Below are 57671 nucleotides of genomic sequence, written 5' to 3'. Positions count from 1 at the left end.
CGCTAAACTGGGGATCCCTGTGTCTAAATTAAGGATCTTCTTTATCTATTCTACTTTTGCTACAGCAGGTTTTTTCTTTTTAATTTATCTGGGGCTTGCATTTACACTTTGGATCAAAGATATTTTCATCACCAGACGACCAAACGTTTTCGATTTATAACTATGGAATTTTTACCAATCACTTCTGCCGAAGACTATAGAGTCCAGGAGATCTATAAGTCTTACTCCAGCACGTTTCCTGCAGACGAACAAAGGGACTGGAAACAATTTACCGACTTATTTTCAAATCCTCATGTAAAGGTAATATCTGTACTGCATGAATCTCAGACTATTGGCTATCTGATTATCTGGGAGCTGAGTTCTTATGTTTTTGTAGAGCATTTTGAAGTTTTTGAGGCATTCAGAAGTCAGAAACTGGGATCCCATATTACAGGCTATCTGTTTGAAAATTATCCGAGAATTGTTTTGGAAATAGAGCCTGATCATTTGGGTGAGGATGCTAAAAGACGTTATTCTTTTTATCAGAAAAACGGATTCACCTTAATTGACGAAATGTATATACAGCCAAGTTATGGTGAAGGTAAAAAGCCTTTAGATTTATGGCTGCTGGCTAATTACACTCCTGAAAATCTAAAGAGTGTTAAGGAGGAAATTTACGATACTGTATACCATTAAAATATAAAAACCGCTGGAAATTTTCCAGCGGTTTTACTTTACGATCTCATCAGATCGGTCGTATTGCAACTATTTTGATCTGCCTAATTTGCTAAATCTGCGCGAGAAACAATCTTTATTCTATTACCATTGATTTTCACGGGTAATTAATTGACTTCGTATTCCAGTTTTATAGTAATATTCGCTTCTTTTTCTTTGGAGGAAGTATTGAATGTCCCTCCGTAGGAATAGTCTTCGTTGGAATTGGGTTCCGTAATCTGAATGACACCCATTGTAGCCTTCTTAAGGTTTCCAAGGCTGCTTCCTGAGTTTTCTGCAATTTTCTCAGCTCTTTCTTTAGCATCCTTCGTTGCACCGGCTATCATTTCCTGTTTTACACTTGCCAGTTTGGTATAAAAATATGATGGTGCCGAAGAAGTAAATTCAATACCCCGATTGATGATCTCTGTAATATTCCTTGAAAGGTTTTCAATCTTTACTACTTCTTTGCTTTCAATAGATACTTTTTGAGTGAGACTGTAGCCTGAAAATTCACCCTGTACATAATTTCCGTTTGAATCATTATAACTTCTGAATTGTTTCTGGATATCCACCGAAGAAAATACAATCTCATTCTGCTTAATTCCTTTTGACAGAAGATAATCATTGATTACCTTTCGATCTATAGCCAGCTCGTCATAAGCTGCTTTTAAATCTAAATTATTTTTGGAGAAGCTTCCGGACCACGTAATCAGATCGGAAGTAAAATGTTTGGTTCCCAATCCTGTTACGGAAATGGTATTTTCAGATCTGTTCCTGTTTTTAATTGCATTTCCCAAAAAGCCAAGCCCAAGGACAAACCCCAGTGCTCCTACTGCTACCGCAATAATATTTTTATTCATAAAATGGTGCTATATTGATTCTGTGTACAGGTACATCAATTTTCATTCCGATTTTAAGAATTTTTTAACATTATTTCTGCTCTTTCTTCTGCTTTAATCTTTCTAAATAAACAGGCATGGTTTCTTCCATTCCAAGCAGTACCCCGGATAAGTTTTTCGCCTTCACAAACATCCTGACCTGAGGTTTTACTTCAAAAGAATATTGTATAAATTCTGAGATCCTTTCCTCAGGAATTCCTGCCTTTGTAAAGTATTCATTATCTACTCTGTTCCTTACCCACATAATATGTTCCTGAAGGTCATCATACCTGTACTGACGTTTCTGCCGTCTGGCCTTTCCGCTGATCAGATCATAGGCTCCCTGCACATCCAAGCTTCCTAAAAGTATCGGAAGAAGAACCTGCTTTACTTCAGCGGGTTTCTCACGCATCTTTCCAACAGGTTGCGGCAAACCTACTGCCTGTTCTACAATCTCTCCTTTATCAACTCTTGCAGCCAGCCTGGAATCTGTTTCAAGGTCACCAGTTGGTTTTTTAACGATTTTTACCTCTCCAACATCTCTGGGTATTGGAATCAAAGTCACCAGCAGCTGTGGATTGTACCCGCCTGTAAGAACCCTTGCGGACACTCTTCCGAAATCTGCCTTTACAAATCTAAGCTCATCATTGGGAGAAGCTTCGATAGCGAACATTCCCATAGAATTGGAGTATGTTTTCAGATCGGTAGACATATTGATAACGACCACCGAATTTAAGTTTTCGCCACTATCATCAATAATACGCCCTGTCACCGTCTGCTGTGAGAAGAAATGATTGAACAGAAAAATGAGAAGAAATGAAATTTTTTTCCAGTCAGCAATACCAATATTTTTAAATTCAAAATTCATCCCTATCCACTAAAATTAAAGATTATCCAACTTATGGGTTTTCTTGTACTCTGCAAAAGCTACTTTTAATTCAAACTCCACAACATCCATCTTAAAATTTTTTCTGTATTTTTTTGCCATTGTTCTGTTATCATTGGCATAGATGAGAAATTTATCAATCTGTTCTTCATCCATCCCGAATTTCTTCAAAAACTGTAAATCAACTTCTTCTTTTATTCTTTTAATAAAATCCTGTGTTTCTAAATAATTCGCTTTGGTAATTTTAAGTTCCGTAGCTTTTTTGAAAAGACCTACAGCAGCATCTAAAACGCCTAAAAGGCTTACCTGCCCTACATGATAATCATGCCCTGTAAAAGTTTTTGAAACCGTATTATCCGGTAAGGCTTCAATAAGTGGACTTTTCATGTATTCATCCAATTCAGATCTTAAAGAAACTATTTTCCTGGATTCGTTAAGATGTCTGTTGTCTCTCTCAAGGTTGCCAGTGGGTCTATATGCAATCCTGACTTCAGGAATTTCTATTTCTGCTTTTTCAAGACTGATCATTAAAGAAGAACCGAAATCTTCTTTCTCGATTTTTTTATCAATACGGTAATATCCTTCTTTTACAAATCTCAGTTCATCATTTTCTGATGCTTCTATGATAAACTGTCCTGAAGCATCACTCAGCGTGCTTTTATGGGTGGAAATATTGATTACTAAAACCGGATTTATCATTGTTTTTTCAGTACCCGTTACGATTCCCTTTGCCTGCTGCTGGGAAAAAGCTTCTGCAGACACAAAAAACGGAACTGTATAAAGACTTTGCTTAAGGTAAGTTCTCATCGGTGTTTATTTTTGAGTTTGTGGGGCACGGTAAGAGGAAATTCTTGTCAGTACAAACCTTTGGAATCTGTACAGGTCTGCATCACTACAGAACCCATATTTGAGAATAGTCTTTCTTTCAAAACCACCTGCCAGAACATACGTTATAAAGTGATCTATCTGAGGTTTCTCTATTTTAAGATTGATGAAATACTCATCACTCAATGCTGTATGCAGATAGCTGATCAGATCAATATCATCCCACTTATTCTTTATCTTTCCAATATAGAATCCTTGTCCCTTCGGTTGTACGAATTCTCCCGGTTTTGCTGCAAGGATCCGTGGATCTGATTTTTGGGAAATATATTGATCTAAGTCTTTGATCAGTTTTTCTACTTTTTTAGGTCTGTTAAGGTTTCTTGCATCGATCTTGATATTCCCTGTAATTCCCTGCTTGACTTCTACTTCAGGAATCAGTATGGTAGCTCTTGCCAAAGTAATATTAATGGGAGATTCTATATTTTCCTGAGAAACTTTTTTGCCTATACGCTCGTAACCGGCCTTTACAAAACGTAACTCATCACCAGCCCTTCCTGAAATCATAAAATGTCCGTCCCGGTTAGTGACTACCATTTCATCCGTTCTGATATTAAGTACAGCTACATCCTGAATTTCAGCATTATCTTCAGAAATCACTTTTCCGAAGATATAGTTTTGGGCATTGGCCTGAATGAAAAAAAAGGTAGTTAAGAAAAAGAGTAGTTTAAGTTTCACGGACAGTTTTTTATAGAGCAAATCTAAAATTATTTTTAAACAAATACACAAGTTTAACCACAGTTAACGTGTTTTGGGATTTCTTTTTAATTTTTGAGGATCAAACTGTTAAATCACCGCTCCAAATTGTTAAAATTTCACTTAAAATTTAGCTAACTTGCAGTCTCAATTCTAAATTCAGCAATGCAAAATTCTTATACAGTGATCAATGCTTCAGCGGGCTCGGGTAAAACATATGCCCTTGTCCAGAGGCTTCTGATGATCTGTCTCCGCTACCCTAATCAGCAGCAATCCATCAGGAATATTCTTGCGCTTACTTTTACCAATAAAGCAGCCAATGAGATGAAGGAAAGAATTCTGTCCTGGCTTGGAAATTTTTCCGCGGATAACTATGCTGAGAATGGTGATCTAAAGAATATCCAAAAGGCATTTGAGGCTGATGGCTTAAAAATTACGATTGATGAGCTTCATTATCGTTCCAAGAAACTGCTTGATTATGTTCTTCATAATTATTCAACGCTGAATATCGGAACTATCGACCGCTTCAATTCAAGGTTGGTAAGAAGCTTTTCTTATGAACTGGGTTTAGCGAAAAATTTTAATCTTGAAATCGATGCAGAGCCTTTTCTGATTGAAGCTGTGGATAAAATGCTTGATCAGATCGGGGAAAATGATAATATTTCTAATTCTTTCATGGATTATGTAGATTACAGTCTGGAAAACAATGAAAGAATCAATCTTAATAAAAATCTTTATGATTCAGCAAAGGAGTTTGTGAAAGATATTCATTATGAACACCTGAAAAGCAATAAAAGCTTTGACGATACGAATTATGAGAATATAAAAAATACACTCAGAAAAGAGATTGTTCAGAATAAAAAACAGTCTGCAGAGATTGCCAAAAGGTCTGTTGAACTGTTTCAGTCCAGAAATATTGAAATTGAAGATTTTGCTCAGGGTAAAAACGGGATTGGAGGTTTTTTCACTAAAGTCCTTGATTTTTACAATCAGAAAAGACCGGGGTTTCCTTTTCCTACAACACTGGAAGAGTCTGTAGTAAATAATTACAGAAAGGGAGCTTCTTCAAAATCGAAAAGTAAGGAACCTGAAATTCTGGAAATTCTGGATCAGCTTCTTGACAACAGGATGCAGCTGATTATTTTATATATTGAAACGCAAAAGAAAGAAAAAATCCTATCTGCGCTTCTTCCATTGAAGGTAAATAAAGATATTCAGGATGAATTAAAGAAAATTGAGGAAGAGAATGATCTGGTCCTACTTTCAAAATTTAATATCCTAATCAATGAAAATCTTAAAGATGAACCTTCAGCTTTTATTTATGAGAAGGTAGGCTCACAATTCCAGCATTATTTTTTTGATGAATTTCAAGATACTTCAGAGCTGCAGTGGCAGAATTTTGTTCCGCTGCGGGATCATAGTGTCTCTACAGAATATACTTCTTTTACGCTGGTAGGTGACCCGAAACAGAGTATATACAGGTTCCGCGGTGGGGAAAGTAAACTGATGCTGGACATTATCAATAAGAAGGAATTTTCGCCTAAGGAAGCGGATCTTCTTGTTTTGAAGGATAACTGGCGGAGTGCAAAGAATATTGTACAGTTCAATAATGAGCTATACCGTTACCATGCAACAGATTTGGAGGAAGAACACCGAAATATTTTTGGTGAAGATGCCGAGCAAAGCCCAAGATCACAAATCGATGGTCGTGTAAAAGTGAGCCTGATCGAGAATCTGACCAATGAAGATTTTTATAATGATACTTCCGAAAAAATGCGGAAGGATATTCAGGAAAGCCTTGATAATGGTTTTAAATTTTCTGACATTACGATCTTATGCCGTGGTAATTTTGATATTTTCAGCTATTCTCAAAAACTGGGAAATCTGAAAGTGAATTATCGTGGTGAAGAAACAAATATTAAAACAATTTCTGACAAAGGGCTAACGCTGGAACTTTCCAATACTTTAAAAGCCGTCGTAGAATTCCTGCAATGGGAAATCAATCCTAAAAATAAAGCAAATCTGATCATGATGATGTATTATCTGAATACACTGGGAAGAATTCAGATGACTGATTTTACGCTTGAAATGAAAGAAATTCTGGAAATAGAAACACATGAGGAGATTCTTCAGTTTGTTCAGAACAAATATGCCCTGAAGCTGAAGCAGGAAAACTTTCCGAGGTTTAACCTTTACAATTTTGTAGAATATTACATCAACGAATTTGCTGTAGAGAATAAGGAAACGGATTTTCTTCTGAATTTCCTTGAAATGCTTTTCAACTTTACACAGAATGCCGGAGCCAGCACAAAAGAGTTTTTAAAATACTGGGATGAAGAGGCCTCTGCTTATACAATCCAGGCATCGGAAAATATTGACGCAGTACAGATCATGACGATCCATAAATCTAAAGGGCTGGAATTCCCTATCGTCTTTATCCCCATGATGAATAAAAACCGGGACAATGAATTTACCAACTGGTTTGACACGAATAATAACGATGCATTAAAATCGGTCAATATTAATCAGTTCAGCAAAAATCTGGAAGTCTATGACGAGGAGATTGAGATATTTAATAAAAAGAATTCTTATAAAAATCTCATCGACAGGTTATGTCTTCAATATGTAGCTACGACACGCCCTGTGGAACAGCTGTTTTTCTATCTTCAGAAAGCGAATAAAACATCCAATAATCTTGAGCTTCTGGAATTCTTTAACGGAAAAAACACAGAAGGAGCAGATGAGTTCGACCTGTATGAAGTACATCCCGAGATGCTTAAAAAGCATTCTAAGGATAAAACATCATTATTTAAAACCAAGGATATTCAGAACCTTAAAAACATCAATGAAAACAGATCTTCGATAAAGGTAGCCACTCCGTCCAAAAACTATCAGGTACGAAATGAAAAAGTAAGAATCGGGCTTTTCGTCCATGAATTGCTGTCAAAGATCAATACCGAGAAAGATACAGCCAAAGTTTTGGAAAGCTATGTCCTGAACGGGCAGATCACTTTGGAGGAGAAAAATGAGATTCAGGAAACCCTGGTTCAGATCATTCGAAAATATGCAGAGTTCTTTGATGAAAAATGGGAAGTGATCAATGAAAAAGACATTATGATCTCTGAGAGAGGCCAAAGCCGTATTTTCAGACCGGACCGTATACTTAAAGGAAAAGAAGGCTATGTTATTGTTGATTTTAAAACGGGAGAACAGACTGAAAAGAACGAACAACAGATCGAAAGGTATAAAAATATCCTGGAAAGTTTGGGAAGAAAGGTTTTAAAGACGCAGCTCATCTATCTTTAATCTAGTTTTCCACATAGTTTTCCACAATCTCATGTTGATAACTTAAAAAAGAAAATCAAAACTCTGATTATCAAATAACTAAATCCAATATAAAAGTATAGGTATTCTGCATAAGTCTACGGAATCCCTGTTAATTACTGTGGATAACTTTAGATGTTATTAACAATCTCTACCATTCGTTTCAGTGAAAACAAAACAGCCCGGGCGTTCTCCGAACGCCCGGGCTGTTTCTTATTATATAATATTAAGCTTTTGTAGCTGGTACAAATACCCTTTGAGATAACTCCTGATCAAAAAGATATAATGCAGATGGATTGTCACAAACCATTTTGATTTTTGTAACGTATTGTGAAGCACTTGCCTCTTCTTCTACCTGTTCGTTGATGAACCATTGAAGAAATGAAGTTGTTGCAAAATCTCCCTCATCATTAGCGTTTTTCACAATATTGAAGATGCTTCTTGTTACTTTTTTCTCATGCTCCAGTGCTTTTTCGAAAATATCAGTTGCATTTTCAAACTCATGTGGAGGTTTTGCAATCTCTCCGATGATAATCTCCCCGCCTACATCATTTAAAAAATCAAACATTTTATCTGCATGCATCAATTCCTCTTTGCTCTGTACTCTGAAGTAGTTTGCAATTCCATCAAGGTCTTTTCCTGAAAACCAGGCGGACATTGAAAGATAATATTGGGCGGCATATTGTTCGTGAGCTATCTGTTCGTTAATTAACGTTGCAATTTTTTCGCTGATCATAAGTATAAATTTATAGTCAAAAATAAGCAATAAAAGCCCTAAATCAAAAGTTTAATGAAAATTAATACAAAAAGGACGGGTAGAATCCCGTCCTTCTTACATTAAAAAATCAAAATTATGAACTATTATTTCATTTCAGGAGCTGCAGTGTTCATCGGCTTTTTCATCATTTTTCTATCTTTCATTGCCGTCCTTCTCTGCTCCATTTTAGCTTTTCTGTCGGCTTGCCATTTATCATACTGATCCGGAGTCAGGATTTTCTTCATATCAGCATCCATTTGTGCTCTTTTTGCCTTCATATCCTCCATTTTAGCCTGTCTCATATCTTTGTTTTTTTCAAAGTCAGCTTTCATTTCAGACTTTCTCTTTTCATGGAGTGCTTTTATCTGGGCTACCTGGGATGGGTTCAGGTTAAGATCTTTTTGCATCTGATCCATATGTTCCTGTTGTCTTTGCTGCATCTCTGCTCTTCTTGCCTGTTTGTCCTGTGGAGTTGTTACTGTTTGTTGCGCCATCGCAAAACCTCCAATTCCAATAAATGCTATTGCTAATACTAATTTTTTCATCTTAAAAAATATTTAATTAATTGTTATACATATCTTTGATTATTAGTTAAAAGATAAGTTAAACCATAATATTCATAAAAAATGTTAAATTTTAGTATTAAAATAATAAAATTAAAAACAAAAAAAGGACAGATCCTAAAATCTGCCCTTCACACCACTTAAATATAATATATGAAATTATTATCTACTGCTTGCCAATCTGCTTCTGAAACCTCCGCCATTGTTATTACGTGGGGCAGAATTCGAATTCTCAGATCTGGAACCTCCATTGTTACCTCTGAATCCACCTCCATTATTTTCTCTTCGCGGAGCACTTTCTCTTCTCACTTCACTATTTCCTCTGAAACCTCCATTATTTCCAACACTGCCTCTTGTTCCATTATTTTCAGAACTCCCTCTGAAACCTCCGTTGTTTCTTACTCCACTGTTTTCGCTGCGGAAACCTCCGGAATTCTCGTTAGACCTCCTGTCATTGGTTCCAGCCTGACCTCTAAAACCTCCGGAATTGCTTCCGTCTCTTACAGGTCCTCTGAATCCACTATCAGATCTGTTACTGGATCTAATCACATTAAAAGTTGGATTATCCATTCTGCGGAATCTGGATCTGTCTACTCTATACACATTGATATTCACATTTCTATATCTCGGCATTACTGCATATCTAGGTGCATAATAGCTTCTTCTGTAATTCTGGAAATAAACGATCGGACTTGCACCACGGTAATAATTGTTCTGGAAAACAACAAACACTCTTGGTCCTAAAATTCTTTCCAATGCATAGAATCTGTCATAATACCATCTGTCCGGATTATATCTGTAGAAATTATCCCATGTAGAAAAATTCACATACAGGTTATTAAGACTTAAAACCTGATCTATCTGCCAGCGGTTCAGCCTGTTTTCTCTGAAGAATACATTCCAGTTGATATTTGTAATACTGTTTCTGTAGTCATTATAATATCCCTGATAGTAATCGCTTGGGTAGTAGTCCTGAGGATAATTGTAATAATAATCATCAGGAAAATAATTTCTGTCATCCTCATCACTGTAACCTCCATTATTCTGATAATATCCGTCATCTCCCCATCCGTTATTTGGATACTGCTGAGCGGAAGAAAAAACTGCCAGTCCCAGAGCCAATCCCAAAAATATTTTTTTCATCTCTATAGTCGTTAATTGGTTAGTGTATAGTAGAATATCTCTATTCTATCTTTTGGATATAAATAAAAAAAAGAAGTTAAATCCCAAGATTAAACTTCTTTTAAATTATAGTTAACTGTTTGATAATCAAGTGTTAAATTTACAACCTTCCACTATCTTTTATCCAATAGGCAATTTTTTCATTGAAGTTCTGCTTTTCTTTAAGATCTTCAAGCTTCAGATGCATTCTGTAACGCCAGTAATGAGGAAATACCGCAGGATTATTGATCCTTTCATTATCCATATCAGGATTGGTAAGTTCAGGATCAGTTGCCAGAAATTCCTGGATTGGGAAAATTGCCAGCATTGCATCATTATAAAGATGCTGTTTCATTATAATCTCTGCCTGATGAGAATCCATTTCTTCAGGCGCTTTTCCATATTGGATCAGCTGTTGGTTAAAATATTTCTGTGTCAAAGCAGAATCCTCTTTCCACCATTGTCTCAGCGTTGAACTGTCATGGGAAGAAGCGGTAACTACATTCATATAATCTGCATTTTTAGGATTATAAAACGGAATATTATCTGACGGCATACGCTGTACTTTCAGAGCAATAATAGCCAACTCATCCATTACAACAGGTACACAGGCAGGAACCATTCCCAGATCCTCACCGCAGATCAGCATTTTTGTAGCATTCAGAATAACAGGCAGCTTTTCCATCGCTTTTTCGTACCAGAGATAATCCTGTCTTCTGAAGAAATAATCGTGATACAGATCATAGATCGCTTTTTGCTCCCATTCAGGAAGATATTTATAAGAATCAGTATTGTAAACACTAAATCTAGGGTGATATACCGTTTCCCCGTTTCTTTCCTCAGTCAGAAACAAAACATTAGCACAGAGAGAAACAAGCTTTTCTTCAATAGTACCTTTTGGGTTCTTCTTGAAAAAATCGGTCAGTTTTCTCTGGGTATCAAATTCTTCTTTAAATGAATAAGTACCATCATTATTATTGTTAATAAATTCAAGTGCTTTATTACTTTCTTCCCCGAAATATTCCCAGAGAACCCTGTCATTAATGAAAGGGGTACAATAACGTTTAAAATCAAATGGGATATGTCTTGCTTTAAATTCATCTATAACGACAGGCACCGCAGGATAAAAATACCCTAAAATCCCCTGAGTAGCAGAGATAGGCATTCTCCAGATTCTGAAAAACCCTAAAATATGATCAATCCTCATCGCATCAAAATACTGCTCCAATGCTTTGAATCTGTTCTTCCACCATTGGTAATCATCTGCCTTCATTGCTTCCCAATTGTAAGTTGGAAATTCCCAGTTCTGACCCAGTTCCGTAAACTGATCCGGCGGTGCACCCGCCTGGAAATCCATTCCGAAAAGCTCAGGTTCTGTCCAGGCTTCTACAGAATACCGGAAGATCCCGATCGGAAGATCACCTTTTAACGAAACGCCTAAACTATGCGTATAATCCACAGCATCTTTCAGCTGCAAATGAAGTTGATATTGCACCCAAGCATGCAGCATGGAAGCATCATAGTCTTTACTTTTGACAGTAAAAAACTGTGAAATTTTTCCGGCGATATATTTTTTGTGGGTTTTCCAGTCGTTGAAATTCGGGGTTTTATATTTATCCCTCAGCACACAGAAAACGGCATAAGGAATCAGCCAGTGATCATTGTCTTTTATAAATTTTTTGAAATTTCTGTCTTTATAAATCTTTTCTTTTTCAATATTGAAAACTGCCTTTAAATATTTCCATTTACTAGCAATTACTTTTTCATAATCAATCAGATCAAGGGCATTCAGTGCTTCCTTTTCAGAATGATATTCAGAAACTAATTCTTCCGGTAAAGCAAAATCAAGATTATCCAGTGAAATATACTGCGGATGGAGAGCATAAACAGAAACTGCGGCATAAGGATAAGAATCTGTCCAGGAATAATTAGCAGTCGTATCATTGATCGGAAGGATCTGGATAATTCCCAGATTTGTTTCGCTTGTCCAATCAGCCAGCTTTTTAATATCTGAAAACTCTCCTACCCCAAAGCCGTTCTCACTCCTCAAAGAAAAAACCGGCACTGCCACTCCGGCATCATGGTACATCTGGTACGATTTGAACCTAAAATAGTGATTGGAAACAATCTGCAGAACATCATTAAGTGGATTGGCAAAGGTAAATCTATTCTCACCGGTCTCAACATCAATGACACGTCCCTCTTTTTTATCGTAAATACAATATTTATATTGAATAAGCTCCTTTTCAGGAATTTCAACGGAAGCCTCCCAGATTCCAAAATCAGTCTGCGACAGATGAATTGCGTTTGCATAATTCCAGTTTCCTAAAGAAGACGTATTGCCGAACAATACAATTTTCCAGTCCGGATTATAGACCGGGGCTTCAATCCTGAATAAATGCGTATGCTTTTTTAAAACAACTGCTTTTTCAGGAACAAACTGATTGAGCTTATTATAAAGTATCTTATTATTTAAATAATTTTCAGGGAAATTTTTATTACTCCATTCATCAAAAATAATAAACTCCTTGTAATTGTGGGGGAAATTAAGATGATGCAGGACAAATTCTTCTCTCAGGACATTCCCTTTTTCGTCTGTGAGCTGATATTTATAGGAAATTGATTTTGAGAAATAATCTACCTCACATTTCCAGAGGCCGTTATCTGCATAAAACAGGATATGAGTTTGGGCGGCAGCACCTTCATCACCTACAATCAGCAGCTGCAGATTCTGTCCGGCCTTTGCATTATATCCTACATTAAAGTATAGCTTCATCTATATTTTTTTATAAAAATACATTTTAATCTCGAAAAATAAAACTTATTGAAATCAAATAATCATTAAAAACCCTTTCCAAAAGAAGTTGAAAAGGTTTTAGGTTTTATTAGAGTTAAAATAAAAATCTATGTCAAGATCCAGGCTGTTTATTCTGTAACCAGAATTTTTTTGCTTAGGAGTATTTTTCCGGCTTCACTTGTAATACTTACCAAATATGCTCCATTGATCAGGTTTTTCAAATAGATCTGCTGGTTGAGTGAGCCATCTTTTACAGAAAGATCCTGATTCATTACACTTTTTCCCGAAAGGTCGAAAATGCTGAGTTTAAGATTTCCTTTTACATTTTTATCATTGACATTCACGTTGATCAAACGCTCATCAACTCTTGTTGGATAAATATCAATTTTAACTAATGTACTTACTGCAGATTTTTTATCGTTGGCAAAATATTTACTCGCAAGGTCATAAATATGCGGTTTTTCTCCACTTGGAAGAGCTTTGGCCTGTAGTGTCACAAGGTCTACTTCATATAAAGCATCTCCTTTAGCACTTGCAATTACCACTTTTCCTTTAGCATTCACTGCGGAACCATTCACGGAATAGTTTTCAGGAAGACCTGATATTTTACCTGTAAATTTGGCTTTTAATTCTTTAGTCATCACCTTGAAAACATTTCCTGAAGCAGAAAAAACATAGAAATTGTTTTCAGCATCAGCAATCATATCACCGCCAAAACCGGTTTCCATTGCCGTAAAGGAATTCTTTCCGTTTGAAGGATTATCTTTAATAATCCCAAGATCGCTGACACCATATTGATTTCCTTTTTTGCTGATTTGCAACAACTGGGTTCCTGCATTATTAAGCGCATAAATATTTCCGTCATATCCGGCTGTCATTCTTGTGATATGAGAATTGATGTCACAAGAAGTTACTTTTGATACTGCATTGTCTACCAGCGTAATTTCTTTTGTCTTTGCATTTAAAATGTAAATATTGGAAGAAAACATAGGCATATACACCAGATTATTATTCAACGGGTCATAAGCCAGAGCTGCCATGGTAATCGACTGAGAATTACCATAAGAATTTCTATCTTCCGAAATAGTACCTTTTCTCTCCTGTGAAAATACTTTTGCAACTGTATCAGCCGTAAAAATTTTTTCACCGGAAGTGCCGTTTGTTACATCCATCACCCGAAAATCACTAAAAATAATACTGGACGTATCTTTTCCGGCAATGGCAAAAAAATCCTGCTGCGCCTGGGCATGCGCACCAAATAACAGCAGGAAAAGAGGGAATAAATGTTTTTTCATACAATGTAGAATTTAGATTCGTAATGATTAATACAACTAAGTTACATAATTTACAAATAGAATCATAAAAAATTAATACTATTTACATAACATTTACAATCAATTTGTTCAAACGTTGATATTATGATAATTAACACTTAAAACAGCCAACCCATTTATATAAAAAACTCCCGCAGATCATGGATTACAACAGGCTTTATAGTCTGTATAATCCACGCGATCTGCGGGAGCTATATTTGTATTTTGAAGATTAATTCAGAACGTAGGTTGTTCCGTCCCTTCCGTCTTTTAATTCAATACCTTCAGCAAGCAGCTTGTCTCTGATCTGATCTGAAAGGTCAAAGTTTTTTGATTTTCTCGCCTGATTCCTTAGTTCTATTAAAACTTTTAAAGTCTGGTCAAGTTTCTCATTATTGTTTTCTTCAACATTCTGAAGCCCTAAAACATCAAATACAAAAGCATTCAAAGTTGATTTTAAGTCTTCAAGATCTTCCGAAGAAATTGTTTCTTTGCCATCATTTAAAGCGAAAATGTATTTTACAGCTTCAAATAAATGAGCAATCAGAATCGGAGAATTAAAATCATCTGTTAAAGCATCATAAGCTTTATTTTTCCACTCCTTAAGGTCAAAACCAGACTGTTTTTCATTATCCGGAGTAACAGCGTTTAAAACTTTAATAGCTTCCATTAATCTGATAAAACCTTTTTCACTAGCAATCATCGCATCATTGGAAATATCCAGCACACTTCTGTAATGTGCCTGCAGGAAGCAGAAACGTACGATGGTAGGATGGAAAGGTTTTTCAAAGAAGTCATTTTCTCCTGTTACCAGCTGCATTGGAAGAATATAATTCCCGGTAGATTTGCTCATACGCTGGGAATTCATCGTCAGCATATTGGCATGCATCCAGTAGTTCACTGGAGCTGTATCATTGCATGCCTTTCCCTGTGCAATTTCACATTCGTGGTGCGGAAATTTCAAGTCCATGCCGCCACCATGGATATCAAATTTTTCACCTAAATATTTTGTGCTCATAGCAGTACATTCAAGGTGCCATCCCGGAAAACCTTCACCCCAAGGGGAGTTCCATCTCATAATGTGAGCAGGAGATGCTTTTTTCCATAAGGCAAAATCCTGTGGATTTTTCTTTTCGCCCTGTCCGTCAAGATCACGCGTATTTGCAAAAAGCTCTTCTATATTACGTTTTGAAAGTTCGCCATAGTTCAAGCCCCTGTTATTGTATTCCAGAACATCAAAATAAACAGAACCGTTACTTTCATATGCAAAACCCTTCTCAATAAGCTTCTGTGTAAGCTCGATCTGTTCTACGATATGACCTGTTGCTGTAGGTTCGATATTCGGAGGAAGCAGGTTGAACATTTCCAAAACTTTATGAAAATCCACGGTATATTTCTGTACAATTTCCATAGGTTCCAGTTTTTCCAGACGAGTCTGTTTCACGAATCTGTCGTTCTCTACATTTCCATCGTCTGTAAGGTGCCCTGCATCGGTGATATTTCTTACGTATCTTACTTTATACCCTAAGTGGATCAGGGTACGGTAGATAAAATCAAAGGAAAGGAAAGTTCTTACATTTCCCAAATGCACATTGCTGTAGACGGTAGGTCCGCAGACATACATACCGACGTTTCCTTCTAAAATGGGTTTAAATATTTCTTTTTCTGCTGTGAGGGAGTTATATAATTTTAATTGCATTTTTTTAAATTAAAAGATTCAATGATTAAGATTTAAAAATTAGTTAAAATAATTCTATCCACAACAAATAATTGTTGTGAGAAAAATTTTATTTGAAACTTTTTTAAATATTACCATTATTAAATTGCTTTTAAGTGATAATGAAGATGATCAATATAATCCTGAATGATATATTCTAATGTAAAGGCCTGAGGAACCGTTTTTGTTGTATCACAGGTTCTTTTCAAGGCTTCATCCGGAATATTTTCTACGGTATAAACGATCTGAAAATTCAGAGATTTCCAAAGACTAATAATTTCTGAAACCGGAATATTCTGATAATTCTGCGCTTTCACCCAAAAATCCTGATCATAAACAATATTGTCATTTTCTTTATACTGAGTCACTACAAATCTTCTGATATTGGTAAGTGCACTATCACAAAGATGACCTAAAATTTCTTTTTTTAGACCATTTTTCAAGTGAAATTTTATAGTTCCAATCTTCTTCAGAAATGGTTTCAAATCTCTGAAGCTCGGCATCAACAATATCTTTAAGAATCTGATAGTTCATCTATTTACTAATAATCAAGTTTAGCATGGCTTCCCACATAATGGAGGAATTCCTGTCTGGTGATGGGATTGGTTCTGAAAATACCACTCAATTCTGCTGTAATAGTAGAACTCGCTGTATCTTTTATTCCTCTGCAGTTGACACATAAATGTTTTGCATCGATAATACAGGCTACATCTTTGGTGCCTAGTGCTTCTTTCAAAGCATCTACAATCTGCATCGTCAGTCTTTCCTGAACCTGCGGTCTTTTTGCATAATAATCCACAATCCTGTTGATCTTGGAAAGGCCAATCACTTCGCCGTTTGAAATATAGGCAACGTGGGCTCTTCCGATGATCGGCAGAAAATGATGTTCACAGAAAGAATAAACGGTAATATCCTTTTCCACCAGCATCTGACGGTATTTATATTTATTGGAGAAAGTGGAAATTCCCGGCTTATTTTCAGGAAGAAGTCCTCCAAAAATTTCATTCACATACATTTTGGCAACACGCTTCGGAGAATCTTTTAAAGAATCATCCGTCATATCCATCCCCAGTGTTTCCATAATTTCACCGAAAAGTTCGGTGATTTTTTCTATTTTTTCCTGTGGCGATTTATCAAATGCATCTTTCCTAATAGGCGTATGTTCTTTTCCAGTGAAAATATCATCGTCGTTATCGGTAAAATCAACCATTTTTATTTAATTTGCAACAAAAATACGGATAAAATCTGTTCATCGATTTCAATTTGAACGAAAAACATTATCCATTCTCAAATTAGCCTATGATTATTGTCGAAGAAGTGCAGAACGAAAACCAAAAAAAGGAATTTTTAGAATTTCCCGCAAGACTTTACCTGCACGACAAAAACTATATAAGACCTTTAGACAAAACGATCAATGAGATATTTGATCCTGAAAAAAATATAACGTTTAAAAATGGTATATGCACTCGGTTTTTGTTTAAAAACAAGCAGGCTAAAACAGTAGGAAAGGTCGCTGTTTTTATTAACAATGATTATGAACAAAATCAGCTAACAGGAGGAATAGGATTTTTTGACTGCATTAATGATCAAACAACCGCAGATTTTATTTTTGACCACTGTAAATCATGGCTTCAGGAAAGAGGTATGGAGGCAATGGATGGGCCTATCAATTTTGGGGAACGGGATAAATTCTGGGGACTTCTGATTGAAGGCTTCGGTGAACCTCTTTATGGAATGAATTATAATTTCCCTTATTATAAAGAGTTGTTTAAAAACTATGGTTTCAAAATGTATTTTGAACAGTTGTGCTTTTCACGACCTATTTTTGCTGAAGTATCAAGGATTTTCACATTAATGCATACGAAACACAGCAGAAATCCTGCGATCTCAGCAAGACCTATGAAAAAGAACAATCTTCCAAAATTTGCCAAAGATTTCACAGAAGTTTATAATCAGGCCTGGGCAGCGCACGGTGAAGGTAAACAGCTGGAAGAAACAAAGGTTCTGAAAATGTTTCAAACGATGAAGCCCATTATTAATGAACATATTTCATGGTTTGTCTACGAAAATGAGAAGCCCATTGCCATGTGGATGAATCTTCCTGATGTGAATCAGTGGTTTAAATATCTGAACGGTAAATTCGGTATTGTGGAAAGGCTTAAATTTTTGTGGATAAAACAATTCACGAAAAATGAAAAAATGGTAGGCCTTGTTTTCGGTGTCGTTCCGGAATGGCAGAAAAAAGGGATCGATGGCTATATGATCTGGGAAGGAACACAGCATCTGAGAAAACATACGGATTTTAAAATTACAGAACTTCAATGGATAGGAGATTTCAATCCTAAAATGATCAAAATAGCAGAGAGTCTTGATACAACTGTTACCAGGAAGCTGGCTACGTACCGATATTTATTTGATCGTGATAAGGAATTTGAAAGGCATCCAATGCTTTAAATAAAAACCCTGCTGTTGATCAGCAGGGCTCCTTTCACTTTGACTCTATTAGAATAGCTCACCGGCTATTTTTTTTATGTTATCACTTTTCCCCATGGAGTAAAAGTGCAGCACAGGAACTCCAAAATCCAAAAGTTCTCTGCATTGATTGATCGCCCACTCTACTCCGATCTGTTTTACAGCATCATTGTTTTTAGCCTTTTCCACCTCATTGATCAGGTCTTCCGGAAGATCAATCTTGAATATCTGTGGCAGAATTTTTAAATGCTTTTTGGTGGCGATAGGTTTGATCCCCGGGATAATAGGAACGGTAATTCCCATTTCTCTGGCTTTTGTCACAAATTCAATAAATCTTTTATTGTCAAAAAACATCTGGGTAACGATATAATCTGCTCCGGCATCTACTTTTTGTTTCAGCCATTTCAGATCATAATTCATAGAAGGTGCTTCCATATGTTTTTCAGGATAGCCAGCTACTCCTATGCAAAATTTATTAAGTTCATCGCAGATTGTTTCATCATTGTGAAGGTATTTTCCTCTTCCCAGATCATTAATCTGATGAACAAGATCCATGGCACTCGCGTGGCCTCCCGGTGTAGGTTCAAAGTACTGATGGCCTTTCATAGCGTCTCCTCGCAAAGCCATGATATTATCTATTCCCAGATACATACAATCTACCAGAAGGTATTCTGTCTCTTCTTTGGTAAAGCCTCCGCACAGAAGATGGGGAACGGTATCTACATTATATTTATGCTGGATTGCCGCACAAATCCCTAAGGTTCCGGGACGCATTCTGGTAATACGGCGTTCCATGAGTCCATTTCCTTTGTCTAGGTAAATATATTCTTCTCTGGAAGTGGTGACATCAATAAAAGGGGGCTTAAACTCCATAAGCGGATCTATATTGATGTACAAATCTTCGATTCCAATTCCTTTCTGGGGCGGAACGACTTCCAGGGAGAATAGGGTTTTCCCGTTTGCATTTTTTATGTGTTCAGTGATCTTCATTCTAGTTTAATTACTTAAAAAAATTTTATCAGTTTTTGTAAATCCAATCTGTAATTAAATTTTCGCAATTTTTATAGTTATTTAGCGGAAAACTTATTTTAAATCGGTACTTCAAATTATTATGTTCTTCAAAAAAATTCACGTTTTCCAATACTTCAAAATCAGATTTGATGTTTACTTTATATTTAAAAGTTTTGTTACTTTTTAAATTTTTCATTTTATCTGGTTTGAAGCAATCTATATCTTTATTTGCAAGACTCATCTTTTCATAAGTTTGAGTTTTGTTATTGAATAGTTCCAACTCAATCAAGTGAATATTACATAAATCAATTTTCTTTGGAATTTTGAATGATCCGCTTCCAGTATTTGTAACCGACAGTGTAAAGTATCCTGTATCTTTCAAATGATCGTTGTTAATTTTTACAGAATAACTTTGTCCGAAAACAATTGTCGAAATACAAATAAGGAAAAGTGATAATATCATCATATAAATATTATTTTTAAATTCCATCTGCTAAATTGGGGTTTAGCCATTTTTTTGCTTCCTGGAAAGAAATTCCTCTTCTCTCTGCATAATCCTTGAGCTGGTCTTCTGTAATTTTTCCAAGACCAAAATATTTTGCATGTGGGCTTCCGAAATAATATCCAGAAACTGCTGCCGTTGGGAACATGGCGAGGCTTTCGGTAAGGAAAACACCTGTATTTTCTTCTACTTTTAAAAGATCCCAGATGGTCTTCTTTTCCAAATGATCAGGACAGGCAGGGTAACCCGGTGCAGGACGGATTCCTTTGTATTTTTCAGCGATCAGATCTTCATTGCTCAGACTTTCCTGATTGGCATATCCCCAATATTCTGTTCTTACTTTTTTGTGTAAAAATTCGGCATAAGCTTCTGCGAATCTGTCGGCAAGGGCTTTTACCATGATGGCATTATAATCATCATTAGCTTTTTCATATTCTTCAGCGAATTCATCTGTCCCGAAACCGGTAGTCACACAAAATGCTCCTACATAATCTGTTTTACCGGAACTTTGTGGAGCAATGAAGTCACTTAATGCTAAATATTCTTTTCCTTTTGAACGCTGTGCCTGCTGTCTTAATGTAAGAAATCTGGCCTGTTCTTCATTATTTTCGTCAAAAATCAGGATATCATCCGTTTCATTGGAATTGGCTTTAAAAATTCCAAAGACAGCTTTTGCCTGCAGTCTTTTTTCATCAAGAATTTTATTTAAAATGACCTGCGCATCTTTAAATAATTCTTTGGCTTGAGCCCCTACTACCTCATCTTCTAAGATATTCGGGTATTTCCCGTGAAGATCCCAGCTTCTGAAGAATGGCGACCAGTCGATAAACGGAAGCAGTTCTCTCAGATCCTGATCTTCAAAAACTTTGACACCTAAATTATTCGGTGTAAAGATATCTTCGTTTTCCCAGTCGATACTAAAATGACTTTTTCTGGCTTCTTCAATGGAAACATAATCTTTATCAACCTGTCTGTTCAGGAACTTTTCACGGAAATCAGAATATTCGTCTTTCAACTCTGAAACATATTCTTTGTTTCTGTCACCAAGCAATGAGCTCACCACATTGACTGCCCTGGAAGCATCATTAACGTGAACGACTGCATTTTTATATTTTAAATCGATTTTTACAGCGGTATGTGCTTTTGAGGTTGTTGCGCCACCAATCAGCAATGGAAAATTAAGGTTCTGTCTTTCTAATTCCGAAGCGATATACACCATTTCATCAAGACTTGGCGTGATCAACCCGCTTAATCCAATGACATCTACTTTATGTTCTATGGCAGCCTGGATGATTTTTTCGGCAGGAACCATTACTCCGAGATCCACAATTTCGTAATTGTTGCAACCCAGCACAACACTCACAATATTTTTACCAATATCATGAACGTCCCCTTTTACGGTAGCCATCAGAATTTTACCGTTGGCTGGTCTTGAGCCGTCTTTTTCATCTTCAATAAAAGGCTGAAGATAGGCCACTGCCCTTTTCATTACCCTTGCAGACTTTACTACCTGTGGAAGGAACATTTTTCCGCTTCCGAAAAGGTCTCCCACAACGCCCATTCCGGTCATCAGATTAATTTCAATGACATGGAGTGGTTTTTCGGCCTGCTGTCTGGCTTCTTCCACATCTTCCTCTATAAAACGGTCGATTCCTTTAACCAAAGCATGGGTAATTCTATCCTGTAAAGGTTTTGTCCGCCATTCCAGATCTTCAACGATTTCTTTTTTGACGGATTTATGTCTTTCGGAATAATCTAAAAGTCTTTCTGTAGCATCCTCCCTTTTGTCAAGGATCACATCTTCCACAAGTTCCAGAAGTTCTTTATTGATCTCGTCATAGACTTCGAGCATAGCCGGATTTACGATCCCTATATTCATTCCGGCCTGGATAGCATGATAAAGGAATACGGAGTGCATCGCTTCTCTCACGGTATCATTTCCACGGAACGAGAAGGAAACATTGCTTACGCCTCCACTCACAGATGCATAAGGAAGGTTTTTCCTTACCCATCTTGTCGCTTCAATGAAATCTATTGCATTTCTTCTATGCTCTTCCATTCCGGTGGCAACAGGGAAGATATTTAAATCGAAAATGATATCTTCTGCAGGAAAACCAATCTGATTAACCAAAATATCATACGACCGTTTTGAAATTTCAATTCTTCTGTCATAATTATCAGCCTGTCCATCTTCATCAAAGGCCATGACAATAACTGCAGCACCATATCTTTTGACGGCTTTGGCCTGCTTTATAAATTCTTCCTCACCTCCTTTGAGACTGATGGAATTGACAACAGATTTTCCCTGAGCTACCTGTAATCCGGCTTCAAGGATTTCCCATTTTGATGAATCTATCATCAGTGGAATCCTGGAAATATCGGGTTCGGAAGCTATTAAGTTCAGGAATTTGATCATGGAAGCTTTACCATCAATCAATCCGTCATCAAAATTGACATCAAGAATCTGCGCCCCACCTTCCACCTGGTGGCGGGCAATATCAAGTGCTTCAGAGAATTTCTCCTCTTTAATTAATCTTAAAAATTTTTTGGAACCGGCAACATTGGTTCTCTCACCAACATTGATGAAATTACTTTCCGGTGTTATAATAAGGGGCTCAAGGCCTGATAATCTTAAATATTTCATTAATTTTTATTCTTCTAAAATATAATAGGCATTGTTTGCATTCTGCCGCAGCAGGTCTACATGCTTGCCTAAAGCAGTAAAAATTGGAAATCTTTTATAGGCTAAGTTGTGTTCTTCTGCAAATTTTTCAATCTCGTCTGTGATCTCGTTATAGTACATATAGCTATAATTCGGGAAAAGATGATGGGCCACATGAAAATTAAAGTTTCCTAAAACATTTCTCACCAGCCAGTTATTTTCTTTTAAATCATTGGTCACCTCAAACTGATGACGGAGCCAGCTGAAGGGAAGTCCGTTTTTTGTATCCAACTTTGGAAAAGCATTGTCAGGAAGCGGATGTAAAGGCAACAATACGAACAGTGCAAAAATGCTCGCAGCAATCACCTGAAGTCCCCAAGCCCCCAAAGCCAAACCTATAGATACTTTAAAGAACAGAACAGGAACTACAATCTGATAAAAGAAATAGAACAGTTTGTAGATCACCATTTTTATTTTTTCAATCACAGGAATTGAGCCCTGTGTCTTTAAAATCACTCTTTCTTTATCAAAAAAGTCCCTGAAATCCCGGATAAACATCCAATTAAACAGGTAAAGAGGATATACCAAAAAGAAGAAAAGGTGCTGGAACTTCTGAACGCGTTTTGCCTTAACCCAAGGGACAATCAAAAGCACACCACTCTGCTCTATGTCCGTATCCCATCCATCTACATTAGGATAAGCATGGTGGCTGGCAATATGTCTTTTTTTCCAGATGTATGAATTGGCTCCTACAAAATCAAAAATATGCAGTACCATCGAGTTTAGTCTTTTACTTTTATAAATGTTATTATGGGCCGCTTCATGGATCAGGTTTAAATAAATCAGCACCAAGAAAATCCCCATTAAAACAAAGCTTCCGATATACATCCAGGATTTGTTAGCATTAAATAAAGCAAAGAAATACAATGCAAAATAGACCAAAGGCAGGATAACCGCTTTGATCTGTATATAAATATCCCTGTTTTCAGGAATTTGCTCTAAACGCTGATTCACTTTTTTTCTTAGTTCATTAAAAAGTCTTATATCCTCTGAATTTTTCAAGTAACTTGGCTTTTCCATAATGTTAAATTTTGTGACTTATTTAAAGATAACATTTATAATCAAGCACTTACCCCATATTTTAATTAAAAAAATCTATTAAATCAGACAAATTTTTTCAATTTTCTTGGAGAATATTCTGCTACCAGATCTGCAATAGCTCTGATGTGATCAGGTGTGGTTCCACAGCATCCGCCGATAATATTGATCAATCCTTTCTCCACATATTCTTTGATTTGTCTCGCCATATCTTCCGGCGTTTCATCATATTTTCCGAAAGCATTGGGTAAACCGGCATTGGGATAAGCTGATACAAAGAATTCAGAATTGTGTGCTAAAGTTTCCAGATAAGGGGTAAGCTGATCAGCACCTAATGCACAGTTGAAACCTACACTAAGTAAGTTTAAATGTGACACTGAAATGAGGAATGCTTCTGCAGTCTGCCCGCTCAGGGTTCTTCCTGACGCATCTGTAATGGTACCGGAAACCATGATCGGAATTTTTATATTTCTTTCCTCCTGTATTTCATCAATCGCGAAAAGAGCTGCTTTTGCATTCAGGGTATCAAAGATAGTTTCTACCAGAAGAATATCCGAACCACCATCAAGCAAAGCTTCGCATTGCTGTTTGTAAGCTAATCTTAATTCTTCAAAAGTAATTGCTCTGTATCCCGGATCGTTTACATCCGGACTTAAGCTTGCTGTTCTGTTAGTAGGTCCTATGGAACCTGCAACAAATCTGGGCTTATCAGGATTCTGAGCTGTAAATTCATCACATGCTTTTCTGGCAATTTTCGCTGACTCATAGTTTAGCTCGTATACCAGTTCCTCCATGTGGTAATCTGCCATCGCAATGGTAGTTCCGGAGAATGTATTGGTTTCTATAATGTCTGCTCCTGCTTCCAGGTATTTCTTATGGACTTCCTCAATTGCCTGAGGCTGTGTGAGAGAAAGCAGGTCATTATTTCCTTTCACCGGATGCTCCCAGTCTTTGAAACGCTCTCCTCTGTAATCTTCCTCTTCAAATTTATAACGCTGAAGCATGGTTCCCATGGCTCCATCCAGAACGAGAATTCTTTTTTCAAGCTGAGCATTGAGCGATGACTGAGCGTTTTGTATATTATTTTTCATTTTCTATTTCTTATAATAATTGATAAATCCGCCGATTAACTTTTTACACAAAAGAATTTTTGAATTGACCTTCCCAAAATCCTTCTTAGAAATATAGTTTTCTTCCAGGGATAAATTAAGTTGATTTTCAAGTTCATACAGCGATTCTACGGCACTATTCATAAATTGCAATGTTTCTTCCGAATTCTGTTTTCTACCTCCTTCCGCAATATTAAGAGCAACCGAAGCAGCAGCTTTCCTGATTTGGCCAGATAAATCAGATAATTCTTTTTTAGGATGCTTTTTGGTAAAACTTTCTACCAAAACAACCAATTTCCTCCCTTCAATCCAAACTTCCAGCTGTGCATAATCTCTGTTCTTGTACATAACCTTTCAATGATCAATTAATCTAAAGCTTGTTTCAGGTCTGCGATGATATCATCTACATATTCCAAGCCTACTGAGCATCGCACAAGGCCTGCTGTAATCCCAACTTCATTTCTTTCTTCGTCAGTAAGCTTTGAATGCGTAGTTGATGCAGGATGGGTCACAATAGTTCTGGTATCTCCAAGATTGGCAGAAAGGGAACACATTTTTATTTTATCTAAGAAGTTTCTTCCGCCTTCTATTCCTCCTTTAATCTCAAATGCTACGATATTTCCCCCAAGCTTCATTTGTTTTTTGGCAATTTCATAGCTTGGGTGTGATGGTAAGAATGGGTATTTTACAAGTTCCACATTGGGATGATTTTCTAAAAACTCAGCTACTTTCAATGCATTTTCACAATGTTTTTCAACACGGATCGCCAAGGTTTCCAGGCTTTTTGAAAGTACCCATGCGTTAAATGGTGACATTGCCGGGCCTGTATTTCTAGCAAAAAGATAAATTTCTCTGATCAGATCAGCTTTTCCTACAGCTACTCCTCCTAAAACTCTTCCCTGACCGTCAATAAGCTTTGTTGCAGAATGAACAACAATATCTGCACCATATTTAATAGGCTGCTGAAGATAAGGTGTTGCAAAACAGTTATCTACAATAAATATCAGGTTATGCTTTTTAGCAATTTGCCCGAAAAACTCCAGATCAAGAATTTCAATGGCTGGATTGGTGGGCGTTTCAAGATACAAGATCTTAGTGTTGGGTTTAATATATTGTTCTACATTCTCTGCATCGCCGGCTTTGAAATAGGATGTTTCAATGTTCCATTTTGGAAAATACTTTGTAAACAGAGTATGTGTAGATCCGAAAACGGACTGGCAGCTTACAATATGATCCCCGGCATCCAATAAGGCAGCAAACGTAGAATAAATGGCAGCCATCCCTGTTGCAAATGCATATCCTGATTCTGCACCTTCCATTTTCGAAATCTTATCTGTGAACTCCGTAACATTTGGATTTGAAAAACGGCTGTAAAGGTTTTTAGGCTTTTCTTCAGCAAAGCTTGCTCTCATATCTTCTGCATCCTGAAATATAAAACTAGACGTAAGATATAATGGTGTTGTATGTTCATCAAACTGCGTTCTTTCAGTCTGAGTTCTTATTGCGGTGGTTTCGAAATTTTCCATATATATTTAATTTACCAATGGAACAGGGTATCAATGAAACAATAAAATTCTTCGCTTCGCTCGGATATAATAATCATTGGTAAACTGTTATATTGTTATATTGTTACATTAATTATTTTGTTTCACTTACTCTTAAGATATCACCGAAAACACCTCTTGCCGTTACCTGGGCTCCGGCTCCGGCTCCCATTATTACAATTGGGTTTTCTCCATAACTTTCTGTATAGATCTCAAAAATTGAGTCTGAACCTTTCAACTGGCCTAATGCGGAGCTTCCCGGTACAGAAATCAGTTGCACATCGAGCTGGCCTTTATCCTTCTGAAGATCGCCGTGAAGATCACCTACATAACGGAGTACGTGTCCAGGCTCCTGACCTTCTTTAATTCTTTGGTATTCTTCATCCAGTTCATCCAGTCTTGCGATAAATTCATTCTTTTCTACTGCCAGAAGATTTTCCGGAATTAAATTCTGGATGTTAATATCCTGGAATTCATTAATCAGGTCTAATTCTCTGGCAAGGATCAGAAGTTTTCTGGCCACATCATTTCCTGACAGGTCTTCACGGGGATCGGGTTCTGTAAAGCCTTTTTCCATTGCCTCTCCGATGATGGTTGAGAATTTATCATTTCTTACAGAGAAATTATTGAAGATATAGCTTAATGATCCTGAGAACACTCCTTTTATTCTTGTAATATTTTCTCCTGAAAGGTGTAATAATTTGATGGTATCAATTAACGGAAGTCCCGCCCCTACATTCGTTTCGTAAAGATAGCGTCTGTTATTTTTACTCAACGTATATCTTAGTTGACGGTATTCTTCAATCGGAAGCGTATTAAAAATTTTATTGGAAGAAACAAGGTCAAAACCGTTTTCAGCAAGAGCGTGATAGTTTTTCACAAAATCTTTGCTTGCTGTATTATCTACTACGATCAGGTTTTCCAGCTGGTTTTCTTTCGAGAAATTGATGAGTTCCTGAACATTAGATGGATGTTCCGCTGTTAAAACCTCATCGCTCCAGTCTGCATTAAACCCTTTCTTATTAAAAGCAATTTTCCTTGAATTGGCTACTGCCACTACTTTAAGGTCTATTTTTTTACGTCTTTTGATTTCTTCTGAAGATTGTAAAACCTGTTCAATTAAAGTCTTTCCTACATTTCCATGACCGATAATAGCCAGATGAACGGTTTTTGGCTTTTTGAAAATTTCAGATTCAATAACATTCTTCGTTTTTTCATCCTGAGAGGAAGTCACGACAATATTGACTCTTTTTTCACTTGAAACCTGGTTTAAAAGAAGTGGAAAAACATTATTTCTGGCAAGCTCGGCAAGAACTTTATTGAAATCTTCCGCTACAAAACCAAGTACGGAAACATTATTGATGCTGTAAATCTGTGAAACTTTTCCTGATCTTCTTTCTTCCACAAATTCATCAATCAGACAGGCTACGGCTTTTTCGGCGTCTGCTTCATTTACCAAAATAGAGATTCCATTTTCAATTGCTTGTTGGGAGATCACTCCTACACTGATACGTGCCAAGGTAAGCGCTTTGAAAATTCTTCCGTCTATCCCGATTTCACCTAAGAAATCTTCCCCTTCAAATTTGATAATTGATCTGTTCTTTAAAAACTTAATTTCGTTAGCATTTTTCATTCTACAAAATATTTTTTATGATATTATTTAATTGTTTGTATTCCATTAAGAAGGCATCATGCCCGTGAATTGACTGTATCTCGTGATAGAAAACCTCTTCTTTTCTCTCTCTCAGCTGTTCAAAGCACATTCGGATTTCTGAGGCGGGAAAGAATAGATCTGTATCTACAGCGATCAGGTGCATTCGTGCAGTGATCTTTTCCAGCTGATTTTCTTCAGTATTGATATTCATCAGCAAATGATTCATGAGCTTATAAGATTTTAAACTAAATCTTTCGTTCAATGCATTTCCATGGTAAAGAAGCCAGTCTTCTGATTCTAACCGATGGTTCTGATGATGATATTTGTTTTGAAATCTATCGTTTAAGGATTGAGGAGTTCTATAACACAACATAGCATGAATCCTGGCTTTTTGCAGGGGTTCATCATTTCCGTTCAGCAGAAATTTCTGAACCAGACACTGTGCATGAAGCCAATCGTGGGTCTTAAGATCGCAGGCAATAGGAATAAATATCTCTGCAAGCTGTGGCTGTTTGGCCAGCATCTCCCAAGCGATCCCGCCTCCTAGAGATCCTCCAATAATGGCATATAATTTTTTGATATGTAAAGCTTCGAGACCTTTCAGGAATATTTCTGCAATATCTGAAGGGGTGAAATCTTCGTATTCATCAATTAAAAAATGATCATATCCGTTTCCGGGAATATTGAAACACAGAACGGTATATTGAGTCGTATCAATGATCTGATTTTCACCAATCAGCTGTTTCCACCATCCTTTCTCTCCGGAAACATTTGAATTTCCGGTCAGGGCGTGATTGATCAGTATAATGGGTGCTGTAAACAGGTCTTTCCCGAAGAGCTGGTAGCTCAACGGGATATAGTATTCCTTTTGGGAATGAGTATGATACGAAAGATTAATATAGTTTAGTTCTGTTTTCAATTCTATTATTATTTAATACAATTGAAAATGCCACAGGAAATGGCTGAAAAGAACTTCAGTAAGTTATCTGTCCAAAATAAATTTGGTAGAACGTAGCACCTTCTTTGCTTGCACAAAGGGTTGCTAAGGTTTCATAGGGTCTAATCCCTCAACCTTTCTTGATAACATTTTCAATATTTGAATGAACGCTCTGCAAAGATAGGTGTTTTCTTTTAAATTTTTCAAAAAAAATATTTAATATTAAAAAAGCCCACAATTACAAGTGTTTCAGAGCTATATTAAGAATTATTCAGATGAAAGGAATTGGAATTTTTTTTCAAAAAAACTACCTTCGTACTGAAAAATGATGAGATATGAGTGCTGAAAAAGAGCGATTACAAGATATAAAATGGAAAAACTGGGGTCCTTATGTAAGTAACAGGCAATGGGGAAACGTACGGGAAGATTACAGTCCGGACGGGAATGCCTGGCATCACGCCAATCACAACAATGCAGAAAGCTACGCCTACAGATGGGGCGAAGAAGGGATCGCAGGCATCTCTGATGTAAAGCAGATTTTCTGTTTTGCCTTTTCATTTTGGAATAAAAAGGACAAAATAATAAAAGAGCGTTTCTTCGGACTGAGCAATCCTCAGGGAAACCATGGCGAGGATATCAAGGAGATCTTCTATTACCTGGATAATACACCTACCCACAGCTATATGAAAATGGTGTACAAATATCCTATCAATGCATTTCCATATGATGATCTTGTGGCAGAAAACGGAAGACGTAGTAAAAAGGAACCTGAATACGAGATCTTTGACACCGGAATTTTTGATAACGATGAGTATTTTGATATTTTTATTGAATACTGTAAGGCCGATCACAATGATATTCTGGCAAGGGTAACGGTTCATAACCGAAGTAAACAGGATGCCCCGATCGTCATAGCACCTACAGCTTGGTTCAGGAATAACTGGAAATGGGGCTACAATTCGTACAAGGCACAATTGAATGCTTCTTATGATGGATGTATAGACGTAAATCATGACAGTATTTCTATTAAGAAATTTTATTCAAGAAATCTGGCAGCGAAAAGCGCTTTCTGTGAAAATGAAACCAACACTCCTAAATTATACGGAAGTCCGTACCCGGGAAATACTTACTTTAAGGATGGAATCAATGACCATATCATTTACGGGAGCAATACGGTGAATCCTGAAAAAAGGGGAACTAAGGCTTCTTTTATCATTGATGAAATTATTGGTGCAGGACAGTCTAAAACATTTGATTTCAGGTTGTGTCCGGATGAAGTTGATGAACCTTTTGAAAGATTTGATGAGATTTTTAATAACAGAATTACTGAAACGAACGAATTTTATCAGGAGATTCAGAATGAAACCACAAATGAAGATGAAAGAAATGTACAGAGACAGGCTTTTGCTGGACTTCTCTGGAATAAGCAGTTCTATCACTATAACGTTGGAAAATGGCTGAAAGGTGACCCTAATCATCAGGCACCAAGAAATTTCAATGAATATGTAAGAAATACGGAGTGGAACCACCTTCACAATAAGGATATTATCTCTATGCCAGATAAATGGGAATATCCGTGGTATGCAACCTGGGACCTGGCATTTCACTGTGTTCCTTTTTCTATTATTGATGCTGAATTTGCAAAGGGGCAGCTTCTTCTCCTGACGAAGGAATGGTATATGCATCCGAACGGTCAGCTTCCCGCTTATGAATGGAATCTGAGCGATGTGAATCCACCGGTACATGCATGGTCTTGTTTCAGGGTATTTAAAATTGATGAAAAACAAAACGGTAAACCAGATCTTTTATTTCTTGAAAAAGTTTTTCAGAAACTTCTCCTGAATTTTACCTGGTGGGTCAATCGAAAAGATAAAAGCGGTAACAATATTTTTGGTGGAGGCTTCCTGGGGCTTGATAATATCGGGGCTTTCGACCGTAATATGGTACTGAAAGACGGACAGCATCTGGAACAGGCTGACGGAACCAGCTGGATGGCTATGTATGCACTTAATATGATGCGTATTGCTATGGAATTAGCTCAATATTACCAGGTTTACGAGGATATGGCGATTAAATTTTTTGAGCATTATCTGTATATCGCAGAGGCAATGGAGAATTTAGGGGAAGGAAAAGAAGGGTTATGGAATGAAGAGGATGGCTTTTTCTATGATGTTTTGCAGTTGGGTAACGGAGAAAGTGTTTCTTTGAAATTAAGAAGTATTGTAGGACTGATCCCGATGTTTGCCGTGGAAATCATAGATCATAAGTTACTGGATAAAATGCCCAATTTCCAGGCAAGAATGGATTGGGTTTTAAAAAATAAGCCGGAACTTACGAAACTTGTTTCCCACTGGGATGAGGAAGGACAGGGCCGAAAGCACCTGATGAGTATTTTACGTAAGAACAGACTGACTAAGGTTTTAAGGCGAATGCTTGATGAGAGTGAATTTTTAAGTTCCTACGGAATCCGTGCGATGTCTAAAATTTATGAGGAAACTCCTTTTGTTTTCTCAGTTCACGGTACAGAAAATGTAGTATACTATACTCCAGCTGAAAGTGACAGCCGGATGTTCGGGGGCAACAGCAACTGGAGAGGCCCAATCTGGTTCCCAATCAATTTCCTGATCGTGGAAAGTTTACAGCGTTTTCATTTTTATTATGGCAATAGCCTGAAAGTGGAATTCCCAACCGGAAGCGGCGAGAAGAAAAATCTGGATGAAGTGGCACAAAATATCAGCCGCAGACTCTGTTCAATATTTTTAAAAGATGAGAACGGGCAGAGACCCTTCAACGGAGGAAATGCCAAGTTTAATTATGATGAACATTTTAAGAATTATATTACTTTCTTTGAATATTTCCATGGAGACAATGGCCGCGGCGTTGGTGCTTCTCATCAGACAGGATGGACAGCAACGGTTGCCAAGCTTATGAAACCGAGATTAACAGTCTAGTATAAATGGTAGCGGCCAGCCCAAATGGGCCGGCCGCTTATATTCAATTAAAAAAATATCTAAATTTTTTCTCCATTCACAAGCACTTCATACCCAATTTCTACATTCGGCTCTAAAGTTTTTGATACGGAGCAGTATTTATCAAAAGACAGCTGTGCTGCTTTTAATGCTTTAGTAGGATCTATGTTTCCTTCCAAAAGGAATTTCACCTTGATCGATTTAAAAGGTTTTGCATCTTCTACCTGAATTCTTTCTCCTTCAACTTCTGCCTGGAAACCTGTGATTTCCTGACGTTGTTTTTTCAGAATAGAAACCACATCTATTCCGCTGCATCCGGCTACTGCCATCAGAACGCTTTCCATTGGAGATACCCCTTTAGCTCCCGGCTGTGAAGTATTATCCAAAAGAATGGAATTTCCCTGGGAATTGGTACATTCAAATAAAAAATCGTCGTTTATTCTGTTTAGTGTTATTTTCATTTTAAATTGTATTGTAAGATTCTTTGACCCGTTTCAGAATGACCTGAGTCCTTTAGATTTATTATCAGTGCAAAATTATAAAATTCCCCGGGCTTTTATCTCAAGATATTTATTGATAACGTCAATATTTAAATTTTCAGGCAGAGTATATACGGTGTAAATTCCATATTTCCTAAGCTCCTGGATGATCAGCTTCTTTTCAAATTCAAATTTTTCAGCGATGATCTCATCATAGATTTCCTGCATACTTTCCGGATTTTTATGGATAAGCGTCTGCAATTCTGAGTTTTTGAAAAATACAACAACGAGCAGGTGATTCTTGGCAATACCACGGAGGTATTTTAATTGCCGGTTTAATCCGTCCAATGTTTCAAAATTGGTAAAAAGCAGTACCAGACTTCGCTGGTTCAGTGAATATTTCACATCCTGATAAAGGCGGTTAAAATCACTTTCAAAAAAATCGGTCTTAATATTATAGAGTGCTTCCGAGATCTTTTTCAGCTGTCCGGACTTATTTTCTGCGGCTATTTTATTCTCAGTCTTTTTGGAAAAAGTCATCATTCCGGCACGATCCCCTTTCTTCAGGATAATATGGGACAAAGCCATAGCAGCATTGATGGAGTAATCAAGCAAACTAAGACCATTGAAAGGCATTTTCATCGTTCTTCCTTTATCAATCAGGATAAAAATACGCTGTGACTTTTCATCCTGAAACTGATTGACCATCAAACGGTTGGTCTTAGACGTAGCTTTCCAATTGATTGTTCTGATATCATCTCCGGGGACATATTCTTTGATCTGCTCAAATTCCATGGTATGACCCAGCTTTCTGATCTTTTTAATTCCGCCAAGCATAAATTCACTCTGTAGCGCCATCAGTTCATACTTTCTAAGATGCACAAAAGATGGATAGGCAGGCAGCATGGCATCTTTCTGGAAATTAAATCTTTTTGAGATAAATCCTAATGGTGAAGAAGCATATATATTCAGGTTTCCAAAGCTGTATTCTCCTCTTTCTTTAGGTTCAAGGCTGTATTGGAAATAAGTATTTCTACCGGATTCAATATCTTTTGTAATTAAAAAATCTCTTTTCTGGAACTGAAACGGAATTTCGTCAATAATCTTTGTACTGATCTTAAAGCTGTAATTATTTTTAATATCAATCTTCACAAAATTCTCATCACCATTGGACAGCTTTTCCGGAAGTATTCTTTGGGCAAGCACCGCATTCTTTTGATTAAACAATAAAAGATAATCTACCATTGCTGCCAGAAAACACAAGATTAGAACAATGTGAGCCACCCACATCAGAACAGGAAAGAAAAATGCAAGGACATACACTATTCCCACTCCGATGAGCGCAAAGAAAAATCGTGTATTGATGTATAGGTTTTTCATTTTTTAAGGGATTAGGGGATAGGATTTAGGAATCAGGGATTAATTTTGGTGAAACAACTATTGCAGTCTTCTGTTCCTTACATCCAAATCACTACAACCTATCTGGGAATCTCTATTCCCTCTAAGATCTGGCGTATAATTTCATCTGCAGTCAGGCCTTCCATTTCTCTTTCCGGAGAAACGATTACCCGGTGTCTTAATACGGCATAACTTGCTTCTTTGATATCTTCAGGGGTAACAAAGTCTCTTCCTCTAAGCGCCGCAAAGGCTTTGGATGCTGTAAGCAGTGCCAATGAAGCTCTTGGAGAGGCCCCAAGGTATAAAAACTGGTTCTCTCTTGTATTGACGATAATTTTGGCGATATACTCCATGAGATGAGTCTCTACAATGATTTCTTTTACAAGATGCTGATAGTTTTTCAGCTGCGCAGCAGTAATAACCCGGTTTATGCCTTCTGTTTTATCTTCTTTTTTGCTTTCATGCTGATTTCTGATGATAGCAATCTCCTGCTCAAGATTAGGATATCCCACAGTGATTTTGAATAGGAAACGGTCCAGCTGCGCTTCGGGAAGCCTGTAGGTTCCTTCGTGTTCTATAGGGTTTTGGGTCGCTACAACAAGGAACGGTTCATCCATAACATAACGGGTTCCGTCCATTGTAATCTGTCTTTCTTCCATAACCTCAAACAGGGCAGCCTGGGTTTTTGCAGGCGATCTGTTGATCTCATCAATTAATATAAAGTTGGAAAATATCGGGCCTTTTTTAAATTCAAATTCTGAATTTTTTACACTGAAAACAGAAGTACCCAGGATATCCGAAGGCATAAGATCAGGTGTAAACTGGATTCTGCTGAACCCTACATCAATCGTTTTAGCAAGCAGTTTCGCCGTAATGGTTTTTGCTACCCCGGGAACACCTTCAATCAGGACATGTCCGTTTGATAGAAGGGCTGCGATAAGATGCTCAACCATGCTTTCCTGGCCAACAATCACTTTGGCTATTTCAGCTTTTACTTTATCTAAACTGGTACGAAGCTCAATCATATCAATTCTCGACTGAAACTGATCTTCATTTTTATTGAGATTGATAGAACTTTGATTTTCTGTATTTTCGTTTTCAGGGTTTTCCATAATTTTTTGTTTTTTATCTGATCGGCTTTGTTCTGTCTTTTATTAAATTGTCCCTTTGGACACTGTCATTATTGTAATAGATCGTCGAGAAGTTTATTCATTTTTATGAGGTCTTCTTTCATCACATTGGCGTAGGGATCCTCTCCTTTTCTGATTAGGGAAATAGCTTCGTTGATCATTTCCATAGGTTTTCCTGTTTTCAGATGAAGTTTTTTGGCAAATTCCGCATCCAGATTCTGGGTATCGATCAGGAGATCCATTCTTATTTTATTCAGGAAATACTGAGCTTTTTTAGCCATCATATCGTGAAAATCACCTTCCTGAAGATAAAGGTTTCCAATGCTTTTTACAAAGTCTACTGAAGTATTTCTCAGCGGCTCTTCCACAGGAACTATACGCTGTTTTCTTTTAGCATTAAAGAAAATGAACAGTACAAGCCCTCCTAACAGCAACCACCAGGCATATTTCAATGCAGGATTAGACAGAACGAATCTCATGAAAAAGCGGGAAACTTTTGTATCATTTTTTATAAACCATACCGTCTCTTTATCCGGAAGATACGAAAAAACATCCTGTGCGTATTGTATGCTGCCCTGCTTCAGAAGATAATAATTGGTAAGAAAAAGAGGCTCACTATGAACATACACCGTTCCTTTTCCAAAGCTTGCTTTAATAAAGTTAGCCTGATCTGAGTTATTTTTCTCGATTGTTTTCCCCAGCACTTCAACCTTAGGCTTAATGTATGAAAATCCTCTGCCGGATGGAAATTTATCCAACTTAATAAAATCGTTTTGATATTTTATATCCGTCAGCTTCATTATATTCTCCTCTGCAAAAGAAATATCTGCAGCATAATAACCAATACTGTCTGAAATATCTTTAGGAATGCTGCTTACCATAATCATTGCATCTGAACCTTTGGAGACCTGGTCCAGGATTTTCTTCCAGGATTCTTTATCCAGATCATTTTCAATGACAATAATATTGTGGGCTCCTTTTTTGTGCTGGCTATAATAGTCGTAAGGAGTCTGTTCTATTCTTTTCAGATTATTTTTAAACAGGTCTTTCGCTTCATTATTAAAAACAAACAGGCCGAACGGAGATTTCTGGTTGATATTAAAATTTTTACGCCAATCTGTTGTTTCAGTTTTATTGACTTCAAGCAACGCCAGAATAAGCATCACAACGATGAATATCACAGCATATATTTTGAAGGTTTTGTTCATGGTTAATTAATTTAATTAAGATTTAAATGCCTGGTATTGGTTTTTAAATTTAAGATAGCTCTGTTCATTAATGTTGAATTCTCCATACCAAACATAGTCGAAGATATAGGAAAGACCAGTGAATTCATTTTTCAGATGTCTGTCTTTCAGTTCTAAGGCATAATCTTTATTTGTTTTTTCAGGATTCCAGTTGATCTGTTTTTTATCGCTCAGTTTTTTCAGGATAAATAAGAACTGATAACGAACTGCTGACCGGTAATCTCCTTCCCTTTCAAATTTCGCAATGCTTTCAGGGAAATTGATTTCGTGAATATTTTCATGAAGCTCTTCCGCATTGATGTCTACTTTCTTATTTTTCTTTCCAAAAAAGAGATTCCCATCTTTCCCAACTAGAAATTTAATAATAAAATAAAGAAGAAATCCTACGAGAATAATAGCAAACAAACGGATAAGGATCGTAGTGATTTTTGCAGAGTTTGTAAAAACCGTTTCACCAAAAATACTTTGCAGGATCTTATCGATCTTCCGCATCAGTTTCTGCAAAAAAGATTCTCTCGGCTTGGTAATAGTGTAATTGAATTCGTTGCCTTTATATCTGGATTGCAGATTTTCTTTAAACTTTTTAGGATAGACTGTGTTTTCTGAAACAGGTTTTCGAATGAGCACAGAATCAGCCCTGAGCATATTCCTGTAATGCCCGGTTACCAGAGAATCTCCAATATAATCTTCCACTGTTGTGGGTCCGTTGTCATTTTGTGCACAAACGGAACCTATGGAGAAAAGAAACAGTAGAAAAAAAAGGAATCTATTCATTAATACCAATAGTTTCTATTTCTGCAAGTTCAACTTTCTGGTGAAGGTCTGTTCTGCTGTCGTAATACATTAATCCTGCATTGATGTACATCAGATTGGAAAGTAAGAGTGAAACAAGCATTGAAATTCCATAAAATACAAAGAAAATAATCCCTACTGCCCCTGTAAATGGATTTTCTTCAAAATTGCCGTCCGGAGTACCTGTAAGAAGTGATCCGTAGAAAAACATCAATGGAATAAAGGTAAATACCGATGTGATCATATACATAATAATGAACATAATCAGTGATCCTCCCCAATATTTCCAGTACGGAGATTTCTCATTTCCGTTTGGATAGGAAAACTGTGCCCGTATGGAATAACTCAGACTTTCTAAAAATCCTCGTTCAGTATTAAAATAATCATACATCAAAAATGCCGTTACATTAAAAGCTGTCGGATAAACAAGCAGGATAAGGAAGAAACCGATAATGATAAGTAGCAAAACATATGAAAATCCTACAATGATCATCGTTATAGGGAATACAATAAACAGCATTCCAATACACATTTTGAATATCCTTCCTCCGTTTCTTTTGAAATCTCCTAAGATCTCGTCCGTTTTAATTTTTTCAGCTCCCTGGGCTATTCTTTTCATATAAAAAACAGGATAGAGATAATTGACAATCGCAAGAATAATAAAAAGTACAAATACCAGGATCCCTGTCACGATAAGCATTCCCGAGTTTTCTGAAAAATATCTTTCAAAGTAATAATTTTCTCCGCTGAGATTGGATCCTAATAGCTGTCCGAAGATCTCCCTGAATCCAAAGATCACAATAGCAACTGTTAAAATTAGCAGCAGACCGTTGATCAGCAGATAATTTTTGAAATAATTCTTCCCGTACAGTTTGAAAAAATTAAAGCTGTCGCTGATAAAGTTTCCAAATTCTCTTTTCTTATAAAACTGCATCATTGCTTTGATTATTAATTTTTTTATGAACTACCGAAGGATAAACAAAATAGTAATATCCTATAATGGCAAGTGAACTGAATATAATAGCAAGATTGACAACCAACGGCATTTTCAAAGCATGTCTGGTTACATAACCTTCAATAATTCCGGCACAGATGGTAAACGGAATCGTGCTCAGGAAAATTTTAAAGGAATCTTTAAATCCTGTTTTAAAGGAATTGAATCTCGAAAATGTTCTAGGAAACAGAATGCTTGCTCCGAGGATCAAACCACACATTGCTTCCACAACCATGGCAAAGATCTCAAAAACTCCGTGAAGCCAGATTCCTCTTGCACTGTCTTTTAAAGCTCCGTAATCATAGAAAAAGTATTGAAAGGACCCCAGCATGACACTGTTGGAAAGCAGGGCATATAAAGTTCCGACTCCTCCCAGGATTCCATAAATATACAGCTTTGCCCCGACTCCGATATTATTGAAAATAATTCCTATAGTGCTTCCCCACGTAGAACCACTCTGGTAAACACCTACAGCATTTCCTTTTTTAATGTTTTCTATGGTTTCGTTTACATAATCTTCTCCCAGAATAATATTTGCAAAGCCTTTGTCATAAGCCCCGGAAAGAACTCCAATTGAAGTAAAGAGAATGAAAAACAAAAAAGCATACATAAGATATCTCCTGTACTGGTAGACCAATAACGGGACCTCTGTTCTGAAAAAATACATCAGCCTGTTCTCTTCTACCCTTTTGGTCTTATAGATCTTCTGAAATATCTGTGACGACAAATGGTTCAGGTATACTGTAGTATTACTTTTAGGATAATAGGTCTGTGCAAATGAAAGATCATTGATCAGGTTGATATACAGCGAAGACAGGTCATCAGGATTTTTTTTTATTTTCCCTTGAATAACCTGTTCAATTCCCAACCATTTTTCTTTATTTTGTTTAATGAAATAAACTTCTCTCATAATTGTAAGGCTAAAATAATAAAAAATATGTCTCAAATTGCGATAAATACCTCACAAAATGTAAATATTAATTTTAATATTTCAAGTGTAGGTGAAAGAATGCTTGCCTTCATTATTGATCTTTTAATAAAGGTCGCTTATGTCGTTATTGTATTATATCTTTTCTTCAACATTTTTGATCTTGGGTATTTATTGAATGGGCTGGATCAATGGTCTATCATGGCAGTTTACATTGTCCTGACTTTTCCGGTTTACATCTATCCTCTGGTTCTGGAAAGTCTTATGGAGGGCCAGACTCCGGGTAAAAAAATTATGAAGATCCGGGTGGTAAAAATCGATGGCTATCAGGCAAGTTTCGGAGATTATCTGATCCGCTGGATGTTCAGACTGATTGATACTTCAGCAGCCGGAGTCATAGGTCTTATCTCTATGATTGTCTCCAAAAACAACCAGCGTCTGGGCGATATTGCTTCCGGTACCGCAGTCATTTCTTTAAAGAATAATATCAATATTTCCCATACAATCCTGGAAAACATCCATGAAGATTATGTTCCATCCTTTCCTCAGGTGATTGCCCTAAGTGACAATGATATGAGGATCATCAAAGACAATTATACAAAAGCGCTGAAAGTAGACGACCGCCAGATCATCAGCAGGCTTTCGGAAAAGATAAAAGGTATTTTAAAACTGGAAATAGATCCGGCTAAGATGACAGAAAGACAGTTTATTAATGTCGTAATCAAAGATTATAATTACTATACTGGGAAAGATAGCTGATGAAGCTATGATTGATGCATGGCTATGGTGAATGGTCAATTTGCTTCGCAAATAGATGGCCGTTTGATTATCATAATAGAAATATCTTCAAATTCACCAATCTAAAAATTGCCTTCGCTGTTCACTATTGACATTTTATCCGTCGGTGCAATTTTTGTATCTTTAATAATAAAGCTTTGAATTATGAAATTTGAAAATAATAAATCAGGAAACGGAGGCGTTCTTACGCTCAATAATGATATAAAAGAAGTAGGAAGATTAACTTATACTATTTTTCCTGAAGAAAATAAATTTATTATCTCTTTCGTTCTGGTTCATCCGGAATTTGAGGGAAGAGGAATGGGGAAATATCTCGTGGAAGAAGCTATAAAGTTTGCAAGAGAAAATAAATGGAAGGTATATCCTCACTGTTCCTATGCAAGAGCTGTAATGACGAGAATGAGTGATGTGGATGATGTATTTCTAAAGAATTAAAACATCCTTCACCAGGATCTCTTCAATATCATCCGGATAATCTACTTTCAGATGATGATCTGAAGCAACCCAATCCATGATTTCCTGAACTTTTAAAACTTTAGAATTCGGGATTCCCATAAGATGTAGGGCGCTGGCATTGCATTCCTGCTCATATTGATTATGGATAGGGATTACAAAGAGTTTCTTATCCATGAAGAGTGCTTCTGCAGGAGATTCGAAGCCGGCATTGCACAGCAGTCCGTCACAGCTTTCAAAGCATTTCAGATATTGTGTTTCATCGATAGGGAAAATTTCTACATTTTTTACTTTAACCTGTACTTTACTGTATTTTGAGAATACTTTCCATTGTACAGGAATCTGTTTTAAAACTTTGATGATATTTTCGTCTGCAAAACTTGGAAGATAAACCAAATAATACCCTCTTTTATCCGGATTAAGATTTCTGATCTTATGCCTGATGACCGGCTTCTTAATTTGGGGATGATAATTTTCAAAATGAAAACCAATCTTTCTTTCGCTGGGAACGTAGTATTTTAAGATCAGTTCCCCAAGAAAGTCTTTCTTTTCCGGTTTTGGTGTTTCTGCAAAACTCATGGAAGCCTGATGACTTAGCTCAATCAGTGGTAATTTTTTCAGTTTGGCAGCCCATCCGGTCAGAGGCTCATAATCATTAATGATCAGGTCATATTGGGAAAGCTCCAATTCTCTGATTGTTTTTGTAGCTTCAAGGAATTTATTTTCAGTAAAGGTTTTACGGTAGGATAAACCGCCTGTTTTGTTATAAAGCAGGGAAATACCTCTGTATTGGAAGTTGAGGTCAAAATCAGCCTTTAATTGTGACTGATGACCGCTGATCAGTGTGTCGACGGAAGCATATTTTTTGAGAATAGGAATAATTTCCTGTGCTCTGGCAACGTGTCCGTTCCCGGTTCCTTGAAATGCATACAGAACTTTCATTTAAGAGAAATTAGTTACTATTTTCAGAAGTTCAGAGTTGTCCATATCCGTGATCTCTTCTGCCTCATCATCTTTAAGTGAATCTTTGTGATCGTCGTAATAAAATATTTTCCATTCCTTATCATGGTATTCCAGTGCGGTCAGGTTTTCAATCCAGTCCCCGGAATTCAGATAGGTGCACGATCCTTTTTTATTGATCACTTCACGGATCTGAGGCTGATGAATATGCCCGCATACCACGTAGTCATAATGATTGTCTATAGCTAGTTCAGAAGCAGTAAGTTCAAAGTCACCTATATACTTTACCGCTTTTTTTACATTATTTTTTATTTTTTTCGAAAATGAGTATTTTTCTCTGCCCATTTTCTCCAGAAACCAATTGACAACATTATTGATTACAATGAGAAGATCATATCCTTTTCCCCCTAACTTAGCGATCCACTTTGAATGCTGAACGGATGCATCAAAAACATCTCCATGAAATATCCACGTTTTCTTTTGGTCTATATTCAGACAAATCTTATTGCAGACTTTTAGTTTTCCCAGTTCAAAGTCTGTAAACTTACGGAACATCTCATCATGATTTCCTGTAATATAATACACTTCTGTATTTTTAGTCGCCAATGAAAGGATCTTCTTGATGACTTTCAAATGAGGTTTAGGGAAGTAAGACTTTTTGAACTGCCAGATATCAATAATATCACCATTCAAAACCAGTGTTTTAGGCTGGATAGAATTAAGGTATCTCAACAGCTCTTTAGCCTTACATCCATAAGTTCCCAAATGAACATCCGATATCACAACTAATTCAACGTTTCTTTTCATAGTTTTATACAAAGAAACTAATTGAAAGTTAACTGTATATGAATGCTATATTATTTTATAGTGAGTTCATTAGCTCTTCAGAAATTTCCATGTTGTGGTAAACGTTCTGAACGTCGTCGTCATCTTCAAAACGCTCAAGCATCTTCATATTCGCTTTGAACTGATCTTCATTTACTTCCTTTATGTTATTAGGAATTCTTTGAAGTTCTGCACTTTTTGCTTCAATTTTCAACTCATCCAATTTGTGTGATAATGATCCAAAGTCTTCAAAAGCAGTGGTGATCATTACCTCATCTTCATCTTTTTCCACATCTTCCGCACCTCCATCAATCATTTCCATTTCAAAATCATCCCAATCCATTTTGATTTGAGACAAATCAAGCGTGAAAATTCCTTTTCTATCGAAGATAAATGCAAGTTCTCCATTCTTACCCAAATTTCCATCAAATTTATTGAAGATCGCTCTTACATTCGCTACAGTTCTTGTTGGGTTGTTGGTTGTACATTCTACGAAAAATGCTACACCACCCTGTCCATATCCTTCGTAGGTAATTTCTTCATAGTTCTCAGCATCAGCACCACCTGCTTTTTTGATGGCTCTTTCTACGTTATCTTTAGGCATATTGGCCCCTTTTGCATTCTGGATGCATCTTCTTAAAGCCGGGTTGGCTTCAGGATCTGTTCCTCCTGCTTTTACTGCCAGTGCAATATCTTTTCCAATTTTAGAGAAAGTTTTGGCCATTTTATCCCATCTGGCCATTTTAGAAGCTTTTCTATATTCAAATGCTCTTCCCATTTTTATTTTTAAATTTTCAACAAAATTAATTAAAAGTCAACAAAAAAAAAATACCCCCAAAAAATTGGAGGTATTTATTATTTAGAAAAATTAATTATTTTTTCTTTTTAACTACTTTTTTCTTAGCCGGAGCTTTTTTAGTAGCTTTTTTCACTGGAGCATCTTCGTAATCTTTTTTCTTGATTGCGTTCCACTCGTTAGCATCTTCAACAGCAGTTACAACTACTTTTCTATCAGCTTGTCTTTCAGCATCAGAAGCTTTTTCAGAAACTGTAGCTTTAGTTTCACCAACACCGATTGATTTAAGTGCACTTACATCAACTCCTCTAGCTTCTAAAGCACTTACTACTGAAGCAGCTCTTTGTCTAGAAAGTTTCAAGTTGTATTCTGCAGCACCTTTAGCATCAGTTTGACCTTCAACTAGGTAGTTACCACCATCAGTTTTGATGATTTTAGCAGCATTGTCTAGTTTAGCACTAGATTCTGGTCTGATAGTCGCTTTATTGAAATCAAAGAAAATTCCTTTAAGAGCATCTGTTGTTTCAATAGCCGTTTGTTTCTTAGGCTTAGGACATCCGTTGTATTCTGGAAGACCTGGAACTGTAGGACAAGCGTCATCTTTATCTAAGATTCCGTCACCGTCTGTATCTGGCCAAGGACAACCGTTGTTTTCTGCAGGACCTGCAACTGTAGGACAAGCATCATCTTTATCGATAACACCATCACCATCTGTATCTGGCCAAGGACAACCGTTGTTTTCAACTGGACCAGCTACTTCTGGACATTGATCGTCTTTATCTGGAACTCCGTCACCGTCTGTATCAGGACATCCCTGGAATTCTGGTAAACCTGGAGTATCTGGACAAAGGTCATCTTTATCTAGGATACCATCCTTATCTCTGTCTCTGTTTCCGAATCTAAATAGAATAGATGCAGAAGCTTGCCAGAAATTAGCAACTGTAGATTTGTCACCTGGAGTTGATACATAATCACCCTGAACACCAAGACCAAAGTTCTTAGTTACCCAGAAGTTAGCACCAGCACCTGTAGAAACTGTAAAGTGATTCGCTTTACCGTTTTCGTTACCACCATCACCGTTAGAAATTAACTCTCCTTTGTAGTCATATCTAGGGAAAGTAAGGGAAGTGTAATCATGTCTCAGGTAGTTAGCACCAACTCTTAAATACGGATCGAACCAAGATTCTTCATCCCATAAAAGACCAGCTGCTTTAGCCTGGAAACCAAGACCAGTCATAAGGAAAAATTCTTTCCCCATGTTAAATCTCTTATTGTCTACATTACCTACAGAAGTCTGCCAGTCGATAACTAAACCTTTACCGATGTTTCTAGCAACTGTTAATTTAGATAATGGAGGTGTAATAGAGAAGTTGTTCATATTGAACATCGTCTTCGTTAAATTATTAGCAGAGAACGTGTTACTGAACTTTGACTGCACTGCCTTGTGGTTTTCCGCGTGAGCACCAACTCCGATTAACCACGGATTATTGGTAGTCTGCGCAAAGACAGTAGAGGCAACAGTAAGCGCCAATGCTGAAATTCCTAATTTTAGATTTTTCATAGAATTAAATGATTAAATAATTGATAATGCAAAATAAATATAATTTTTCTTTATAAACAAAGTTTTTTGAATGATTTTTAACTTTTCTTTAATATTCTGTCCAGGTTACGTTTATTTTCTCTATCTTTTATCGCTTCCCTTTTATCAAAGAGTTTTTTCCCTCTGGCAAGGGAAATCAGGACTTTCGCCTTACCCTTATCGGTGATATATAATTTTAGAGGTATAATAGTATTACCTGCATCCTTTAACTTTTTTTCAAGTTTTTGCAATTCTTTTTTGTGCAACAGCAATTTCCGTTCCCTTTTTGTCTTGTGATTATAAAAAGTGCCCAATTTATACTCATCAATCATCATATTTATAATGTATAATTCCCCATCAATAAACTGACAGAAGGATTCTGTAATGGATGCTTTGGACGAACGTAAAGATTTTATTTCTGTACCCGTTAAAACCATCCCCGCTTCAAATTCTTCAAGGATTTCATACTCAAAACGAGCTCTTCTGTTTAATATACTAACTGTTTTTTCGATTTTCATTTTAAAAATTCGTGTGATTATTTAATTAAGGAATTTAATTCTTCATTAAATTTACTATTCAGGGACTCCTTAATATTTTATTTTCATTAATGAAATATAGAAAAAATACCTCATATTTAAAAACTTGACTTTTACATTATTACGAAATACCCAAATTCTTTTCGTAATTTTGCGCCAAATTTACAAAACTATATGTTAACAGTATCTAACTTATCTTTACAATTCGGGAAAAGAGTTCTTTTTGACGAGGTAAATATTATGTTTACCAAAGGAAACTGCTACGGGATTATCGGAGCAAACGGTGCGGGGAAATCTACATTCCTTAAAATACTAACGGGAAAGCAGGATCCAACTACAGGACATGTATCTTTGGAACCAGGAAAAAGAATGTCAGTTTTGGAACAGGATCACTTTGCCTACGACCAATATACTGTTCTTGAAACTGTATTGAGAGGAAATAAGAGATTATTTGAGATAAAGGAGGAAATGGATGCGCTTTATGCGAAAGAAGATTTCTCTGATGAAGATGGTATAAAAGCGGGAGAATTAGGAGTTATTTATGAAGAAATGGGGGGATGGAACTCAGAATCCGATGCTCAGAGTATGCTTTCTAATGTAAGAATTAAAGATGATATGCACTGGCAGATGATGAGTGAACTTGAGAACAAGGACAAAGTAAAAGTTCTTTTGGCTCAGGCACTTTTCGGAAATCCTGATGTATTGATTCTGGATGAACCTACGAATGACCTTGATATTGATACAATTTCATGGTTAGAAGATTTCCTTGCAGACTATGAAAACACGGTGATCGTGGTTTCTCACGACCGTCACTTCCTTGATACGGTTTGTACGCACATCGGAGATTTAGATTACGCCAAACTTAACCTTTACACAGGTAACTATACATTCTGGTATCAGGCTTCTCAGCTAGCGACGAGACAAAGAGCTCAGGCTAATAAGAAAGCTGAGGAAAAGAAGAAAGAACTTCAGGACTTTATCGCAAGGTTTAGCTCTAACGTTGCAAAAGCTAAACAGGCGACTGCTAGAAAGAAAATGATCGATAAACTTAATATTGATGATATTAAGCCATCTTCAAGAAGATATCCGGCCATTATTTTCGAAATGGAAAGAGAGGCAGGAGATCAGATTTTAGATGTAAAAGGTCTTGAAAAAACAAAAGACGGAGAATTATTATTCTCAAACATCGATCTAAACCTTAAAAAAGGAGACAAGGTTGCTGTACTTTCTAAGAACTCTTTAGCGATCACAGAATTTTTCGAAATTTTAGCTGGAAATGTTCAGCCTGACAAAGGAGCAGTAGCTTGGGGTGTAACTACCAATCAGTCTCACATGCCTTTAGACAATACCAATTTCTTCCAGGAAGATCTAAGCCTGGTAGACTGGTTAAGACAATTTACTAAAAATGACGAAGAGCGTCATGAGGAATTCGTAAGAGGATTTTTGGGAAGAATGCTTTTCTCAGGTGATGAGGCTCTAAAATCTTGTAAAGTGCTTTCCGGAGGTGAAAAAATGAGATGTATGTTCAGTAGAATGATGCTTCAGAAAGCAAACGTTTTATTATTGGACGAACCTACCAATCACTTAGATCTTGAAAGTATCACGACTTTGAACAACTCATTGTCTAACTTCAAGGGAAATCTTTTATTGGCATCTCATGACCACGAAATGCTTCAGACTGTCTGTAACAGAATCATCGAGCTTACTCCTACAGGAATCATCGACAGAGAAATGACTTATGATGAATACCTTGGTGATAAAAAAGTAAAAGAACTTAGAGAAAAAATGTATGCTTAATTTTTTGAGCCGACATTAAAATTCACCATAGCAAAAAGAGGCTGTCTCAAAAGTGAGACAGCCTCTTTTTTATTAGAGGTATTATTGTTTATTTCTTTATAAACTTGAATGCTGACGAAGTTCCATCGGAATTGCTAACGGACAAAATATAAGTTCCTTTTGCCAATTTGGAAACGTCTATTTTTTCTTCCGGTTTTTTGAAAGACAAAACCAACTTACCAGATATATCCAAAACCTTCATTTCTGCTGTTTTATTGTTATTTTTTACATACAGATAATCACTGGTCGGATTTGGATAAAATTTGATATTATTTCCAGATAGCTGATGATCTAAAGTAGATAAAGTTGCGGTGGTCAGTTCTATATTATCCAGAACCATAAGCCCCAAAGGACCTGTTGGGGTACCCGGGGTATAAACATTAAACCCAAAATAATAGACACCGGTTGTAGCGGGGGTAATCGTAAAGGATGCCGATGCATAAGCGCTCAGATTTATATTAGGATAATCCTGGATAAGATTTGTCATCGCTGTATTTACAGGCGAAGTACCATAAGCTACCTTAAAACTTTGAGGAGATCCGGAATTAACATAATCAAAAGTAAAAGTATAGTTTTTGCCTGCTTCCAGGCTGATACCTGAAGTATACAACCATGTGTTAGCATTGAAATAAAATCCTGCCTGGAGACTAGCCACATTAGTATTGAGACCTCCAAATCCTAGATAGCCACTACCAGCACTCCAATCATTTCCCTGTAAATTTATTTTCTGCTGTGATATACATTGCGGAAGGAAAGGGAAGATGTAGTTTTCAAAATCTTCAGTATAAGGCACGTTTGCTGCGAGACATGGTGTCGAAAAACTGGTACTGACCTGGCTCCATTCGCTCACAATCCCTGGAGAACAGCTTGTTCTAACCCATACATAATAAGGAATTCCTGGAGATAAATTGATCAAATCTTTTGAAGTCCCCGTTATACCAGGATCTGTAGGAGGATCAGACGGAGTAGGGGCAATATAAGAGTTACTTACGTAAAGCTCATATGAAGAAGCGCCCGCAACAGCACTCCAAGAAACTGTGGCAGAGTTGGTCGTTACGTTTCCAGCCGTGATAGCAGGCGGTGCTACACAACCATTGGAAACTTCATGAGAAACACCAAAAACGCATAAATTCCCCTCGATGCTTCCCGGAGGACTTGGCGATTTCGTCACTGAAATATTTAAAATGTTCTTTACCTGATTTTCCGGACTTAAAGACAGATCTAAGTGAAAAAATCTAGGTAATTCCGGGTTATTTTTAATAAGATCCGAGACCCTGCTTACTTTTGATTGTGCTTTTGCAACCAGCTTCCACGCCCCTCCCCACCAGTCATCAACAAAATTGCTAATAAATGCCTGGCTGGTTCCGTCTGTAAAATTAACAATGACATCAGCATAAGCCATTCCTTTTTCTGCAGGTGAAAAAGGCTCATTGGCCCCTGTTACCACCAACAGGAATAATTTTTTTGCGCGGGGAGTTGTACTAAAACTAATAACTCCCGAATCTCCCACATTACTTAATTTCAACGCATTATTTCCATTATAAGGAGCCAGCTGATAGAAAAGACCCGGAGTATAGATTTCATCAACCACTCCTGACGTTGGCAATCCCACAATAGGAGAAATACCTGATGGACTTACAAAATCCTCTGACACAAATACATATTCATCAGGAGTTTTATCTACACTTGCTGTGGTAGACAAAGAGGCGGGTCCTGTTTTCTCGGCAATGAGATCAGCATTATACCCACTTGTTACAGTTAATGGTGCGTAGTTTTGGGCGTTAATCCTGCAGAATGATAAAGTTATTATCATACAGAAGAGACTTACAGTATTTTTTTTATTCATGTTTAGTATTATTTAGTTAATACAAATATATAAATTTTTAATTATCACTAAAATATTAACCAATATTAACATAAATAAAGCAAACATATGCATTATAATTTATTATATAAAAATTAATTTTAGTAAGATATTATGAATTTATAATTTAAAATATTAGAATAAAATTAGCTATGCTACACATTGTTATTAATTTTATTTAATTGAATAACAGAACCTTATACAGTACATCTTACTCTATTTTTTATTTTGCCGCAAATTTGCAAAGTTTATAAGTTTTCAAGACTAAAGAATAGCAATCAACACTTAGATCTTGAAAGTATCACGACTTTGAACAACTCATTGTCTAACTTCAAGGGAAATCTTTTATTGGCATCTCATGACCACGAAATGCTTCAGACTGTCTGTAACAGAATCATTGAGCTTACTCCTACAGGAATCATCGACAGAGAAATGACTTATGATGAATATCTTGCTGATAAAAAAGTGAAAGAACTTAGAGAAAAAATGTATGCTTAATTTTTTGAGCCGACATTAAAATTCACCATAACAAAATACCCTCCAATTAATTGGAGGGTATTTTTATTTAAATAAAAAATTATTTGGTAAGCTTCGTTTTAGGAATAGTAATTGTTCCCGGATCTTTCCATAGGCCATCTTTTTCAGCTCTTTTCTTAATTGCCTGTGCTCTTTTTTCACTGTCAGGATGAGAATTGAACATTTTTTCAAAACCTGTCTGCGTACTTCCTTCTGAAAGTAATGCCAATTTTTTAAATGCGGAGTATGCTCCTACCACATTGTAGTTATTAGCCTTCATAAAGTCGTAAGAATAAGTATCCGCTTCAGATTCCTGTTTTTTGCTGTGAGAAGCATCCAGAAATTCATTGGCCATTTTCCCTACCTGACTGTCATTTAATGCAGCTACAGTTCCTGATGCAGATGATGCTGCATCTAGTGCTGCTGCTTTCAGATAAGCAGATTTAATGGCATCTTTAGTATCCTGATTCTTTACGTGCCCAATCTCATGTCCGATTACTGCTAATAATTCGTCATCCGTCATGATATCCATTAACGAAGAAAAAACACGAACACTTCCGTCTGCACAAGCAAAAGCATTGATATCCTTCACTTTATAGACTTTATAGTTCAGAGCAAGTCCATCCTGTGATTTGTGCTTTCCAAAAAGCTTATTCAGCCTTACCGTATAAGGATCTTTCGGGCCTGCCACCTGGTTATTCTTGTCCATCCAGTCAACAGACTCTTTTGATAGTTTTACGGCATCTTCGTTGGTAAAAGTAAGGGCTTTTGCTCCTTTTGAAACAACGCCTACAGCTTTTCCAAGATTGATTTTCTGTGCTGTAGCAGCATTCATTGCCCCTAAGAATAAGAGGCAGATAGTAATTTTTTTCATAATCTTTTTTAATTTGGATGGCGAAGATAGATATTTTTTTTAACAATCAGCAAGTCAACTTCATCCCCTAATCATTTCAAAATGCTGTTTTTTTTCCTTATTTTTGTGAAATGAGTCAAAAATGGATTTATAAGCCTGAACCTGATGAGGAAGTTGTGGACAGATTGAGTTCGTCACTTGGATTTGGCACTTTTGAATCTAAACTCCTCGTTCTGAGAGGAATTGACAATTATCAAAAGGCCAGAGAATTTTTCAAACCTAATCTTACCGATATCCACAATCCGTTCCTGATGGCAGATATGCAGAAAGCGGTAGAGCGTATTGCAACAGCTATTGAAAACGGAGAAAAAATATTGGTGTATGGAGATTATGATGTAGATGGAACCACGGCTGTTGCCTTGATGTACCTATACCTCAGCAAAATTGTTGAGAAAAAATATTTAGACTATTATATTCCGGACAGAAATTCTGAAGGATATGGAATTTCTACCGAGGGCATTGATTTTGCCAAAGAAAACGGTTTTTCACTGATCATTGCTTTAGACTGTGGGATCAAAGCCGTAGACATGATTAATTATGCCCAGGAAAAAGGAATAGATTTTATCATCTGTGATCACCACCTTCCTGGTGATGAAATTCCGAATGCTGTAGCAGTCCTTGATCCAAAGAGACTTGACTGCAGGTATCCTTTCAAAGAGCTTTCAGGATGTGGCGTCGGCTTTAAGCTTTGCCAGGGACTGAACACCATTTATAAATTACCGGAAGCTGAATTATTTGAGCTTACGGACCTTTTGGCTATTTCTATTGCAGCAGATATTGTTTCGATGACTGGTGAAAACAGGGTTCTTGCTAAAATGGGATTAAAAGTTCTCAGAAAGACAAGAAATCTGGGATTAAGATTATTAATCCCTGAAGATAAGCTCTCTCATTTTGAAATTTCAAATATTGTTTTTGAAATTGCACCAAAGATCAATGCTGCGGGAAGAATTTCGCAGGGAAAGGCAGCGGTTGAGCTCATGGTTTCAGATAACCTGAAGCATGCCAATCAGATTGTTGGCGACATCATGAATCTTAATGATGAAAGACGTGAGCTGGATATGAATTCTACTCTTTCTGCTTTGAACCAGATCATAGAATCTCAGCAGGAAACCAAACATTCTACGATTGTCTATCATCCTGAATGGAACAAAGGCGTGATTGGAATTGTAGCCTCAAGACTTATTGAAACCTATTATAAACCAACGCTGGTATTTACAGACGGCAATAACGGGGAAATGGTAGCTTCTGCCAGATCTGTTTCTGATTTTGATGTGCATGAAGCTCTTGATCTCTGTTCTGAATATTTCCTGAAATTCGGGGGACATCATGCTGCGGCAGGGCTTTCCATGGAAAAGGATAAATTTGAAGCTTTCAAAATTAAATTTGAGAAAGTAGTTTCAGAAAAGATTAAAGAACATCAGCAGGAACCTTCTATTACCATCGATTCTGAGATTAAAGTGGATGAGATCAACCGTGAGTTTATTAATTTTCATAGAAAGCTGGCTCCTTTCGGACCTCATAATATGAAGCCTATTCTTACACTCACAGATCAGAAACTTTCAGGGTATTTAAAAACTATGGGTAAAGATAACAATCACCTTAAGTTTTATATCAAGCAGGAATCTACAGGCAGAAATATAGAGTGTGTAGGCTTTAAACTTGGGCAATATGCTGAAGATTTTAAAACTAAAAATTTCGATCTTGCTTTTACCTTAGAGGAAAATCACTGGAAAGGAAATGTAACGCATTATTTGAATATAAAAGACGTAAAATTCAGAGATTAGGGAAACCCAATCCATTATTGCAAAAAATTTAAATTATTTAATTCTTGAAGAATTTGAAAATTTAAGCGGTAACACATCTGAAATATCAAAAATACTCAATGCTATTATTACAAAACTGCAATCTAACCCTAAGCCCTAATCTTTTAAACCTAAGCCCTCAAAATCAATGAAAAAAATCGGCTTATTTTTCGGTTCTTTCAATCCGATTCATATCGGACATTTAATTCTGGCTAATTATATCCTGGAAAATTCTGACATGGATGAACTGTGGTTTGTAGTAAGTCCTCAGAATCCTTTTAAAGATAAAAAATCGCTGCTGAAAGATCACAACAGATTGGATATGGTGCAGCTTGCCGTGAAAAGTTATCCGAATATGAGAGCTTCCAATGTGGAATTTTCTCTTCCAAAGCCCAGCTATACGATTGATACCCTCACCTATCTTCATGAAAAGTATCCTGACTACTCTTTCAGCCTGATCATGGGGGAAGATAATCTGGACAGTCTTCATAAATGGAAAAACTCTGATCTGCTGATCAAAAATCACCACATTATTGTTTATCCGAGAGTTTTTGAAGGGGAAAAGAAAGATTCTGAATACCTGCAGCACGAGAATATTTCTATGATTAAAGCTCCTGTTATTGAACTTTCTGCTACAGAGATCCGGAATATGATCAGGGATGGAAAAAATGTACGCCCTATGCTCCCACCGGAAGTTTTTGAATATTTGGACGGAAGCAGTTTTTATAAGTAATTTTGCAATTAAGACGTTAGAGAGCTATACCTCAGAAGTTAGTAAGGGTAAATATAATCACTACTCGGCTTTTAACTCTTATCTTATACCTACAACATGGAATTCATCGAAAAATATTTCTCAAAATATCCTCAGGAAAAAATCATCAAATGGTTTAAACAAATTTGTCTGGCGGAAGCTATTTCCTGGTTTTTTCTGTTCACAGCCATGACTTTGATACGCATTGATCCTGAAGGTATTTTTGCAATCATCTACATCAGTACGATTGGTAGTATTCACGGATTATTTTTCACACTTTACCTGCTTTTTTTACCTTCTGTAAGAAAAATATACTCTTGGGATGACGAAGATAGTGTCTTCGCTTTAATTGCTGCATTTTTTCCTTTTGCTACCATTTGGATAGATAAAAAGCTGGCCCGATTCGACCGGGAATAATCTTATTTTTCATAAAATTTATATTCTGCTGTAACAAAATTATTGTTACAGTTGTCTTATTATGTAGAAATTCAAAAGTATTTAAATTTTTAATTTAAAATTTTATTATCTGTAAATCAGAAAGTTATATTTATTATAAAAATATTTTAAGTACTTTGTATTGCATGATACTAAATTTATTATATATCTTTGCTATGTAAAATAATAATTCATACAAGCTATTAAACAACTAAAAAATAATAATCATGAAAACTCAAATTCTAATTGCCGCCATATTTTTCAGTGGATTCGTTGCCGCCCAGCAAACAAAAGATACCCTGAAAATAAAAAATATTGAAGCTGTCAATATCAAGAAACAGGTTTTCAAAAAGCAGAGTGACCGTTTCATTTACGACGTAGCATCTTCACCGATTGCGAAAGGAACTAATACTTTCAACCTGCTTAAACAAACTCCAATGATTTCAAGTATAGACGGAAAATCTCTGAAGATCATGGGAAAATCTGATGTGGTTATCTACATTAATAATAAAAAAAGCAATATGGATGCTGAAGCATTAATAGAAATGCTGAAGGGAACACCATCTGAAGATATCCAGAAAATAGAAGTGATTACCACTCCGGGAAGCGAATTTCAGGTAGAATCTAATGAAGGAGTGATTAATATTGTGATGAAGAAGAAAAAAAATGATGGCTACAACGGAACGCTTAAAATGAATAATGAGCAGGCTTATTATAACAATCCTTCTGCCGGCGGCTCATTTAATTTCAGAAAAAACAAATGGTCTGTGAATTCCAACTTTAATACGGGAAGCTGGACAGACAGAGAAAGATACACGCTTTCTAACGGAGATTCAACATTCAGAAATGAATCATTAGGATACAATTCTGATCCAAATAAAAATGTGGGTGGAAGCGTGAATATTGATTACGAGCTAAATAAGAATCACAGTTTAGGTTTTACTTATAATATGAGGTATAATAAGAGTTTCAACTCTATCCTTGATGTAACGAACTGGGAGAATGGAACTCTGAAAAACAGAACGATCAACCATGAAGATGCACAGACGAGAAACCACTCTTTCAATCTGAATTATGAAATCAAAACAGATTCTATCGGAAGCAAACTTACATCCAACGTTTCGTATTTGTGGTTTAACAGGGATAAAATGAGCATTAATAAAAGCTATCCCCTCACCAATAGTTCTGATATTGATGAAAACAGCAAGTACGGTGCATTGAGACAATCTGTTCCGCAAATTATCAATAATTATGCAGCCAATATCGATTATCTTAAGAAAACTGCAAAAGGCTACACATGGCTGATGGGAGTGAGCTACAACCACACGAATACAGATAATGACACAAGACAGGATAACCTGGTAAACAATAGCTTTGTCAATGATATTAATCAAACGAATCACTTTATTTATAAGGAAAGAATACTTGGAGCTTATCTGACCTACGAAAGAAAGCTGAGTGAAAAACTTTCAGGAAAAATAGGAGCCCGTTATGAAATGACCAAAAGCAGCGGTGAGATCCTGGGGAAGACAAGCTTTGACAGAGATTACAACAATTTGTTGCCTTATCTTAATTTAAATTACACGATCAATTCCGATAACAATCTTACTTACAGTTTCTCAAGCAGGATCAGAAGACCAAGATTCTGGGAACTGAATCCTTCACGAACTTATTTCACTCCTAATAATTATACACAGAACAATCCATTTGTATTGGCTTCTAAGTTTTACAACCAGGAAATCGGCTATATGTACAAGAATGCATTTTTTGCCAACCTTAGCTTTAATTATGTGGAAGATGCATCAAATCAAATCCCGCTTCAAGGAACGATCACAGGACCTGAAAAAGATGAGAAAGGAAATATCATATACGGCCCTAACGGGGAAACAAAATCGGTTACCACTAAATTTTTAAGATACATCAGAACAAATTATGGCAACAACAAACAGTTCGGTCTGACCTTAGGAATGAATAAATCATGGTTCAAAGAGATCTGGACAACCAACTATTCTGTGAATTTAGGATATAACATTTACAAAGGAAAAGTATTAGAAGATCCTACGACAGTTCCGGATCCATTATATACAGAAGTTGTTAGACCTTATATACTCAATTTTAAAAACTTTAATATTTCCGGTAATATCAATAACAACATCCGTCTTTCTTCCAATAAAGACTGGTTCCTGGGAGTGAATTACTACTATGGCAGCAAAATAAAGATTGAAAGCGGAACATTGGGCGTAAGACAAAGCTTTGATGTCAGCTTAAAGAAAATCATGGGCAACTGGACTTTTGTAGCTGAAGTATATGATTTATTTAATCAGAACTATAACAGTATTCAAGGAATACAGCCAGACGGAAGCTATAATAATGTAACCAATTTTGAATTTGAACGGATTCTGAACATTGGAGTTACCTACAACTTCGGAAACCAGAAACTGAAAAAGGCAAGAGAAATGAAATCAGCTAATGATGCTATAAAATCAAGAACCTAAGCCTATTATAAAAATTATACAACCACAACTATACTCCACTTAATAAAGAATCATGAAAAAGATCATCATATTAGCAGCAGCTATTTCAGGAACTGTAGTTTTTGCACAGGAAAAAAAATCTGACACGGCAAAAACGAAAGCTATAGAAGGAATTACAATTACAAAGCAGGTCTTTAAAAAACAGAGTGACCGTTTTGTTTACGATGTTGCAGCCTCACCTGTTGCAAAAGGAAATACAACATTTGATCTGCTGAAGCAGACGCCACTTCTGTCCTCTACAGATGATAAAACATTAAAGATCGCCGGAAAAAACAACGCCATCGTCTACATCAACGGAAGGAAAACGAATATGGATGCTGAATCTCTAGCTCAGTTTCTAAAAAATACACCAGCAGAAAATATTCAGAAAATTGAAGTAATAACAGTTCCGGGAAGTGAATTTCAGGTGGAATCTTCGGACGGGATCATCAATATTGTCCTAAAGAAAAAAATGAGTGATGGTACCAGCGGGAATATGAGAATGTCTAACACTCAGAATAAATATAATGCCAGCCAGGCAAGTTTCTCTGTTAACTACCGAAAAGATAAATTAGGAATCAGTGCTAACCTGAATGGCGGAGAAAATATTTCACCTCAATCTTATATCCTTAGAAATGGAACTGATCAGATGCAAAACGAATCTGTAGGTGATATTGATGATCCGAATAAAAACATCGGCGGTTATTTAAATATCGATTATCAGCTTAATGATAAAAACAATTTAGCCTTATCATGGAATTCCTGGGCTAACAAAAGTTATAATTCAACAATCGACTTGTATAACACCCTTACTCAGCCTGATAAAGATGGAATAATGACAACTTCTCATACCCGTACAAAAAACAGGGAGGATGCAAGAAATTATAATAATTCTGTTAATTTAAACTATGAATTAAAACTAGATTCGCTGGGAAGCAAACTGAATGTAAATGCAGCCTATCTCATTTATAAAAGGTTTCAGTTTTCAAAAAACAACACGATGATTCCGTATAAAAATAGTCCGGATGATTTTTCGAGAACGGGAAAAACGATTGTTCAGGATATTCCGCAGATCATTAATAACTTTTCCGGAACGGTAGATTACATCCAAAAATTAAAAAATGACTTTACATTTTCAGCAGGAGGAAATTTCAATAAAACAAAGACTGATAATGATACAAAAAATCTTACCTACGATTATATTTATAATAAAAATGAAGAATTAACCGGGATAAAAACTACACCGGAACTTAATCATTTTATCTATGATGAGAACATTTATGGATTATATTTAACTTTTGAAAAGAAGTTCTCTGATAAATTCTCCGGAAAGGTAGGCGCAAGATATGAGATCACCAGAAGTTTAGGAACTGCGGACAGTCCTACTCATATCATAGAATCTCAAAAGCATCAGACCATTGAAAGAAATTACAATAATTTCTTACCGTATTTAAGCTTCAATTATGCCATCAATGATAAAAACAATATTTCCTATTCATTCTCAAGCAGAATGAGAAGACCGAGCTTCTGGGAACTGAATCCGGTAAGAAATTATATTACGGAAGTCAATTATACTCAAAACAACCCTTTTGTGAAGGCATCATCCACTTACAATCAGGAATTGACGTATATGTATAAAAACTCTTATTTCCTGATCTTGAATCACTCCTATTTTAAAGATCAGATCACTCAGGTTCCTTTGCAGGGTTTTACTAAAGGTACAGATGGAAAAATAAGTGATCAGAGTGTGTTACGTTATATCAGAACCAATTTTGGAGATAAGCAGGAAATGTCTGCGATGGTTGGTATTCAGAAAACATTTTTCAAGCAGTATTTAACATTGAATTTCAATGCAGGAATTCAGCATAATATCAACAACGGTTCTCTGGCTGGAGATCCTACGACCGGTGAAATTTTTGTAGATAAAGATGGAAAAGCTATTGTTTACACTAATAATGTAAGATCTACAAGTTTGATCGTCACCAGTAATAATACACTTCGTTTAGACAAAAAGAAAACATGGTTCTTAGGTGTCAATTATTTCTTTGTAGACAAACAGCAGATTGAACTTGGAATGCTGAAGAACCTGATGAGTCTGGATCTGAGCATTAAGAAAAACTGGAACGACTGGACTTTTGCATTGAATCTAAATGATGTCTTAAGAACCAATGTTGTAGAAATCGAAGATTATCAATCTAACGGAAATTACAATTATATCAGAAATGACCAGTACAAAAGAAGCGTAACAGTGAGCCTAACTTACAACTTCGGAAATCAGAAGGTAAAAAAAGTAAGAGACATCGAAGGAGCATCTGATGCCATTAAGAGCAGAACAAGATAACATTTATCTTTCTTCATATTCAATTATTTTGTGGTAAGGCCCGGCGGAAAATCCGCCGGGCCTTTACTTGTCATTTATCCGTTTGTATCTGGAAATACAACCCACCGGTTCCGTTTTAAAATTTATAGGCAATGCTTCCTAAAACCTGAGTTGGATT

General features: G+C 36.5%; 50 protein-coding genes, 1 pseudogene and 1 riboswitch (2 of these 52 only partly in view). Of the genes and pseudogenes, 15 read left to right on the top strand and 36 right to left on the bottom strand.

Annotation, left to right across the window (positions count from 1 at the left end; genetic code table 11):
- Both QF044_RS20960 and QF044_RS20955 read left to right on the top strand, forming a co-directional pair.
- Nucleotides 1–160 carry the 3' portion of a PspC family transcriptional regulator gene (locus tag QF044_RS20960; RefSeq protein WP_307271632.1) on the top strand. Its footprint begins 62 nt before the window's first position, so only the last 160 of its 222 coding nucleotides appear in the window; its start codon lies off the left edge, out of view; the stop codon is at nucleotides 158–160.
- Nucleotides 161–162: 2 nt separating this feature from the next.
- Nucleotides 163–675 carry a GNAT family N-acetyltransferase gene (locus tag QF044_RS20955; protein WP_307271630.1) on the top strand — a complete coding sequence of 171 codons (513 nt, stop codon included), beginning with the start codon at nucleotides 163–165 and terminating at the stop codon, nucleotides 673–675.
- Nucleotides 676–821: 146 nt separating this feature from the next.
- Here QF044_RS20955 and QF044_RS20950 read toward each other — a convergent pair whose 3' ends face one another.
- The 4 genes from QF044_RS20950 to QF044_RS20935 form a co-directional block, all read right to left on the bottom strand.
- Complete coding sequence (locus QF044_RS20950) at nucleotides 822–1556, bottom strand: SIMPL domain-containing protein (RefSeq protein ID WP_307271627.1); 735 nt, start codon at nucleotides 1554–1556, stop codon at nucleotides 822–824.
- Between the two features lie 70 nt (nucleotides 1557–1626).
- Nucleotides 1627–2442 carry a carboxypeptidase regulatory-like domain-containing protein gene (locus QF044_RS20945; RefSeq protein ID WP_307271624.1) on the bottom strand — a complete coding sequence of 272 codons (816 nt, stop codon included), beginning with the start codon at nucleotides 2440–2442 and terminating at the stop codon, nucleotides 1627–1629.
- 15 nt (nucleotides 2443–2457) lie between these two features.
- Nucleotides 2458–3267 carry a hypothetical protein gene (locus QF044_RS20940; RefSeq protein WP_307271621.1) on the bottom strand — a complete coding sequence of 270 codons (810 nt, stop codon included), beginning with the start codon at nucleotides 3265–3267 and terminating at the stop codon, nucleotides 2458–2460.
- A gap of 6 nt (nucleotides 3268–3273) precedes the next feature.
- Nucleotides 3274–4020 (bottom strand): carboxypeptidase-like regulatory domain-containing protein, encoded by a 747-nt coding sequence (locus QF044_RS20935; protein WP_307271618.1) that lies wholly within the window; start codon nucleotides 4018–4020, stop codon nucleotides 3274–3276.
- Between the two features lie 168 nt (nucleotides 4021–4188).
- Between QF044_RS20935 and QF044_RS20930 the strand changes: the two genes are divergently transcribed.
- Nucleotides 4189–7344 carry a UvrD-helicase domain-containing protein gene (locus QF044_RS20930; RefSeq protein WP_373462689.1) on the top strand — a complete coding sequence of 1052 codons (3156 nt, stop codon included), beginning with the start codon at nucleotides 4189–4191 and terminating at the stop codon, nucleotides 7342–7344.
- Nucleotides 7345–7588: 244 nt separating this feature from the next.
- On the opposite strand, the gene QF044_RS20925 is transcribed toward QF044_RS20930, so the two are convergent.
- The 8 genes from QF044_RS20925 to folE all read right to left on the bottom strand — a co-directional run bounded on the left by QF044_RS20925 (nucleotide 7589) and on the right by folE (nucleotide 16880).
- Entirely contained in the window at nucleotides 7589–8098 is a 510-nt protein-coding gene (locus QF044_RS20925; protein ID WP_307271612.1) for a ferritin, read from the bottom strand.
- 125 nt (nucleotides 8099–8223) lie between these two features.
- Nucleotides 8224–8664 carry a hypothetical protein gene (locus QF044_RS20920; protein ID WP_307271609.1) on the bottom strand — a complete coding sequence of 147 codons (441 nt, stop codon included), beginning with the start codon at nucleotides 8662–8664 and terminating at the stop codon, nucleotides 8224–8226.
- A gap of 180 nt (nucleotides 8665–8844) precedes the next feature.
- The gene (locus QF044_RS20915) at nucleotides 8845–9825 is read right to left on the bottom strand and encodes a hypothetical protein (protein ID WP_307271606.1); all 981 of its coding nucleotides are present in this window, start codon (nucleotides 9823–9825) and stop codon (nucleotides 8845–8847) included.
- 139 nt (nucleotides 9826–9964) lie between these two features.
- On the bottom strand, nucleotides 9965–12619 hold the full coding sequence (locus tag QF044_RS20910; RefSeq protein WP_307271604.1) for a 4-alpha-glucanotransferase: 2655 nt from the start codon (nucleotides 12617–12619) through the stop codon (nucleotides 9965–9967).
- Between the two features lie 149 nt (nucleotides 12620–12768).
- Nucleotides 12769–13935 carry a T9SS type A sorting domain-containing protein gene (locus QF044_RS20905; RefSeq protein WP_307271601.1) on the bottom strand — a complete coding sequence of 389 codons (1167 nt, stop codon included), beginning with the start codon at nucleotides 13933–13935 and terminating at the stop codon, nucleotides 12769–12771.
- Nucleotides 13936–14185: 250 nt separating this feature from the next.
- A complete protein-coding gene (cysS, locus tag QF044_RS20900) occupies nucleotides 14186–15652 on the bottom strand; it encodes a cysteine--tRNA ligase (RefSeq protein ID WP_307271598.1) in 1467 nt (488 codons plus the stop codon).
- A 119-nt stretch (nucleotides 15653–15771) separates the two neighbouring features.
- On the bottom strand, nucleotides 15772–16113 hold the full coding sequence (locus QF044_RS20895; RefSeq protein ID WP_307271596.1) for a DinB family protein: 342 nt from the start codon (nucleotides 16111–16113) through the stop codon (nucleotides 15772–15774).
- 98 nt (nucleotides 16114–16211) lie between these two features.
- Nucleotides 16212–16880, bottom strand: a complete 669-nt coding sequence (folE, locus tag QF044_RS20890) for a GTP cyclohydrolase I FolE (RefSeq protein WP_034725871.1) — start codon at nucleotides 16878–16880, stop codon at nucleotides 16212–16214.
- Between the two features lie 89 nt (nucleotides 16881–16969).
- Between folE and QF044_RS20885 the strand changes: the two genes are divergently transcribed.
- Entirely contained in the window at nucleotides 16970–18124 is a 1155-nt protein-coding gene (locus QF044_RS20885) for a hypothetical protein (protein WP_307271591.1), read from the top strand.
- Nucleotides 18125–18172: 48 nt separating this feature from the next.
- Here the strand turns inward: QF044_RS20885 and metF are convergent, their stop codons facing one another.
- From metF to QF044_RS20840, 9 genes are all read right to left on the bottom strand, one after another.
- The gene (gene metF / locus QF044_RS20880; RefSeq protein WP_307271589.1) at nucleotides 18173–19132 is read right to left on the bottom strand and encodes a methylenetetrahydrofolate reductase [NAD(P)H]; all 960 of its coding nucleotides are present in this window, start codon (nucleotides 19130–19132) and stop codon (nucleotides 18173–18175) included.
- A gap of 28 nt (nucleotides 19133–19160) precedes the next feature.
- The gene (locus QF044_RS20875) at nucleotides 19161–19619 is read right to left on the bottom strand and encodes a hypothetical protein (protein ID WP_307271586.1); all 459 of its coding nucleotides are present in this window, start codon (nucleotides 19617–19619) and stop codon (nucleotides 19161–19163) included.
- Between the two features lie 13 nt (nucleotides 19620–19632).
- Nucleotides 19633–22299, bottom strand: coding sequence for a methionine synthase (gene metH, locus QF044_RS20870; RefSeq protein WP_307271583.1), 2667 nt, complete (start codon nucleotides 22297–22299; stop codon nucleotides 19633–19635).
- Between the two features lie 6 nt (nucleotides 22300–22305).
- Nucleotides 22306–23397: a fatty acid desaturase gene (locus tag QF044_RS20865; RefSeq protein ID WP_307271580.1), complete on the bottom strand. Its 1092-nt coding sequence runs from the start codon at nucleotides 23395–23397 to the stop codon at nucleotides 22306–22308.
- An 83-nt stretch (nucleotides 23398–23480) separates the two neighbouring features.
- Entirely contained in the window at nucleotides 23481–24506 is a 1026-nt protein-coding gene (locus QF044_RS20860; protein WP_307271577.1) for a homocysteine S-methyltransferase family protein, read from the bottom strand.
- A 3-nt stretch (nucleotides 24507–24509) separates the two neighbouring features.
- Nucleotides 24510–24872: a four helix bundle protein gene (locus tag QF044_RS20855; protein WP_307271575.1), complete on the bottom strand. Its 363-nt coding sequence runs from the start codon at nucleotides 24870–24872 to the stop codon at nucleotides 24510–24512.
- A gap of 17 nt (nucleotides 24873–24889) precedes the next feature.
- Nucleotides 24890–26050, bottom strand: coding sequence for an O-succinylhomoserine sulfhydrylase (locus QF044_RS20850; protein ID WP_307271572.1), 1161 nt, complete (start codon nucleotides 26048–26050; stop codon nucleotides 24890–24892).
- A 112-nt stretch (nucleotides 26051–26162) separates the two neighbouring features.
- Nucleotides 26163–27701: an NAD(P)-binding domain-containing protein gene (locus QF044_RS20845; protein ID WP_307271570.1), complete on the bottom strand. Its 1539-nt coding sequence runs from the start codon at nucleotides 27699–27701 to the stop codon at nucleotides 26163–26165.
- Nucleotide 27702: 1 nt separating this feature from the next.
- Nucleotides 27703–28641: an alpha/beta fold hydrolase gene (locus QF044_RS20840; protein WP_307271568.1), complete on the bottom strand. Its 939-nt coding sequence runs from the start codon at nucleotides 28639–28641 to the stop codon at nucleotides 27703–27705.
- 60 nt (nucleotides 28642–28701) lie between these two features.
- A riboswitch (SAM riboswitch) is annotated at nucleotides 28702–28809 on the bottom strand.
- A 185-nt stretch (nucleotides 28810–28994) separates the two neighbouring features.
- Between QF044_RS20840 and QF044_RS20835 the strand changes: the two genes are divergently transcribed.
- Nucleotides 28995–31610: a glucosidase gene (locus QF044_RS20835; RefSeq protein ID WP_307271566.1), complete on the top strand. Its 2616-nt coding sequence runs from the start codon at nucleotides 28995–28997 to the stop codon at nucleotides 31608–31610.
- A gap of 59 nt (nucleotides 31611–31669) precedes the next feature.
- Here QF044_RS20835 and QF044_RS20830 read toward each other — a convergent pair whose 3' ends face one another.
- From QF044_RS20830 to QF044_RS20800, 7 genes are all read right to left on the bottom strand, one after another.
- Nucleotides 31670–32089: an OsmC family protein gene (locus QF044_RS20830; RefSeq protein ID WP_307271564.1), complete on the bottom strand. Its 420-nt coding sequence runs from the start codon at nucleotides 32087–32089 to the stop codon at nucleotides 31670–31672.
- A 75-nt stretch (nucleotides 32090–32164) separates the two neighbouring features.
- Nucleotides 32165–33487: a DUF58 domain-containing protein gene (locus tag QF044_RS20825; protein ID WP_307271560.1), complete on the bottom strand. Its 1323-nt coding sequence runs from the start codon at nucleotides 33485–33487 to the stop codon at nucleotides 32165–32167.
- A 98-nt stretch (nucleotides 33488–33585) separates the two neighbouring features.
- Nucleotides 33586–34617 (bottom strand): MoxR family ATPase, encoded by a 1032-nt coding sequence (locus QF044_RS20820; RefSeq protein ID WP_307271558.1) that lies wholly within the window; start codon nucleotides 34615–34617, stop codon nucleotides 33586–33588.
- Nucleotides 34618–34685: 68 nt separating this feature from the next.
- Nucleotides 34686–35843: a DUF4350 domain-containing protein gene (locus QF044_RS20815; RefSeq protein ID WP_307271556.1), complete on the bottom strand. Its 1158-nt coding sequence runs from the start codon at nucleotides 35841–35843 to the stop codon at nucleotides 34686–34688.
- A gap of 15 nt (nucleotides 35844–35858) precedes the next feature.
- Nucleotides 35859–36656, bottom strand: a complete 798-nt coding sequence (locus tag QF044_RS20810) for a DUF4129 domain-containing protein (protein WP_307271554.1) — start codon at nucleotides 36654–36656, stop codon at nucleotides 35859–35861.
- Complete coding sequence (locus QF044_RS20805) at nucleotides 36649–37611, bottom strand: DUF4013 domain-containing protein (protein ID WP_307271552.1); 963 nt, start codon at nucleotides 37609–37611, stop codon at nucleotides 36649–36651. The genes QF044_RS20810 and QF044_RS20805 overlap by 8 nt, the downstream gene beginning before the upstream one ends.
- On the bottom strand, nucleotides 37595–38578 hold the full coding sequence (locus QF044_RS20800) for a stage II sporulation protein M (RefSeq protein WP_307271551.1): 984 nt from the start codon (nucleotides 38576–38578) through the stop codon (nucleotides 37595–37597). Before QF044_RS20800 ends, QF044_RS20805 begins: the two co-directional genes overlap by 17 nt.
- Nucleotides 38579–38605: 27 nt before the next feature.
- Here QF044_RS20800 and QF044_RS20795 point away from each other — a divergent pair, with 27 nt between their 5' ends.
- Both QF044_RS20795 and QF044_RS20790 read left to right on the top strand, forming a co-directional pair.
- On the top strand, nucleotides 38606–39355 hold the full coding sequence (locus tag QF044_RS20795) for an RDD family protein (RefSeq protein ID WP_307271548.1): 750 nt from the start codon (nucleotides 38606–38608) through the stop codon (nucleotides 39353–39355).
- A gap of 183 nt (nucleotides 39356–39538) precedes the next feature.
- Complete coding sequence (locus QF044_RS20790; protein WP_307271545.1) at nucleotides 39539–39829, top strand: GNAT family N-acetyltransferase; 291 nt, start codon at nucleotides 39539–39541, stop codon at nucleotides 39827–39829.
- Here QF044_RS20790 and QF044_RS20785 read toward each other — a convergent pair.
- The 5 genes from QF044_RS20785 to smpB form a co-directional block, all read right to left on the bottom strand.
- Nucleotides 39818–40789, bottom strand: a complete 972-nt coding sequence (locus QF044_RS20785; RefSeq protein ID WP_307271542.1) for a glycosyltransferase family protein — start codon at nucleotides 40787–40789, stop codon at nucleotides 39818–39820. The genes QF044_RS20790 and QF044_RS20785 overlap by 12 nt on opposite strands.
- A complete protein-coding gene (locus QF044_RS20780; protein ID WP_307271540.1) occupies nucleotides 40790–41614 on the bottom strand; it encodes a UDP-2,3-diacylglucosamine diphosphatase in 825 nt (274 codons plus the stop codon).
- A 55-nt stretch (nucleotides 41615–41669) separates the two neighbouring features.
- On the bottom strand, nucleotides 41670–42410 hold the full coding sequence (locus QF044_RS20775; protein ID WP_307271537.1) for a YebC/PmpR family DNA-binding transcriptional regulator: 741 nt from the start codon (nucleotides 42408–42410) through the stop codon (nucleotides 41670–41672).
- 94 nt (nucleotides 42411–42504) lie between these two features.
- Complete coding sequence (locus tag QF044_RS20770; RefSeq protein ID WP_307271534.1) at nucleotides 42505–43989, bottom strand: OmpA family protein; 1485 nt, start codon at nucleotides 43987–43989, stop codon at nucleotides 42505–42507.
- 77 nt (nucleotides 43990–44066) lie between these two features.
- Nucleotides 44067–44525, bottom strand: a complete 459-nt coding sequence (smpB, locus tag QF044_RS20765; protein ID WP_034702920.1) for an SsrA-binding protein SmpB — start codon at nucleotides 44523–44525, stop codon at nucleotides 44067–44069.
- Between the two features lie 192 nt (nucleotides 44526–44717).
- Here smpB and QF044_RS20760 point away from each other — a divergent pair, with 192 nt between their 5' ends.
- Entirely contained in the window at nucleotides 44718–46340 is a 1623-nt protein-coding gene (locus QF044_RS20760) for an ABC-F family ATP-binding cassette domain-containing protein (RefSeq protein WP_307271530.1), read from the top strand.
- Nucleotides 46341–46428: 88 nt separating this feature from the next.
- Here the strand turns inward: QF044_RS20760 and QF044_RS20755 are convergent, their stop codons facing one another.
- Nucleotides 46429–48192 carry a T9SS type A sorting domain-containing protein gene (locus QF044_RS20755; protein WP_307271527.1) on the bottom strand — a complete coding sequence of 588 codons (1764 nt, stop codon included), beginning with the start codon at nucleotides 48190–48192 and terminating at the stop codon, nucleotides 46429–46431.
- Nucleotides 48193–48525: 333 nt separating this feature from the next.
- Here QF044_RS20755 and QF044_RS20750 point away from each other — a divergent pair.
- Nucleotides 48526–48741: pseudogene (locus tag QF044_RS20750) on the top strand (ABC-F family ATPase); the annotation flags it as partial.
- A gap of 79 nt (nucleotides 48742–48820) precedes the next feature.
- Here QF044_RS20750 and QF044_RS20745 read toward each other — a convergent pair.
- On the bottom strand, nucleotides 48821–49633 hold the full coding sequence (locus tag QF044_RS20745; protein ID WP_307271524.1) for a M48 family metallopeptidase: 813 nt from the start codon (nucleotides 49631–49633) through the stop codon (nucleotides 48821–48823).
- Between the two features lie 110 nt (nucleotides 49634–49743).
- Here QF044_RS20745 and recJ point away from each other — a divergent pair, with 110 nt between their 5' ends.
- The 6 genes from recJ to QF044_RS20720 all read left to right on the top strand — a co-directional run bounded on the left by recJ (nucleotide 49744) and on the right by QF044_RS20720 (nucleotide 57514).
- Nucleotides 49744–51456, top strand: coding sequence for a single-stranded-DNA-specific exonuclease RecJ (gene recJ, locus QF044_RS20740; protein ID WP_307271522.1), 1713 nt, complete (start codon nucleotides 49744–49746; stop codon nucleotides 51454–51456).
- Nucleotides 51452–51595 (top strand): hypothetical protein, encoded by a 144-nt coding sequence (locus tag QF044_RS21630; protein WP_373462688.1) that lies wholly within the window; start codon nucleotides 51452–51454, stop codon nucleotides 51593–51595. The genes recJ and QF044_RS21630 overlap by 5 nt, the downstream gene beginning before the upstream one ends.
- Before the next feature lie 27 nt (nucleotides 51596–51622).
- Nucleotides 51623–52207 carry a nicotinate (nicotinamide) nucleotide adenylyltransferase gene (gene nadD / locus QF044_RS20735; RefSeq protein ID WP_307271519.1) on the top strand — a complete coding sequence of 195 codons (585 nt, stop codon included), beginning with the start codon at nucleotides 51623–51625 and terminating at the stop codon, nucleotides 52205–52207.
- 96 nt (nucleotides 52208–52303) lie between these two features.
- The gene (locus QF044_RS20730) at nucleotides 52304–52642 is read left to right on the top strand and encodes a DUF3817 domain-containing protein (protein ID WP_307271516.1); all 339 of its coding nucleotides are present in this window, start codon (nucleotides 52304–52306) and stop codon (nucleotides 52640–52642) included.
- A gap of 245 nt (nucleotides 52643–52887) precedes the next feature.
- Complete coding sequence (locus tag QF044_RS20725; protein WP_307271513.1) at nucleotides 52888–55155, top strand: outer membrane beta-barrel family protein; 2268 nt, start codon at nucleotides 52888–52890, stop codon at nucleotides 55153–55155.
- A 52-nt stretch (nucleotides 55156–55207) separates the two neighbouring features.
- On the top strand, nucleotides 55208–57514 hold the full coding sequence (locus tag QF044_RS20720; RefSeq protein WP_307271510.1) for an outer membrane beta-barrel family protein: 2307 nt from the start codon (nucleotides 55208–55210) through the stop codon (nucleotides 57512–57514).
- 115 nt (nucleotides 57515–57629) lie between these two features.
- Here the strand turns inward: QF044_RS20720 and QF044_RS20715 are convergent, their stop codons facing one another.
- Nucleotides 57630–57671, bottom strand: partial view of a TonB-dependent receptor gene (locus QF044_RS20715; protein WP_307271507.1) — the 3' portion only. 2292 nt of this gene lie beyond the right edge of the window; 42 of the gene's 2334 nt are visible here — the last part of the coding sequence; its start codon lies off the right edge, out of view; the stop codon is at nucleotides 57630–57632.

It is taken from the genome of Chryseobacterium sp. W4I1 (assembly GCF_030816115.1).
Lineage (GTDB): Bacteria > Bacteroidota > Bacteroidia > Flavobacteriales > Weeksellaceae > Chryseobacterium.
Note: the sequence above shows the minus strand (reverse complement) of the source record. Positions and strands in the feature narration are given on the sequence as shown.

What these genes read in the sequence shown, in the direction of transcription:
- QF044_RS20790 (WP_307271545.1), top strand. Translation starts at nt 39,539, where the DNA reads ATGAAATTTGAAAATAATAAATCAGGAAACGGAGGCGTTCTTACGCTC.
- QF044_RS20775 (WP_307271537.1), bottom strand. Translation starts at nt 42,410, where the DNA reads ATGGGAAGAGCATTTGAATATAGAAAAGCTTCTAAAATGGCCAGATGG.
- metF (WP_307271589.1), bottom strand. Translation starts at nt 19,132, where the DNA reads ATGAAGATCACTGAACACATAAAAAATGCAAACGGGAAAACCCTATTC.
- QF044_RS20905 (WP_307271601.1), bottom strand. Translation starts at nt 13,935, where the DNA reads ATGAAAAAACATTTATTCCCTCTTTTCCTGCTGTTATTTGGTGCGCAT.
- QF044_RS20770 (WP_307271534.1), bottom strand. Translation starts at nt 43,989, where the DNA reads ATGAAAAATCTAAAATTAGGAATTTCAGCATTGGCGCTTACTGTTGCC.
- QF044_RS20805 (WP_307271552.1), bottom strand. Translation starts at nt 37,611, where the DNA reads ATGATGCAGTTTTATAAGAAAAGAGAATTTGGAAACTTTATCAGCGAC.
- QF044_RS20810 (WP_307271554.1), bottom strand. Translation starts at nt 36,656, where the DNA reads ATGAATAGATTCCTTTTTTTTCTACTGTTTCTTTTCTCCATAGGTTCC.
- QF044_RS20720 (WP_307271510.1), top strand. Translation starts at nt 55,208, where the DNA reads ATGAAAAAGATCATCATATTAGCAGCAGCTATTTCAGGAACTGTAGTT.
- folE (WP_034725871.1), bottom strand. Translation starts at nt 16,880, where the DNA reads ATGGTTGATTTTACCGATAACGACGATGATATTTTCACTGGAAAAGAA.
- QF044_RS20925 (WP_307271612.1), bottom strand. Translation starts at nt 8,098, where the DNA reads ATGATCAGCGAAAAAATTGCAACGTTAATTAACGAACAGATAGCTCAC.
- QF044_RS20885 (WP_307271591.1), top strand. Translation starts at nt 16,970, where the DNA reads ATGATTATTGTCGAAGAAGTGCAGAACGAAAACCAAAAAAAGGAATTT.
- metH (WP_307271583.1), bottom strand. Translation starts at nt 22,299, where the DNA reads ATGAAATATTTAAGATTATCAGGCCTTGAGCCCCTTATTATAACACCG.
- QF044_RS20800 (WP_307271551.1), bottom strand. Translation starts at nt 38,578, where the DNA reads ATGAGAGAAGTTTATTTCATTAAACAAAATAAAGAAAAATGGTTGGGA.
- QF044_RS20780 (WP_307271540.1), bottom strand. Translation starts at nt 41,614, where the DNA reads ATGAAAAGAAACGTTGAATTAGTTGTGATATCGGATGTTCATTTGGGA.
- QF044_RS20845 (WP_307271570.1), bottom strand. Translation starts at nt 27,701, where the DNA reads ATGAAAAATGCTAACGAAATTAAGTTTTTAAAGAACAGATCAATTATC.
- QF044_RS20875 (WP_307271586.1), bottom strand. Translation starts at nt 19,619, where the DNA reads ATGATGATATTATCACTTTTCCTTATTTGTATTTCGACAATTGTTTTC.
- QF044_RS20955 (WP_307271630.1), top strand. Translation starts at nt 163, where the DNA reads ATGGAATTTTTACCAATCACTTCTGCCGAAGACTATAGAGTCCAGGAG.
- QF044_RS20855 (WP_307271575.1), bottom strand. Translation starts at nt 24,872, where the DNA reads ATGTACAAGAACAGAGATTATGCACAGCTGGAAGTTTGGATTGAAGGG.
- recJ (WP_307271522.1), top strand. Translation starts at nt 49,744, where the DNA reads ATGAGTCAAAAATGGATTTATAAGCCTGAACCTGATGAGGAAGTTGTG.
- QF044_RS20910 (WP_307271604.1), bottom strand. Translation starts at nt 12,619, where the DNA reads ATGAAGCTATACTTTAATGTAGGATATAATGCAAAGGCCGGACAGAAT.
- QF044_RS20915 (WP_307271606.1), bottom strand. Translation starts at nt 9,825, where the DNA reads ATGAAAAAAATATTTTTGGGATTGGCTCTGGGACTGGCAGTTTTTTCT.
- QF044_RS20795 (WP_307271548.1), top strand. Translation starts at nt 38,606, where the DNA reads ATGTCTCAAATTGCGATAAATACCTCACAAAATGTAAATATTAATTTT.
- QF044_RS20830 (WP_307271564.1), bottom strand. Translation starts at nt 32,089, where the DNA reads ATGAAAATAACACTAAACAGAATAAACGACGATTTTTTATTTGAATGT.
- QF044_RS20730 (WP_307271516.1), top strand. Translation starts at nt 52,304, where the DNA reads ATGGAATTCATCGAAAAATATTTCTCAAAATATCCTCAGGAAAAAATC.
- QF044_RS20785 (WP_307271542.1), bottom strand. Translation starts at nt 40,789, where the DNA reads ATGAAAGTTCTGTATGCATTTCAAGGAACCGGGAACGGACACGTTGCC.
- QF044_RS20865 (WP_307271580.1), bottom strand. Translation starts at nt 23,397, where the DNA reads ATGGAAAAGCCAAGTTACTTGAAAAATTCAGAGGATATAAGACTTTTT.
- QF044_RS20745 (WP_307271524.1), bottom strand. Translation starts at nt 49,633, where the DNA reads ATGAAAAAAATTACTATCTGCCTCTTATTCTTAGGGGCAATGAATGCT.
- nadD (WP_307271519.1), top strand. Translation starts at nt 51,623, where the DNA reads ATGAAAAAAATCGGCTTATTTTTCGGTTCTTTCAATCCGATTCATATC.
- QF044_RS20920 (WP_307271609.1), bottom strand. Translation starts at nt 8,664, where the DNA reads ATGAAAAAATTAGTATTAGCAATAGCATTTATTGGAATTGGAGGTTTT.
- QF044_RS20760 (WP_307271530.1), top strand. Translation starts at nt 44,718, where the DNA reads ATGTTAACAGTATCTAACTTATCTTTACAATTCGGGAAAAGAGTTCTT.
- QF044_RS20815 (WP_307271556.1), bottom strand. Translation starts at nt 35,843, where the DNA reads ATGAACAAAACCTTCAAAATATATGCTGTGATATTCATCGTTGTGATG.
- QF044_RS20860 (WP_307271577.1), bottom strand. Translation starts at nt 24,506, where the DNA reads ATGAAAAATAATATACAAAACGCTCAGTCATCGCTCAATGCTCAGCTT.
- QF044_RS20945 (WP_307271624.1), bottom strand. Translation starts at nt 2,442, where the DNA reads ATGAATTTTGAATTTAAAAATATTGGTATTGCTGACTGGAAAAAAATT.
- QF044_RS20820 (WP_307271558.1), bottom strand. Translation starts at nt 34,617, where the DNA reads ATGGAAAACCCTGAAAACGAAAATACAGAAAATCAAAGTTCTATCAAT.
- cysS (WP_307271598.1), bottom strand. Translation starts at nt 15,652, where the DNA reads ATGCAATTAAAATTATATAACTCCCTCACAGCAGAAAAAGAAATATTT.
- QF044_RS20725 (WP_307271513.1), top strand. Translation starts at nt 52,888, where the DNA reads ATGAAAACTCAAATTCTAATTGCCGCCATATTTTTCAGTGGATTCGTT.
- QF044_RS20950 (WP_307271627.1), bottom strand. Translation starts at nt 1,556, where the DNA reads ATGAATAAAAATATTATTGCGGTAGCAGTAGGAGCACTGGGGTTTGTC.
- QF044_RS20835 (WP_307271566.1), top strand. Translation starts at nt 28,995, where the DNA reads ATGAGTGCTGAAAAAGAGCGATTACAAGATATAAAATGGAAAAACTGG.
- QF044_RS20825 (WP_307271560.1), bottom strand. Translation starts at nt 33,487, where the DNA reads ATGAAAAACCTATACATCAATACACGATTTTTCTTTGCGCTCATCGGA.
- smpB (WP_034702920.1), bottom strand. Translation starts at nt 44,525, where the DNA reads ATGAAAATCGAAAAAACAGTTAGTATATTAAACAGAAGAGCTCGTTTT.
- QF044_RS20755 (WP_307271527.1), bottom strand. Translation starts at nt 48,192, where the DNA reads ATGATAATAACTTTATCATTCTGCAGGATTAACGCCCAAAACTACGCA.
- QF044_RS20940 (WP_307271621.1), bottom strand. Translation starts at nt 3,267, where the DNA reads ATGAGAACTTACCTTAAGCAAAGTCTTTATACAGTTCCGTTTTTTGTG.
- QF044_RS20850 (WP_307271572.1), bottom strand. Translation starts at nt 26,050, where the DNA reads ATGGAAAATTTCGAAACCACCGCAATAAGAACTCAGACTGAAAGAACG.